The following is a 57,671-nucleotide window of genomic DNA, read 5'->3' on the forward strand; positions in this document are numbered from 1 at the left end:
GAGCTAACCTGTACTAATTGCCCGTGAGGCTTAACCATACAACACCCAAGGGGTTTTGATGGACTCAATGAAAGAACATTGAATGTGTAAGAACGAGAATTAAAAAAACGGCTTTCCAGATTAAAGAATTTGCTTGGCGACCATAGCGTTTTGGACCCACCTGACTTCCATGCCGAACTCAGAAGTGAAACGAAATAGCGCCGATGGTAGTGTGGGGCTTCCCCATGTGAGAGTAGGACATCGCCAGGCTTTAAATTTAAGAAGCCCGCTCGAAAGAGCGGGCTTTTTTGCATCTATAGAGTTTTAAAATTAGCTCACTTTATACCTAAAAAGTGTTCATCTAAGGTGCGATATACTTGCTCTCTGCAACCTTCCAAAAGGCTTTAACAAGCGGATTCTCCAGCTGAGTTTTGTTGCAGCAAACACCAAGTTTAAAAGGTTTAATTGGTAAGACTTTTAAACGATTTATCTTTTCTCTTACCGGACTGTTGTTGATTACAACATCAGGTGCGATACCTACTCCACACCCCAATGCAACCATACTTACGATGGCTTCATGTCCGGAGGTTTGTGCGTAGATCTTTGGCTTTATTTTCATTTGTTTGAGCCAAGTATTGGCCCTGTCCCTTGCCGTTCCTGCTTCTGGGAGTATGAATGGAATGACCGACCAGTCTGGTTTTTCTTTTTGTAGCTCTTCAGCAAACGCACTAACCCCAACAGGTACGATGACAGAAAGTGGGATTTCACTGATCGTTTCAAATGCGATTTTATTTGGCATCTGTTCTGACTTGGCTGATATGGCAATATCGGCTTCATCTGCTAGTATTTTGTCGATCGCTTGAGCTGGATCGCCGGTTGATAGTTTGAACTCAATGAAAGGGTTCTGAATACGAAAGTCAGAGATTAGCTCCGGAAGATGGCTGTAGCTTGCAGTAACAGAACAAAAGAGACGGATTTCTCCTTTCAATTCATCCTCGGTTCCCTTCAGGTGACTCTGATACTGCTGCCATTCGCCAAGAATCTTTAAGGCTACTGGGACTAGCTTTTTACCTTGGATAGTTAAATCAACGCTACGGTTGTCGCGTAAAAACAATTGTTGGCTGGTTTCCTCCTCTAATTTTTGTATCTGTCGGCTTAAGGCTGAAGGGCTAATATGCATTGCCGCTGCGGTCTTGGCGAAACTTTTACTCTCACAGAGATGAATGAAAAGTTGCAGGCTTTTGATATTCATTAAATTTTCATTTCCATGTTGCATAAATTGCAATAACTAATTGTGAATATATCACTTTAAGCAATCTCATGTCTGTTTTAGTATGAAGTTATTCGGTAAGGCAATTACTGACCTCAATGGAAGAATCTCAAAGGAGCACCCAGATGGCTAATTATTTCAATACCCTAAACTTGCGCGAGCAGTTGGACCAATTAGGTCGTTGTCGTTTTATGGACCGCAGTGAGTTCGCTTCAGAAGCGGATTATCTGAAAGGTAAGAAAGTAGTCATTGTAGGTTGTGGTGCTCAAGGTCTTAACCAAGGTCTGAACATGCGCGACTCTGGTCTAGACGTTGCTTATGCGCTTCGCCAAGCCGCGATTGATGAGCAACGCCAGTCATTCAAAAACGCAAAAGACAACGGTTTTGAGGTAGGTAGCTACGAAACGCTAATTCCACAAGCTGATCTAGTAGTAAACCTTACTCCAGATAAGCAGCACACAAACGTTGTTGAGACGGTAATGCCGTTGATGAAAGAAGGCGCAGCACTAGGTTACTCTCACGGTTTCAACGTTGTTGAAGAAGGCATGCAAATCCGTAAAGACCTAACGGTAGTAATGGTTGCACCTAAATGTCCAGGTACGGAAGTTCGTGAAGAATACAAGCGCGGTTTCGGTGTACCGACTCTTATCGCTGTTCACCCAGAGAACGACCCAAAAGGTGAAGGTTGGGATATCGCGAAAGCTTGGGCAGCAGCAACCGGTGGTCACCGTGCTGGCTGTCTAGAGTCTTCTTTCGTTGCTGAGGTGAAATCTGACCTAATGGGTGAGCAAACTATCCTTTGTGGCATGCTACAGGCTGGCTCTATCGTGTGTTACGAGAAGATGATTGCTGATGGTATTGATCCTGGCTACGCTGGTAAGCTTCTTCAATACGGTTGGGAAACCATCACTGAAGCACTGAAGTTTGGTGGTATCACTCACATGATGGATCGCCTAACTAACCCTGCAAAAGTGAAAGCATTTGAGCTTTCTGAAGAGCTAAAAGAACTGATGCGTCCGCTATACAACAAGCACATGGATGACATCATCACCGGTCACTTCTCTAGCACTATGATGGCTGACTGGGCAAACGACGATGCAAATTTACTAGGCTGGCGTGCAGAAACGGGTGAAACTGCTTTCGAAAACTACCCAGAAACTGACGTAGAAATCTCTGAACAAGAGTACTTCGATAACGGTATCTTGATGGTTGCTATGGTTCGTGCGGGCGTTGAGCTAGCATTCGAAGCGATGACGGCATCTGGCATCATCGATGAGTCTGCTTACTACGAGTCTCTACACGAGCTGCCACTTATCGCAAACACTATCGCACGTAAGCGTTTATACGAGATGAACGTGGTTATCTCAGACACTGCGGAATACGGTAACTACCTGTTCGCTAACGTAGCAACGCCGCTTCTACGTGAGAAGTTTATGCCAGCCGTAAATACTGACGTAATTGGTAAAGGTTTAGGTGAAACGTCTAACCAAGTGGATAACGCGACTCTTATCGCTGTGAATGAAACAATCCGTAACCACCCTGTAGAGTACATCGGTGAAGAGCTACGTGGTTACATGACTGATATGAAGCGTATCGCGGTGGGCGGCTAAATGACTGGCCTTAAGGCTCCATTTAGGTGTCGAAGGTGCTCGTTTACTATCGTAAAGTCCGCGCCTTCTCCTAGAAATGAAACCTTCATACAGCGTAATTTACTTAGTCTCAAGTAACGCAGTAGATAAACTCCAGGCAGACTGGAGTGATAAATACAAAATAAAACACAACATCTAATCAAAAGGCTTGGTCGCCGTTGACCAAGCCTTTTTGTTTTTAGCCGATTTATCTGCGCGCCGATAAGAAAAACGCTCCTTTGTGAGGAGCGCTTTGATACTTATTTTTCAGCAAGCTTTTCTTCAAGTTGCGCCAACTTCTGTTCCATTTCTGTTAGCTTTTGACGTGTACGTAGTAAAACTTGAGTTTGAACATCAAACTCTTCGCGACTTACAACATCTAGCTTGTTTAGCTGGCCTTGGATTACTTGACGAACTTTCTGATCGACATCAGAGCCCAATTCTTTTACAGGTTGAGGCATTGAGTCGTGAATCTGTTTAGCAATTTGCTCTAATTTCTTTGGGTCAAACATAGTGGCTAAAACTCCTTTTGATTTGTCCTCATTTTAAGTAAATGATACGTGAAAGTCGCCACTTAGATGGCAAAAAAGAGAGCGGCAATAAAAAAGGCCACCGAAGTGACCTTTTTGAATGCCTTAATAGCTTATCTGTTATCCGCTAATTCACGATGAGCTGCTTTCGCTTCGTCAACTCGCGCTAACTTCTCCAAGTCTTTGTCTTCAACAAATACTGGCAGAGGTTTGTGTTTTTCAGCTAGGTAGCTGTAAATCACAGGTAGTACGAATAGTGTGAACAGTGTACCGATTGCAAGGCCTGCAACGATGACGATACCGATACTGAAACGTTGCGCGGCACCTGCACCTGTTGCGTACATCAGCGGGATCAGACCTGCGATCATCGCTGCAGTGGTCATTAGGATAGGGCGAAGACGCACTTTCGCAGCTTCCATCACCGCATCAATACGAGACAGTTTATTATGTAACTGCTCTTCTTTGGCGACTTCACAGATCAAGATACCGTGCTTGGTTATTAGGCCGACCAGCGTGATCAAACCAACCTGCGAGTAGATGTTCATCGAGGCTGTACCCCAGGCCAATGCGATCAAGGCACCACAGATTGCCAGAGGTACAGATACCATGATGACAATAGGGTCGCGGAGTGATTCAAATTGAATCGCCAGAACTAGGAAGATGATCGCAAGTGCAAGACCGAAGGTTGCATACAAGGCACTACCTTCCGTTACAAACTGACGAGATTCGCCCATGTAATCGTGGTTATAGCCTGCAGGCAGCTTGGTTTGTGCAATATTCTCAAACCAGTCGATTGCGTCACCCATAGCAACACTAGGCGATGGTACTGCACCCACAGTCGCTGAGTTTAGCTGGTTGAAGTGTGGCAAAGAGCGAGGCTCAGCCACCACATCGATAGTAATCAGACTGCCTAATGGAACCGCTTTACCATCCACAGAGCGTACATAGTAGTTCTTCATCGATTCTGGGTTTAGACGCCATTTACGCTCAACTTGAGGAATCACCTCATACGAGCGGCCATTCAGGTCGATTCGGTTTACATAACCATCTGCCATCATGGTGCTGAGAGTGATGCCAATGTCTTGCATAGTCACACCGTAGGCACCCGCTTTGTCTTTATCGATCTTGATCTTCATCGTTGCTGAATCGTAGTTCAAATCCAGGTCGGAATAGACAAACATTGGGCTACTTGCAACATCGGTTAGAATATCGCTAGCGATAGTAAACAAGCTCTCGAAGCTATTTGGTGTTGTAATTACAAACTGAACAGGTAGACCTGAGCCTGCACCTGGAAGCTCTGGCATTTGGAATGCAGTGACAGACATACCAGGCACACTTGATACTAGGCCACCCACACGTTTCGTGATTTCAGATTGGCTTGCCTCTCGTTCACTCCAAGGCTTCAATGTTGCTAGGCCAAACGCTTGGTTTGAGTTTGGTACACCATTAAAGACCTGTGCGTATTCCACCTCCGGTTGATCTGAGAGTATTTGGTTTACGTCATCCATGGTATTTTGGATATAGTCCAAGTTCGCGTTTGATGGGGCGGTACCCATCAGCATGACCACACCTTTATCTTCAGATGGTGCTAGTTCGCTAGGAATAAACTTGAACAAGACCGGTAAGCTTGCAAATACAATGATTGCAAACGCAATAACAACCGGACGATGAGCCATTACCGCTTTCAACATGCCTTCGTAACGAGTGGTCATGCCATCAAGGATATGGTGAACTTTTTGCTCAAACTTGCTTGGCTTCTCGTTCGCCTTCAGCATCTTCGAACACATCATTGGTGATAGTGTCAAAGCGATGATGCCGGATACGAATACTGAACCTGCCAGTGTCAAAGCGAACTCTTTGAACAATGAGCCGGTGATACCACCCATCAACGCGATCGGCGCGTACACTGCACCTAGCGTCAATGTCATCGCGATAACTGGAACCGCAATTTCACGCGTACCAATAATTGCAGCTCGGAATGGCGATTCCCCTTCTTTGATGTGACGGTCAACGTTTTCTAGTACAACGATCGCGTCATCCACCACCAGACCGATGGCAAGCACCATCGCCAGTAGCGTCATCAAGTTCCAAGAGAAACCCATTGCCTGCATCACCATTGCCACACCAATCAATGAAAGTGGAATGGTCACGATAGGAATGATTACCGCGCGGAATGAGCCCAGGAACAGTGTGATAACCACAAGTACGATGACCGCTGCTTCAAGAATCGTTTTCACTACTTCGTGAATCGATTCGTTGATGGCGATAGTTGAGTCGTACATTACGTTCATTTTGATGTTACTTGGTAGGTTGCGCTCAAGCTGAGGCAACAGTTCAAGTACGTCTGCTGCAATGTTGATTGGGTTAGCACTTGGAGCTGCGTTGATCGCTGCAACCACAGCTTCTTGACCGTTTGCACTTGCGCGATAAACGTCGTGACTCTTCTCTAGCGTTACTTTAGCGATATCACCTAGGCGGATGACATCCCCTTCACCAGTTTTCACGACCAATGCCTCAAGTTCAGCAACGTTTGATACCTGAGTATCTGCGCTACCGTTATAAAGCACGAACTCACCCGTCGCTTGACCGGTTGCAGATTGGTAGTTGTTGGCGTTAAGAACGCTCATCACATCGGTTGCGGTCAACTTCAAAGCGCCCATTTTGGCAGGATCTAGCCATACGCGCAGTGCGTACTTCATACCACCATACAGGTCAACTTTGGACACACCGTTTACGGTGAACAACTGCGGGTTGATTACACGCTCAAGGTAGTCAGTGATCTGGCTTGAAGATAACTCGTCACTCGTAAAGCCGATGTAAAGCACTGCGGTAGTCGAACCTGTCGACATGGTTACGGTTGGATCTTCGGCTTCTTTTGGTAGCTGTGAACGTACCGAGTTGGTTTTCGCCAGAATGTCAGACAACGCCGCATTTGGGTCAGTATTCAACTTCATGTTTACAGTAATGGTCGATTTACCCAGTACCGATTGCGAAGTCATGTAATCAATATTATCGGCTTGCGCTACCGCTTGCTCCAATGGCTGAGTAATAAAGCCTTGGATCAAGTTGGCACTTGCACCGTAGTAACTGGTGGTCACGGTGACCACCGTATTCGTCATTTCAGGGTATTCACGAACCTGCATTTTGAACACCGCTTGCAAACCAAGCAATGCAATCAAAAAGCTGATCGATACCGCTAAAACTGGACGTTTTATAAAAACATCTGTAAAGCGCATGATGCCTCCAACTTAAAGCATTGGTGTTTCAGCAGGTGGGGTAGTTGCATCGCTTTCGACAATGCTTACTTTCGCATGGTTACTCAAACGGACTTGACCCGACGTCACCACTACATCACCTGGCTTCACGCCTTCTAGAATGTGTGCGATATCTTTAGAGCGTTCGCCAACTTTTACCACATGCTGCTTAACGCGTTTTTCGCCATCTTCTTCTGTTACGATGTAAACATTGTCGCCATACAGCGTAAATGTGATCGCGGTTTGAGGTAGAGTGACCTGATTTTCTAATTTAGGCAGAATGATGTTTGCACGCGCGAACATACCACTACGTAGTTTGCCGTCACTGTTAGGGATATCCGCTTGAACTTGAATCAAACCACTTTGTACGTTTACAGCTGGTTCAATCGCAGAAATAGACCCTTTGAAAGGTTGGTCTGGATAAGCGTCAACAAAGATATCCACTTCTTGATCGATATTGATACGTGAAATATCGGTTTGTGGCACGGTGAAGCGCAAGCGCATTACGCTGGTGTCTTCCAGGCGAACAATGTCGGTGCCCGCCTGTAGGTACTGACCGAGGTACACGTTACGAATACCTACCACACCATCAAATGGCGCTTTGATTTCGCGTCGGTCGATGGTCGCTTTCAGGCTTTCAATATCCGCTTTTAAGGAGAAGTAGTTTGCTTCTGCTTCGTCATACGCTTCTTTAGAAATAGAGCCTTTTTTGAATAGGCCTTGGTAGCGTTTGTATTTCGCTTCTGCCGCTGGCAACTTAGCTTGCGAGCTCTTCAAATTTGCTTTTTCGACTTCAGAATCAAGCAACACTAATGGCTGACCCGATTTAACTTGAGTACCGGAATCAAACGCGATTTTATCGATAACACCGCTGGTCTCATTTGCTACCGTCACGCCTTGGTTTGGCTCGATAAAACCAATTGCTTCGATGACTGGTACCCAGTCCACCGCTTGCACTTCTGTCACGGTTACTGGGAACTCAGGTTCAGGACGGTTTGCCATGTATTCAGCGATCTTTTGTTGCTTAAATAAATTGAAACCTATCACGCTGCCGAACAAGAGAACGGCGATAAGTAACATAAAGAAAGTCCACTTTTTCATTCTATTAAGAACTCCAAGTTAGTGTTTAATAATTGCATCCCAACTGGCTTCAATAGCGGCCTCTAATGCCGTCTTATCCAGTTGATAAAATCCCAAAGCGTGTTTCCGAGCAAGTGCAACACTTGCCTCAAAACTTAATCCAGAAAGTACTTCGTTATCGAGAAGCTTGAATACTCCCTCGTCTTTACCCTGATTAAAAAGAAGATCTACTTGGGCAAACATTTGTCTCTCAAGTTCCCGAGCTTTGCTACTATTTGAACAGGGTAAAGACTCATATTGGACTCGGTTGCTGATCGCACTTAAGTTCGAGCTCGCTAAATTCCAAATATTGAGCCACATGGTTCGATAACGCTGTTTTAAAGGCATCTCTTCACTAACACCTAGTTGCACCGCAGTAGCAACACGCTTAGCAACGTTAAGGCGTAGTTCCTCTAAAAGATGTTCTTTATCTGAGAAATAACGGTAAATCGTCCCTGCTGCGACACCTGCCTCATTGGCGAGCTTTTGCATGGAAAGCCCTTGAAAGCCAGATTCAGCAATGAGTTGTTCAGCAGCGACTAAGATTTGTTCTCGTTTATCTACAGCAGGGTTATCCTTCATAATGTCACCCTTTAGTGAATGAACGTTCATTCATTATAGCTTAAATACCCGCCATTTATGCAACAGAATATTGCACTTAATTGGTGTAAAAATTACAAGAAATCAGCATAGCTTTCACGAGGCCACCCCTTTATCATAGGCGCCACATTCATCACCCGCAGAGAATTTCTATGAAGCTGAACCCTAGTCAAGATGAAGCCGTGAAATACGTGTCTGGTCCATGCCTAGTGCTAGCTGGTGCTGGCTCGGGCAAAACTCGTGTTATTACCAATAAAATCGCTTATCTGGTTCAGCAATGTGGTTACAAAGCGCGTAACATTGCGGCGGTGACGTTTACCAACAAAGCGGCACGTGAAATGAAGGAGCGTGTAGGTCAAACGTTAGGGAAAGGTGAGTCTAAAGGTTTGATGGTATCAACATTCCACACTTTAGGATTGAACATCATCAAGCGTGAGTACAAGCATTTAGGGTTGAAAGCGGGCTTCTCACTGTTTGATGACCAAGACCAGCTAGCTCTGCTCAAAGAACTTACCGAAAAGCAGCTTGATGGTGATAAAGATCTGCTACGTCAGCTTCTGAGTTGTATTTCCAACTGGAAAAACGACATGTTGACGCCAGAGCAAGCCAAAGCGCGTGCGCAAGGTGAACAGCAACAATTGTTTGCGTTCTGTTTTGATATGTACCAAAAGCAAATGAAAGCCTATAACGCGCTTGATTTTGATGACCTAATTTTGATGCCCGTTTTACTCTTACGTAATCATGAAGACGTTCGTCAGCGTTGGCAGAATCGTATCCGTTACCTACTGGTTGACGAGTATCAAGATACCAACACGAGTCAGTATGAGCTGGTCAAATTAATTGTCGGAGAACGTGGACGATTGACGGTTGTAGGGGATGACGATCAGTCTATTTATTCATGGCGTGGTGCGAAACCTCAGAACCTCGTGTTGCTGGGTGAAGATTATCCGAATTTGCGTTTGATTAAGCTAGAGCAAAACTACCGTTCAACGAGTCGAATCCTGCGTGCGGCCAACATTTTGATAGCTAACAACCCTCACGTCTATGAGAAGTCCCTGTTCTCTGAAATTCCTGACGGTGAAAAACTCAAAGTGTTGTTGGCTAAAAATGAAGAGCACGAAGCAGAGCGCGTAACGGGTGAACTAATTGCGCATAAGTTCCTAAACCGTACCGAATATAAAGATTATGCGATTCTATATCGTGGTAACCACCAATCACGTTTGATTGAAAAGTCTCTGATGCAAAACCGTGTACCGTATAAAATTTCTGGCGGCACCTCGTTTTTTGCGCGCGCAGAGATTAAAGACATCATGGCGTATTTGCGCGTTTTGGTTAATCCGGATGACGACAATGCATTTTTGCGCATTGTGAATACTCCACGACGTGAAATTGGCCCAGTAACGTTAGAGAAGTTAGGCAGTTATGCCAATATGCGAGGGAAGAGCCTGTTTGAATCGAGCTTTGAAATGGGGCTCGAACAGCACCTAACGGGACGTGGTCTAGAAAACTTGCGTCGTTTCACCCAATGGCTAGTGGCGATTGCTGATCAAGCTGAGCGTGGTGATACCGTCGAAGCGGTTCGTTCGCTAGTTCGTGATATCCATTATGAAGATTGGCTATACGAAACTTCAGCAAGTCCGAAAGCCGCTGAAATGCGAATGAAGAACGTTTCTGACCTTTATTCATGGATAGTGGCGGACCTAGAGGGTGACAACTACGATCAAGAAGAGAAAACGTTAAAAGAAGTCGTTCAACGTTTGACCTTGCGTGACATGATGGAGCGCGGTGAAGAAGATGAAGACAGTGATGCAGTACAACTGATGACCTTGCACGCATCAAAAGGCCTTGAGTTCCCATATGTATACTTAATTGGGTCCGAAGAAGGTATTTTACCGCACCAAACCAGTATTGATGAAGATAACGTGGAAGAAGAGCGTCGCCTGATGTACGTTGGTATTACTCGAGCGCAACGTGAACTGACTTTCACTATGTGCAAAGAGCGTCGGCAGTTCGGCGAGTTGATCAAACCGACTCAAAGCCGCTTTTTGGATGAGTTGCCATTTGATGACGTTGAATGGGAAGTAAACAAAAAGCCAGTATCAGCAGAAGAGCGTATGGCGAAAGGTCAAGCACACATTGCCAATATTCGAGCAATGTTTAAGAAGTAAAGTAACCTTGTTCTCACTGACTAAAAACAAAAAGGCTTGCCAACTGGCAAGCCTTTTTCGTTGATGTCTTTACTTATAGACCTTCAATCATGTGGTCAATTGCTGCGATGATTTCATCGTCAGAACAGTCCATACAGGTCCCTTTGGCTGGCATCGCATTGAAGCCTTCTAATGCGTGCTTCACTAACGTATCTTTGCCTTGTGCAATACGTGGTGCCCAATCATCGGCATTACCTGTTTTAGGTGCGCCGTTTACACCAGATGCGTGACAAGCAATACAAAAAGTACCATAAACTGTGGCGCCATCACGTGGACCGGTTGGTTCTTCTTTCACTGGCTCAGAACCTGCTAGATAAACATCACCGACAGGTTGGATGCGTTCTGCGATCGCATCGTATTCAGTTTGGCTGATGTCAGAAGCTAAAGCTGCCGTAGAAAACGTTAAGGCAGCGAACAAAACGCTAATCATTTGTCGAGACATATCCATTAAACCCACTTCACATTCCCGAGGTAAGTGACTTACCTATTTATATAGTTAGAGTATTAATGCCGAGCAGAGAAATCATTAAATTCCACTGAATGGCATAGAATGATTAGACAACTTGGTTGCAGCTGTTAAATCAATGTAAATAATGGGTGATTATATCCCGATAACTTGTTGCAATAAACAACAAGTTATCCATGACAGGGCGTGAATCACATCAAAAATCCACTTTAACGGAAGATAACTGTCGAAAAAGAGACCAAACGATAAAAAAAGTAAAAAAAGTACTAGACGGCATAGAGTGATATCCGTATTATTCCACTCCGCCGATAGGGCATGCGCCCGTAGCTCAGTTGGATAGAGCGTTGGCCTCCGGAGCCAAAGGTCGAAGGTTCGAATCCTTTCGGGCGTACCATTGCCTCGGAGGATACATCGGTAAAAATCAGTGGTGGCTATAGCTCAGTTGGTAGAGCCCCGGATTGTGATTCCGGTTGTCGCGAGTTCAAGTCTCGTTAGCCACCCCATTCTTTCTTTTTTAGATTGAATGAGGTAGCATTGCTCCCAATCTTGATTCAATCAAGATAAAACATCGTCGGTGAATAGCGCAGCTTGGTAGCGCATCTGGTTTGGGACCAGAGGGTCGGGGGTTCGAATCCCTCTTCACCGACCACTATTTAGTTTATGGCTCGAATAGAGCGGTAAACAGCAAAAATTGATGGTGGCTATAGCTCAGTTGGTAGAGCCCTGGATTGTGATTCCGGTGGTCGCGAGTTCGAATCTCGTTAGCCACCCCATTAATTAAGGTGACTTCTTAGTTGGAGTGTCCTGTCTGATTTGAGAAAATCAGCAAATACAGTTCGGTGAATAGCGCAGCTTGGTAGCGCATCTGGTTTGGGACCAGAGGGTCGGGGGTTCGAATCCCTCTTCACCGACCACTATTTAAAGCCTCAGTCGAAAGACTGGGGCTTTTTTACATCTCTCCTGAAAAGAATCGGCATTCCATTTCAATTTTCCCCAAAAGTGTACAGCTCTAGGGGCTTTTGACCACCTATGATCTAAATGCTTTTCGAGCTGACAAAATAAACCCCAGAGCAGTGTCTGGGGTTTTGTATTTTTCTAATCCGCTGCTTTTATTGGGCGAGTGTTTTAAGGATTTCTTTCACTTCTACCGTTTTTTGGATTTCAAAACTTGGCGTTATATCCGTTGAGTTACTTGCGCCTGTCGCATTCACCCACACACTCAAAATGCCCATATTGTTAGCGCCAGCAATGTCAGCAGGTAAAGAGTCGCCCACGTGTATAGCCTCTTCTGGTTTTACTTCGACCAAGTTGAGCGCTTTTTGGAAAATACTTGTAGCAGGTTTCTCTTCTGGCTCTTCTCCTCCCACAATAACATGGTCCACCCAGTTGCTCATTTGTGTCGCGTTTAATTTAGGGTGTTGAGAAAAAATCGGGCCGTTAGTGATCACGACGAGTTTGTAATGTTGACGAAGGTCGCTGAGCATTTCTTTTACACCAGGGAAGAAAGTGAACGCACCCATACGTGCAGAGTCAAAGTAGTCTTGAGCTTGTTGAGCCTCTTTTGCAGTAATGTTGACGCCGTGCTCCGCCAAGATGTTTTGGATCAGGCCACAACGGAAGGCATTTTCATCGGGTAGCAGAGCCACAAGGTGAGGGAACTCAGCATTCAGCTTTTTGTATACACCCTGTAAGTAGCGCTGCAAAAACGCTTTTGGATCGGTAACTTGTGGGTAGGTTTTATGAATCCAAGTTGTAAACGCTTGTCCTGCAACTTTATCGGCTTGTGACGTTGCACATAAAGTCTCGTCCATATCAAAAAAAATCGCTTTAAGCACAGGGGCTCCTTTTATTTACGGCTTGGCTTAGACACTGTTCATCTATTATCCCACTCTCAATTATGTCGTAAAGGGTTAAAACCGGCGAGTTTTCTTATGACGTACGAATGAGGATAGCGGTACTTTCCTTTGCTTAGTCAATAAACCGCTTAAGTGGCGCATAATCTGCGTTGGAGCAGGATTTGTGTGGTTTTGCTGTTTTGTTCACGTTTTGACCTATCCTTTCTCTTCCTAAGTTTGGCTTTTTGTATTTGCCGACTATTTTATTAATAGTTTTTTATGTTGAAAAAACACTTTTTGCATATGATATTGTTTGTTAAATGTTAATAAATGCACATGAATAATATGGTTAATGATCTTGTTTAGCTCATGTTTACTTTTAGAGCATTTTTCTAGTTTTATTGGTGCATGACGCACAAAAATAGTGTGATATGAAAATGGTTAAATACTTGTTAATGCATTTTTATTCGCTAATTGTGCGTTTATTTAATGTTTTTTCGGCGGAATATACTTTAATTGTTGCTTTTTTGTGTGATTTTTGCCAAATTATTTCCGCATTAAGATTTCAGAGTATTATTCTGAATTTGAACGGATTCATTCAGGTGATGAATGGTGCCTTTGGCATGATTCGATACCACAGACAAGGCAGTAGAGGTCTGAAATGTCACTATTAGAAGTGAAAAACCTTCGTATTGAATACCCATCCCGACACGGCGTTCACGCTGCCGTGAAGTCACTTTCTTTTCATATTGAACGTGGTGAAATCGTGGGTGTTGTTGGCGAATCAGGTGCGGGTAAATCCACCGTTGGTAACGCCGTTATTGATTTGCTTAGCCCTCCAGGTCGCGTTGCTAGCGGCGATGTTTTCTTGGATGGAGAAAAAATTTCTGGCCTATCACCAGAAGCGATGCGTAAGGTTCGCGGCTCGAAAATAGGTTTTATTTTCCAAGATCCGATGACCTCGCTCAATCCACTTTTTACTGTTGAGCAACAGCTGAAAGAGACGATCCACGCCAACATGAAGGTCTCTGATGAAGAGGCGTATCAGCGCGCGCTTTCTCTTATGCAGCAGGTTGGTATTCCGCAACCAGAAAACCGCTTAAAACAGTACCCGCACCAATTCTCTGGTGGTATGCGTCAGCGTGTTGTCATTGCCATTGCTTTGGCTGGTGAGCCTGATCTCATCATTGCGGACGAACCAACTACGGCGTTAGACGTTTCTATCCAAGACCAAATCCTCAACTTGATCCGCGAGCTGTGTATCAAGAACAATGTCGGCTGTATGTTGGTTACTCACGATATGGGTGTCGTCTCCAACGTCACCGATCGCGTGGCGGTAATGTATCGTGGTGACTTGGTGGAGTTTGGACCAACAGCCAAAGTATTGGGCGATCCTGATCACTCTTACACTCGCAGTCTAATTTCAGCGGTACCACGTTCAGACAGAAAGCTAGATCGTTTCCCGTTAGTAAGCTATATCGAAGAAGCAGCGGAAATGGAGCCACTCGATATCAAGAACCACTGGTTAGGACAAAGCCAAGATGAGCGTGAGTACACTGGCCCGCTTTTGGACGTGAAGAACGTCAATCTTCGCTTTGTGACCAAAGACTCTTTGTTCGAGAGCCGCCGAGAATACGTGCAAGCATCTAATAATGTGAGTTTTGAAGTGCACGAAGGAGAAACCTTTGGTTTGGTGGGCGAGTCTGGTTCAGGTAAATCGACCATTGCACGTGTGATTGCTGGTTTATACCAACCTAACTCTGGTCAGGTGAAATTCGAGGGCATTGACCTGACCGCTTTAACCTCTGAGAAAGAGCGCCGCCCAATGCGTCGTCAAATGCAGATGGTGTTCCAAAACCCGTATACCTCAATGAACCCTCGTATGAAGGTATTCGATATTATTGCTGAGCCAATCCGTTTTCATAAACTGACGAAAAACGAGTCGGAAACTCGCCAAATAGTGAATGACCTTCTCGATCATGTTGGTTTGGGTCGAATGGCTGGGCTTAAGTATCCTCATGAATTCTCCGGTGGTCAGCGTCAGCGTATTTCTATTGCGCGTGCGTTGGCGACTCGTCCTCGACTTTTGATTTGTGATGAACCGACCTCAGCACTGGACGTATCGGTACAGGCACAAATTCTAAACTTGCTGAAAGATCTGCAAAGTGAGCTGAACTTGACTATGTTGTTTATCAGCCACGATTTACCTGTTATTCGTCAGATGTGTGACCGAGTAGGTGTGATGCAAATGGGTACACTTTTAGAAGTGGCACCAACAGAACAGTTATTCACGGCACCTCAACACGAATACAGCAAAAAATTGATTTCTCTGATGCCGGAGTTTACTGGCTTGCGAGAAGAGATCGAAACGGCATAAACCAAGCAATTCGCTTGGCTAACCTTTAGTCATAACAAAGACGCAAACACAACAACAAGGGATCCGTATCCCCGCATGAAGGAGTTATGCAAATGAAAACCATGAAAAGCAAATTAGCAGTGGCGCTAATGGCTGCGGGCCTAAGCTTTAACGCAATGGCAGCAGATATCAAAGTTGGCTATGCAGCTGACCCAGTATCGCTTGACCCACATGAGCAGCTATCAGGTGGCACACTGCAAATGTCACACATGGTATTTGATCCGTTGGTTCGCTTTACTCAAAAAATGGATTTCGAGCCTCGCCTAGCAGAAAGCTGGGAACGTATTAACGATACGACTGTTCGTTTCAAACTGCGTGAAGGTGTGAAATTCCATTCTGGCAATACTCTAACGGCTGACGACGTCGTGTGGACGTTCCAGCGTTTACAAAGCTCTCCTGACTTTAAAAACATCTTCGACCCGTACGAAAAAATCGTCAAAGTTGACGGCAACACGTTCGATCTTGTAACTAAAGGTCCTTACCCACTAGTGTTGCAAACCGCAACGTACATTTTCCCTATGGACAGCAAGTTCTACACGGGTAAAACCGCAGACGGCAAAGACAAGTCTGAACTAGTGAAGCACGGTAACTCATTCGCATCGACTAACGTTTCTGGCACGGGTCCGTTCATCGTGACATCACGTGAGCAGGGCGTAAAAGTGGAATTTGAACGCTTTAAAGATTACTGGGACAAAGAGTCGAAAGGTAACGTTGATAAGCTAACACTTGTTCCAATCAAAGAAGACGCGACTCGTGTAGCAGCGCTGCTTTCTGGCGGTGTTGACATGATTCACCCTGTAGCGCCAAACGACCACAAACGCGTTGAAGATGCTGACGGCATCGACCTAGTTACGCTACCTGGTACTCGTATCATCACGTTCCAACTAAACCAAAACAGCAACGAAGCATTGAAAGACGTTCGCGTTCGCCAAGCGATTGTTCACGCAATCAATAACGAAGGTATCGTGAAGAAAATCATGAAAGGCTTCGCAACGGCCGCTGGTCAGCAAAGCCCGGCTGGTTACGTAGGTCACGATGACAAACTGGTTCCTCGCTACGATTTGAAGAAAGCGAAAGAACTGATGAAAGAAGCGGGTTACGAAAACGGCCTGACGCTAACGATGATCGCACCAAACAACCGTTACGTGAATGATGCGAAAGTAGCACAAGCGGCAGCGGCAATGTTGTCTAAGATCGGTATCAAGGTTGATCTGAAGACCATGCCAAAAGCGCAGTACTGGCCTGAGTTCGACAAGTGTGCGGCAGACATGCTGATGATCGGTTGGCACTCAGATACAGAAGACTCAGCGAACTTCAACGAGTTCCTAACTATGACTCGTAACGAAGAAACCGGTCGTGGTCAGTACAACTGTGGTTACTACTCAAACCCAGAAATGGACAAAGTGGTTGAAGCTGCGAACGTAGAGACGGATCCTGCGAAACGTGCAGAAATGCTGAAGGGCGTAGAAGCGACACTATACAACGACGCAGCATTCGTACCGCTACACTGGCAAAGTGAAGCATGGGGCGCGAAGTCTAACGTGAAAGCGGCAGACATCGTTAACCCAATGGTAATGCCTTACTTCGGTGACCTAGTGGTTGAATAATCACGGTTAGTCGACTTTGAGGAGGGATGGATTTCCCTCCTCAACTTAAAGCACTCGACTCAGTTTTGTTTCAGTCGGATTGAGTTGGTTATTTAGACTGAATTTTCTCTCTAATTTAGAGATCTATGGATAGTTAAGGGGCAAGGAATGTTTTCGTTTCTGGTCAAGCGCCTGTTTCAGGCACTGATAGTGATGTTTGTGATCAGTTTGGTGGCGTTTGCCATTCAGGACAACCTGGGTGATCCGCTGCGTGAGCTTGTAGGTCAGTCGGTTTCGGAATCGGAGCGTCAAGCGCTACGCGACGACTTGGGCCTGAACGATCCCTTTATCACAAAGTACACGCGCTTTGTGGGTAATGCACTGCAAGGTGATTTGGGTACCTCATATTTTTTCAAGCGACCTGCGGTTGAGGTGATTCTCGACAAGCTGGTAGCTACATTAGAGCTCGTGTTTGGCGCGACGCTTATCATCATTGTTTTCTCTATTCCGCTTGGGGTGTACTCTGCGATTCATCCTAAGAGTGTTTTTACCAAATTTGTCATGGCGATGAGCAGTGTCGGTATCTCGATTCCGGTGTTCTTAACCGCAATCATGCTGATGTATGTCTTCTCCATAGAACTCGGTTGGCTGCCTTCCTACGGGCGGGGTGAAACTGCTAACGTACTCGGTTGGGAATCTGGCTTCTTTACCATTGATGGTATCAAGCACCTCATCCTACCTTGTATTGCGCTAGCGTCTATCATGCTGCCGTTGTTCATCCGTTTGGTACGTTCAGAAATGCTGGAAGTTCTGAGTTCGGAATACATTAAGTTCGCCAAAGCAAAAGGTTTGAACTTACAAAAGATTTATTACCAACATGCACTTAAGAACACCATGCTACCAGTATTGACGGTAGGTGGCGTGCAGATTGGTACCATGGTGGCCTACACCATTCTTACTGAAACCGTGTTCCAATGGCCGGGCACTGGCTTCCTTTTCCTAGAGGCAATCAACCGTGTAGATACACCGCTGATCACTGCCTACGTTATCTTTGTTGGTCTGATCTTCGTGGTAACCAATACCATCGTTGACTTGCTGTACGGCATCATCAACCCAACTGTGAACCTAACTGGAAAAGGAGCTTAATCATGAGCCAATCAAATTTAACACCAGCTCCTGCTCCATCAACGTGGCAGCGCTTCAAAGAGTCAGATTTTCTGTATTACTTCAAACGCGACAAAGTGGCGATGGCGAGTTTTACCGTCTTTATGATGTTCTTAGTATTGGCATTGGCTGCACCGATTCTTGCGCCAACAGACCCGTACGATCTGACGTCTATCGACATCATGGATTCTGAGTTGCCACCTTCGTGGATGGAAGATGGCGATGAGCGCTTTGTGTTGGGTACTGACGAGCAAGGTCGCGATATTTTATCGACCATTCTTTACGGTTCTCGTTTGTCTTTGACGATCGGCTTTTTAGCCGTCGGTCTTCAGTTGATTCTGGGTATCATCATTGGTTTGTCGGCGGGTTACTTCGGTGGTCGTATCGATAGCTTCTTGATGCGCTTTGCGGATGTTCAACTATCGTTCTCAACCATGATGGTGGCGATCATCGTATCGGCCATTTTCAAAGCCAGCTTTGGCAGCGATTTTTACAGCCAATACGCAGTGGTGATGCTGGTGGTGATCATCGGTGTGGCTGAATGGCCGCAATACGCACGGACTATTCGTGCCTCGGTATTGGCAGAGAAGAAGAAAGAATACGTCGAAGCGGCGCGTGTGATGGGCTTTAAAGCGCCACGCATCATGTTCCGTCACATTCTGCCGAACTGTCTATCGCCAATCTTGGTTATCTCGACGGTACAGGTAGCGAACGCGATCATGTCGGAAGCGGCACTGTCATTCCTAGGTTTGGGTCTGCCAGTCGATCAGCCGTCACTGGGTGCGCTAATCAGCATCGGCTTTAACTACATCTTCTCTGGTGCATGGTGGATTACTGCTTTCCCTGGCATCGTGCTAGTAACATTGGTTTTGGTTATCAACCTGTTGGGCGACTGGCTACGTGATGTATTCAACCCGAAACTGTACAAAGGATAAGAATTTTCCCACCAAGCGTTGTAAATTCACTTAATTCCTTCCTAAACTGAGAGCCGGATGCAAATTCCGGCTCTTTTTTTGCTAGTTATTCTTTGTTCACATTTTTTTGGCGCTTTGCCGCCATAATGACCTTACCCACTAATTTAGAGTGAAGTGTATGGAAATGAAGAAGGCACAACACCCATCTCGTATCTTTCAAGCAAGCCTGGCTTTGGGTTTGTTGCTGGTATGCGCCCAGTTTTCTAATCCAGTTGAGGCGGAGGAGTTCCTTTGCCAAGCCACTCAAGCCAGCGAGAAAGAATTACCGATGCTTGAGAAAACATGCCCAATTGGTAACGGAGTATGGGGAAAGAAAGTGCCGCAAGGAGGCAACTACCTCTACTGGATTCAATGCGGATTACTACCAAAGCCAATGTCACTCGCGAAAGCTAAGCCTCTCTATAGTAAAATCACGACTGACGTATGGATGAAGCCTGAATCCAAAGGCTATCGCTGTTTGATTGGGCCTTACAAAGATCTGTCTGATGCGAGGGATGACTTACGAGGAGTCAAAACCTTGTCGAATTACAAAGAGGCGTTCATCCGAGTGGTTGGGAAAGGGACGAAACAACCAGTAACACCACCTACACCTAAATCTACTGTATCGTCGAAATCAGCCGCATCTTCGGTTAAGCCAACACCGACGGTGACCCCGAAACCCGCGCCAGTTCCTGCTGTGCGAGCTGATACCGACGCCTTTAAAGCGCGGGCAGAGAAGCCAGATACCAAGGCAAAAAGTTCGCGTGATAGCTCTTCGTCTACGCCTGTTGCTAAGACCAAAGCGAAGCCAATTGTCACTGGAAATGATGACATTGAAGTTCGGTTGAGAACTTCAGTACAGGGCAAAACGTACGTGGTCCCATATTTACTCGATCACCATAATCAGTTTTACATGGAACATGGTAAGCCGTGGAACCGCCTCAACTACGAAAACTCGCACAAAGTATGTCAGCAACTGGGTATGAACTTAGCTAACCCTGCAGAGTTTAAAGCGCTGAGGGCGTCTGGGGTGATGGAAAAAAATCAATGGCCACTGCAACTGCCGTATTGGGGCAAAGATAAGAAAGGTTTGTTCGCCGATCGTGAGCCCAATCAGCTCACCGGGACCTCATTATTGAACGTGGTGTGCGTGAAATAACGACTCAGATATTGTGGTCAAAATATAGAAGAAAGCCCCGAGTTCGGGGCTTTTTTGCGGTCTCAAATATTATCGCTATTTGAGTGGCGTTTCTTTGTGATGCGTTTGCTAACACGCTCTACCACTGATATTCATCTCATTATGCGAATTATTTTCACTGAGCTTGTCGGCAGAGAGTCTATTCGTCATAATGTTACTTGTAACATTACTGATAAATCACATATTTATGGCTCAACAGAATAAGAAAACTCGTACGACATTGCAGGATGTCGCAGACCAGGTTGGCGTCACGAAGATGACCGTTTCACGCTATATGCGTAACCCTGAATCGGTGGCAGAAAAGACTCGGGCCAAGATTGCGACTGCGATTGAAGAGATGGGTTACATCGAAAACCGTGCACCGGCGATGTTGTCAAAGTCCTCCAGTAAAGCCATTGGTATTTTACTGCCGTCTTTGTCCAACCAAATTTTTGCTTCCTTTGTTCAGGGCATAGAGATGGTGACCAAAGCCAATGGCTATGAGACGCTTTTAGCGCATTTTAGCTACGATGAGCTTGAAGAAGAGCGCAAGATCGCGTCATTACTCTCTTATCAAGTCGATGGGCTTATTCTAACTGAAAGCCATCACACGCCGCGTACATTACAGATGATCAAAAATGCGGGCATTCCGGTGGTCGAAACCATGGAACTGCCATCGGAGCCGATTGATATGGCGGTTGGACTCGATCATGAAGATGCGTCGTACACCGTGGTTAAGCAGATGCTAGATACGGGGAAGCGTACAATCGTCTATTTTGGCGCGCGTCTGGATACGCGAACCAAATTGCGGATGCAAGGTTACGATCGCGCGATGACAGAAGCAGGGCTAGAACCCAAACATGTATTAACTGGTGATCATTCTAGTTTTTCTTTAGCACATGATTTGCTTGAACGCGCACTGGAAACGCACCCAACGCTCGATGGGGTGTTCTGTACCAACGATGACATCGCAATTGGCACCATGCTGAGTGCGCAGCAACGTGGCATTCAAGTTCCACAGCAATTGGCAGTGGCGGGCTATAACGCGCTGGATATCGGTCAAACCATCAGTCCGAAACTGACCAGCGTTGATACGCCGCGTTTCCAAATTGGTGTAAAGAGCGCAGAACTATTAATTGCGCGCCTGAAAGGCGAAACGCAAGAAGAAAAAGTCTTCGATATGGGGTATCAGATCACGTCGGGAGAGAGTGTTTAACTAATTGTTAACTGCTCTTTGTATTCGCTCATCAATGGTATTGGTAGGTTAGGGTATGGCACATCAGCTGGATGCATTGGATCTCAACTTAATGCGTTTATTAAAAGCCGTGGTGGAAAACCGCAGCATCAAGCTGGCCGCAATGCAGCTTGGCATTTCTCAACCGAGCGCCAGCCGCGGCGTGATGAAGTTGAAGCAAGTGTTTGATGACCCGCTTTTTGTGCGTAAAGCACATGGGGTAGAGCCATCACCCATGGCGATTCGTCTCGCCGCCGAGTTCGACAATATGGTTGCGCCACTGGAAAAAGTGGTGCAAGAATTTGAAGTGTTCGACCCACTGCAATACCAAGGGCAGATTGCGATTGTAACTGACCCTTATTTGATGGATGAACAAGGGCAGCGACTGCTCACTGGTTGTCATCGAGCCTTTCCCAAAGCGCACTTTGCTTTTTCCAGCTGGAATACTTACTCGCACGATGAAATGTTAGAAGGCGAGCACGATTACTGCATTCTTGACCAAGAGACCGAGCTGTCGAAAGACATTTACATGCGCCCGTTATTCGTTGAAAAACGGGTGATTTTGGCGCGCAAAAATCACCCAACGTTGTCGAAAGTCAGCAATGATTGGGACACGGTGTCCAAACTACCACTTGTCTCTTTGCCTGCGCCCGCGTCATATAAACCGCTTTGTACCGTGGAGTCCGAGTATCGACGCATGGGTTATGAGCCAGTAGTGTTACTGAAGTCCTATAATTTGCGTTTGGCTTGCCAAATGTTGCAAGAAACCGACGCGATTATGTATGCCAGTCAAAGCTCGGCATTGTTGATGCCAGAACTCGCCTCTTACGCAATGCCACCCGTTAATCGTGAGTTCAGTCAGTTTGTGGTCTCTGGCGGTTTCCTTCAAACCAACCGCAACCATCCTTTGCACAGACACCTACATAAAGTGGTGCGACAAACCCTCAATACGCCGCTGATTTTTACGCAGTGACGTCACCTGATGGCATCAGCTGAATGAGAGAGCAGATGCTTTAACCTTATCAATGTTGTGTGATTACATAGATAACTTATTTCTTAAGATATTCAAAAATGAATATCTCAATTACCTGTCTCTTTTTCCTACCCAGCGCTAATCTTATCTCAAATAGTCAGGAGAAGTGGCTCATTTTTATCTTTTTAACTTTTTGAATGTCGATACAGGTACGCGACATTCACCATTCTCCGTTATGCATTTTTTTAATTTCTGATGGAGGATTAATCATGCTAGTTGCACGTCTATTTTTATTGCTCGCCATCGTTGCCGAAGTGGCTGGCACCAGCACTATGTCTCTTATCGGACAAGGGCACGGGTGGTGGGGCTACATCGTAATGTATGTGCTGATCGCAATCTCTTACTACTTTCTCGCGTTTGCCGCGAAGAAAATATCGATAGGTGTGGCATACGCTGTTTGGGAAGGGTTAGGTATCTCGTTGATCACCGTGGTGTCGATCATCGCCTTTGATGCCAACTTAAACTATCAAGAATTGTTTGGTTTGATGTTAGCCGTTGTCGGCATTGTGTGTGTGACCTTAGGGGAATCACACGGTCAACCTAACGCTAAGAAAAACGCCGATAAACTGGCAAAAGAACGTTCATTTTCTACTAGTACAAGGTGCGAATCATGAGTCAATTTTTTACGATGTCATTTGGATTTGTCGTGATGGCTGCCTTGGTCGATATCATGGCCAATATGGCGCTGACACGCTCAAAAGGTTTTAAATATAAAGGCTGGGGCATTGCGGCGATTGTGTTGGTACTGACAGCATTCACGCTGTTGGCACAAGCGGTGAAAGAGATAGACTTAGCCATTGCTTATGCCTCTTGGGGTGCGATCGGTATCTTGGGTACCGCAGTGGGTGGAGCCTTGCTGTTTAAGCAGAAACTCAAGCCAATCGGCTGGTTTGGTATCTTTGTGGTGATTGCTGCCGTCGTAGTGATGAAGACCGCTTGATGTAATTTACTGAATGCTAGATATCGTCATTCTGAGCAGCAAGAGACGAGCAAGGTTCCTGATCTCGCTTAGGCTCGTCGGAATGACGGATTCATTCGTTTAAAAAGAACCGAGGCCAATCCTAAAGCTTGCCATTCTGAACTGCGAGGGACGGTCGTGATTCAGAATCTACCAACAAAAAAGTGCTGTGGAAGAGGGGTTTTCTCTGGCTTCACAGCACGTTGATAGTAGATTCCTGATCTCGCCTAGGCTCGTCGGAATGACGGATTCATTCGTTTTTTAGAAAGAACAGAGGCCAATCCTAAAGTTCGTCATTCTGAACTGCGAGGGACGGTCGTACCAACAAAAAGTGCTGTGGCAGAGGAGTTTTCTCTGGCTTCACAACATTTTGCTATTAGATTCCTGATCTCGCCTAGGCTCGTCGGAATGACGGATTCATTCGTTTTTTAGAAAGAGCAGTGGCCAATCCCAAAGCTCGTCATTCTGAACAGTGAGGGACGAGCGTGATTCAGAATCTACCAACAAAAAGTGCTGTGGCAGAGGGGTTTTCTCTGGCTTCACAGCACCTTGATATTAGATTCCTGATCTCGCCTAGGCTCGTCGGAATGACGGACTCATTCATTTTTAAAAAGAACAGAGGCCAATCCTAAAGTTCGTCATTTTGAACAGCAAGAGACGAGCGTGATTCAGAATCTACCAACAAAAAGTGCTGTGGAAGAGGGGTTTTCTCTGGCTTCACAGCATTTTGCTATTAGATTCCTGATCTCGCCTAGGCTCGTCGGAATGACGGATTCATTCGTTTTTTAGAAAGAATAGAGGCCAATCCTAAAGCTCGTCATTCTGAAAAGCGAGGGACGAGTGTGATTCAGAATCTACCAACAAAAAGTGCTGTGGCAGAGGTGTTTTCTCTGACTTCACAGTACGTTGATAGTAGATTCCTGATCTTGCTTAGTCTCGTCGGAATGACGAGGTCTTTCTTCTCGCCTTAAACAATAAAGCTTGCGCCTTCTTCTGCACTCGATACGTTTTGGCGGATCACGCTAAACAAGCCTCGTCCCCATGTTTGTTGGGTCGATTCGGTATCGAAATGAATCAACTCGCGTCCAGTGGTATCGCTTAAGTTGTTCAGTTCGCCCGTTTGGCAATCCAGACGAATCAAATCACCGTTGCGCACCAAACCAATCGCGCCACCACGAATGGCTTCTGGAGAAACATGAATCGCAGACGGAATTTTACCGGATGCACCAGATAAACGACCGTCAGTAACCAGCGCCACTTTAAAGCCCGCTTTTTGCACGTTACCTAAAATGGGCATCAGTTTGTGCAGTTCAGGCATGCCGTTTGCCGCTGGGCCGTTGTGTGTGACCACAACGATGCAGTCTTTGTTCAGCTCGCCACGTTTGTACGCGGCCTCCACTTCGTGTTGGCATTGGAATACGATCGCAGGTGCCACTATTACGCGTTGCTCTTCTTTTACCGCAGACACTTTCACCACGGCTTTGCCCAGGTTGCCAGTCAGTACGCGAGTGCCGCCAGTGTTTTGGAAAGTGGCGTCTGGTTTGGCGATCACGTCACCGTCTTGGCTGCCTTGGCACGATGTCCAGGTCAGTTGGCCATCGACAAGGCTCGGCAGCGTCATTTGGTCTTCAAATTCACCAAACACGGGTTTCACATCGCGATGCAAAAGCTCGGATTGGTTCAAGCGGTGCAATAACGCGGGCACGCCCCCCGCGTCTTGGAACGCGTTCATATCGGCTGGGCCGTTCGGGTAAACGCGCGCTAATAAAGGAACCACATCCGACAGATCGCTGATGTCTTGCCAGGTGAGCAAGATGCCAGCAGCACGCGCCACGGCGATCATATGAATGGTGTGATTGGTGCTGCCGCCAGATGCAAGTAGAGCGATGATGCCGTTGACCAAGCTCTTTTCTGTGACCACCTCGGCCAGCGGACGGAAGTGTGCAGAACCCGCCGTCATTGAGGCGATTTTCAGAGCCGCGTGATCGGTTAACGCTTTACGCAGTTGGGTATGGGGATGAATGAATGCCGAACCTGGCAGCATCAAGCCCATGGCTTCGAACACCAACTGGTTGGTGTTGGCGGTGCCGTAAAACGTACACGTCCCCGCAGAGTGGTAAGCGCGACACTCCATATCCAGCAGAGCGTCTTTGCCGACTTCTCCCGCTGCGTATTTTTGGCGCACGTCGACTTTCTCTTCGTTGCTGATGCCTGTTGCCATCAGACCCGCAGGCACAAACGCCGTTGGTAAGTGTGCGTAAGACAGCGCGCCCATCAGTTGCCCCGGTGCGATTTTGTCACATATGCCAAGCAGTAATGTGGCATCAAAGACATTGTGACTCAAAGACAACGCCGTTGATTGCGCAATTAAGTCACGTGAAAACAGCGACATATCCATGCCTGCTTGACCTTGAGTCACCCCATCGCACATCGCTGGCACACAACCTGCGACTTGCGCCGTATGGCCGTAGTCCGCCAGCACTTGTTTGATTTGCACTGGGTAATCTTGGTACGGCTGGTGGGCGCTCAACATGTCGTTGTAGGCGCTGATCAGCGCGACATTGGCATGAGTAAAATCGAGAATATTTTTCTTTTCAGAAGAGCAAGAAGCGGCGACTGCATGGGCTAAGTTACCACAAGATAAACCAACGCGGCCTTTGCCCGCTTCGGCTTGCACTTCGGTGCGAGTAAGAAAGGCAGCGCGCGCTTCACGGCTGCGCTCGGTCAAACGTTGTGTGACCTCAAGAACAACAGAGTGAGTCATTACGCCACCTCGATCGCTTGCATTTTGATTAGCTCAGCGGCAGAGCGTTCCACCACGTCGCTGATGTCTCCGTCGATACTGACGATCAGAGTTTGAGGCTCGTTGTCTGGGCGCTCTAGTGTCTCGAATTGGCTCTTCACCATGTTTTCTTTCATGAAGTGGCCTTTGCGCATACGCATGCGATTAAGGATCAACTCCCTATCGCCATCAAGGAACAGGAAGGTCACGTTGTTGTTGCCTTCGCGGATCTGATCGCGGTAAATCTTTTTCAGTGCTGAACAGACAATAATGCCGTGTTCGTTTTTGCTTTCTAGGCTGTACGCCGCATCACGAATGCGTTCTAGCCATGGCTTGCGATCATCATCGTTCAGAGGCTGGCCCGACGCCATTTTCTGAATGTTCGCTCGTGGATGAAGATCATCACCATCAATGAATTTACGCCCTAGCTTTTTCGCTAGATGCTCACCAATTGTGCTTTTACCACTAGCACAAACGCCCATAACGATGACACTACTACCAGCCATAACTTATCCTCATAATCAAATTTGCGCGTGATCTCAATTTTTGAATTCACTTTAAAATATGGGTTTATCTTATTCATGTTATCGGTAACATGTTACCGGTAACTGAAATAAATGTGAACCATAACACAAACAATAATTCTTAAAGGTGAACCTATGGAGCAATTAACCCAAGCCCCAGATCCTACGTTCCTACTGACGATTGCAGGCCTTGCCATTGCAGCGTTACTCGTTCTGATCATTAAACTGAAAGTCCATGCTTTTGCTTCCCTTACTATGGTGAGTTTAGGCACAGCAATCGCCACTGGCGTTCCTTCTGAGAAAGTCGTATCGACCATGATGGGTGGGTTCGGCGGCACACTGGCTTCCGTGGCATTGCTGGTTGGTCTTGGTGCGATGATCGGTAAAATTCTTGAAGTGACTGGCGGTGCGAAAGTGCTGGCAGACACTTTGATTGGTCGCTTTGGTAAAGAGCGCGCACCATTTGCTTTGGGCGTCGCTTCATTACTGTTTGGCTTCCCAATCTTCTTCGATGCTGGCCTTGTAGTGATGATGCCAATCATCCTAAGTGTGGCGGCTCGTTTTGGTGGCTCACCAATTAAATACGCGTTGCCTGCAGCTGGTGCTTTTGCGGTTATGCACGCGTTTGTTCCACCACACCCAGGTCCGGTTGCAGCGGCAGAATTCCTTGGTGCAAACATCGGTCTGTTATTGGTGGTGGGTATTCTGGTGGCTATTCCAACTTGGTACCTTGGCGCTTACCTATTTGGTTTGTACGCGGGAAAAAAATTCGATATCCCACTATCTAAAGCCTTCTTTAATGGCGAAGCGATGGTGGATGAGCGCAACGCACCAAAATTTGGCACGGTTATGACCATCCTTGTGCTGCCAGTCCTGCTAATCTGTTTGGATACGGTACTGAACACACTGGCGGTTGCGGGTGTGATTGATGGCAAAACGGCACTGGTTGAGTTCCTACGTATGCTAGGTAAAACTCCAGTCGCGTTGCTGATTACTTTGATTGTCTGTCTGGCTGTGTTTGCCAAAGACTACGGCATGGCAAAACTAGAAAAATTGTGTGGTGAGTCATTGGCTCCTATCTGTGGTGTTATCCTAGTAACGGGTGCAGGTGGCATGTTTGGCGGCGTACTGCGCTCAAGCGGCATCGGTGATGCACTGGCTGACGTTCTTACAGATACAGGTATGCCTGTGATTGTGGCGGCGTTTGTTATTTCAACCTGTCTGCGTGTTGCTCAAGGCTCGGCAACGGTAGCGCTAACCACTACGGCAGCTCTTATCGCGCCAGTTGTGGCTGCATCAACAGGTTTGAGTGAACTAGACCTTTGCTTTATCGTAATCGCGATTGCGGGTGGTGCAACGGTACTGTCTCACTTCAATGACTCTGGTTTCTGGTTGGTATCTCGTCTGCTTGAGATGGATGAGAAAACCACATTAAAAACTTGGACGGTAATGGAAACGTTACTTGGCGGTATCGCGTTTATTATCGTCGCAACATTAAGCTTTATTCTTTAGAGGTTCCCCATGACAACACTTGAACAACGATTAAGAGATATCAAAATCGTCCCAGTTATCGCAATCAACGACGTAGCACACGCTCTGCCACTGGCAAAAGTGTTGGTAGAAAACGGTTTACCATGTGCGGAAGTGACATTCCGCACCGAAGCGGCGGCGGAATCGATTCGCATCATGCGTGAAGCGTACCCAGAACTGTTGATTGGCGCGGGCACCGTTCTGACCACAGAACAAGTGGATATCGCGATCGAAGCGGGCGTGGACTTTATCGTTAGCCCAGGCTTCAACCCAACCACAGTGAAATACTGTCAGCAACGTGGTGTGACTATCGTACCGGGTGTAAACAACCCAAGCTTGGTTGAGCAAGCGATGGAAATGGGTCTGCGTACGTTGAAGTTCTTCCCTGCTGAGCCATCAGGCGGCGTAAACATGCTGAAAGCACTCACGGCGGTTTACCCAGTGGAATTCATGCCAACAGGTGGCGTGAGCCCATCCAACGTGGAAGATTACCTAGCGCTGAAATCGGTTGTAGCTTGTGGCGGTACTTGGATGGTGCCAACCGCAATGATGGACAACGGCGATTGGGAAGGCATTGCTGAATTGGTTCGCGCAGTTAAGTAAAACGCACAAACGGCTCCGAAATACCCCCGAACGTTAGAAAAAGTGATACGAAAAAGGGTCATCAAGTTACTTGATGACCCTTTTGCTTTTTGGGATGAAACGGCTTTAGAAGTGATGCTTCATAAAGCGCTTAATAAAGCGAATGAAATCGGCTTCGGCTAGATTCGCGCACTTCAATGTTTGAGCGTGAGACAATTCTACATCTCCCAAGCCTTCTGCCATGTTGGTGATCGCACACACTGCCAATACGGGTAAGCCGCAATGCGCCGCAGAAATCACTTCTGGCACGACCGACATGCCCACGACATCACCACCGATGATTTGCATCATGCGGATTTCGGCTGCGGTCTCAAAGTTGGGGCCTGTGTAAGAGACAAACACACCTTCATTCAGGTGAATGCCATTGGCTTTTCCGACTTCAAACGCTTCTGCGCGCAGGTCTTTGTCGTACGCATTGGCGAGGCTGAAGAACCTCGGGCCGTACTCTTCATCATTCGGACCGATCATTGGCGATTCAGGCATGGTATTAATGTGATCATGAAATACCACCAGAGAACCGACATCAATGCGTTCAGGGCGAAGTGAGCCTGCTGCGTTGGTGACGAGCAAAAACTCACAGCCCAGCTTTTTAAAGGTGCGCACGGGCGTGGTCATGACCTTCATTGAGCCGTGTTCGTAGTAGTGACCGCGACCTTTCATGCACACTACGTCTACGCCGCCCATGGTACCAAGCACCAACTCACCAGAGTGGCCTTGCACGGTGCTAACCGGAAACCCTTCGAGCTCTTCGTATGGAATGACCACTTTGTCTTGTAGTTCGTCTGCCAATACGCCTAAGCCAGAGCCTAAAATAAACGCCGCTTTAGGTTGGAAGTTTGGTTTGCGTTCGCGAATGGTTTGTAGCGCGCCGATTACTGGATCGTGATTCATGTTAGTCACCTTCTGGTTGTGTGTTGATTCCATTGTGTGACTTTCTGCGCTGGTTATCTTTGCTTTATTCGCTACTATCATCCTTAAAAAGAGGATGATGAAATTCGCTAGGACTCAATGCATGAAGTCAGAACCATTTGAGCGCGTGACGCTGAAGATGCTGCGTTACTTTTACGAGGTCGCACAAACCAAGCATTTCACTAAGGCGGCCGAGAACCTCAATATCACCAATTCGCCGTTGAGCAATCGCATCAAAGAGTTGGAAGAGGTGCTTAACGTCAAACTGTTTGAGCGCGATTCAAGAAACGTCATGCTGACGGAGGCCGGGCGATTGTTGGAGTCCAAATGCCAACTGATTTTTCAGACCTTGGATGTCTCGCTCAATCAAGTGCAGCAAGTGGGGTTGAACCAGAGAAATATCCTGCGAGTTGGTGTGGTAAGTAGCGCATTTTTGGGCGGATTTGATCGTCTGTTACAGCGCTTCCATGCTGAGCATGACACTTATCACGCCGACATTTTTGACCTTAACCCAGAGACGCAAAAGAAGCACCTTAGCGAGAAGAAAATCGATGTGGGCATTGTGCGTTTTGCTGATGCACTCAACATTTATCCGTATCAGTCGGTATCTTTGGGCAAAGATGTGTTTGTGGTGGCGGTGTCGGAGCAACATGAGTTAGCCAGCAAATCTTTGCTGCGGCTCCAAGATTTAAAGGCGTGTGAGTTTGCGTTTATGAGTTTGGCGAATTCTGCCTCGGCAAACTTCATCATCAATGCCTGTCTGCAAGAAGGCTTTTCACCCCATATTGGCAAACAAGTGGTGGAACCAAGCACCTTGATGGCGTATGTAGCAAACAGCAATACCGTGACGTTGGTGCCGTCGACGTTTTCTCAGCATCATTGGCATGGGATTCGTTTTATCAAGCTGAAAGAGTCACTGCGTGCAGACTTATGTCTGATTCATGATGGTAAGCAGGAGAGTGCTATCAAAGCCGAGTTTATTCGCACGTTATTGGAGAATGCGAGTTAAGCATGGGCAAACAAAAAAAGGTCATCCTAAGATGACCTTTTCAAATGATTCGCTGAAATCAGCAATGCGATTAGCGCGCAATTAACGCATCGTTCTGTGATACTGCCACACGTGAAATCTGGAAGCTTTCTGTAAAACCTTTAGTTATAAGGTTCGTAAGCATTTTCCAGAAAAATGACTTTTTCAGTTCATTTTGCCTAAAATTGCTCTTGTAATGGTACTACTTTCCAGAGTTTTCAGTTGATACTAAATCAATAGATCATTGAATCAACTGTGTGTTATAAGGCACTAATATCCCATTCTCACCACCAACATTAAAGTGACTACGAACGTTTGTCTCATTTACCTTTTGTGTCAGGCCGAGTAACGCCTCAATATCAGAAATTTCAAGCGTCTCATAGGCATGCATATACCTATCTAACTCTGTTAGATTCAGCACTTGCCTGATTCTAGCTTCAATTCCTATGTCCGTTACGTACCTCTGGAATTTTGGTGAAATCCAAAATAGAAGTTCCATCATATTATCTAGCTTAGCTGTCAGTAGAGTTATGATATCTTCTTTTTTTTCAACATCGGATAGCCGCCACGCGGGTTCATTATGCGACACTCGATTTCGGAAGGATCGAACCTCTTCTATTCTTCTACGAATGATATCTCGCTGATGAAACATAGCATTACTTTCGGTCGTTCTAGGAAGCTTCTTAAAGGCTTTGGTAAGTCCAGTCGGCCAAATATAATTATTGTCCGAGCCATTGTAGTAATGCTTATCAAAGATATATTCCCAGGTAGAGAAATCAGTTTGAGCGATAATCTGATCAAGGTTAGGTATAGGGTCTACTTCTCCTTTATCCTCTAACGCCTTTTTTGCAGCTCCTTTTGCGGCATTAATCTTCTTTTTGAATTTTTTTACTTGTTCAGCAGTGAGCGGTTGGCCCTGCTCATTACTATCCTGCCAATAAAGAAGGTTGTCGAACCAAAATCCATTGACTCCTGCTTGTTCAGCTTTAAGCTTTGCAGCGTTGCTAATGGCATTTCGCAAAGACACTTCTATGATTTGTAAAAGTGGGTAAAACGCACCCACAACAGCAAGGTTCCAACTGTATGCTCCAAAGAGCTGTGCATCGTTTTCTGTAGCAATCGAAGTACTGTAGCTAGATAGTCTACTTTGTGTGATGAGCCGTCTAGGTTCATCATAATCGTAATTAAATGGCATAATTCTTTTGATGTTCTAAGTTCATTGTGCTAATGTTTGCACACAATGAAGCGAAAGTCTTTGTTTCATTTGAAAAAACAATTGACAAATCTAAATTGTTTGTCTATTGTTTGTAATGTAGCTAGCAGATGGTTCTTCTCCCGCCTATGTCGCGGTGCCAGTTCCTCAGCATCAAGCGAAAGCCTATGACCCGAAGTTACTTGATTGTGACTTCGGGTCTACTCATTTTAGGCTCTTATAAATTTAGCCTCCCTAAAGCCTTCTCCAGAACTCTTATGCTTTTCTTTGTTAGATTCAAAGCCTAGAATATCTGTATCTTCATTTCTGAGTTCTAAACAACCATCACATGGTGTGTAAGCGTACCTGCTGGTCACTTCCATTAATTTTGCATTGTTTGCCAAAACCTTACTGAACTGTTTTCTACCATAACGTGCCCCCCAATGATTTATCAAATTTAGATAGGTGACTATCTAAGATGTCTTTCCTAATAAACAAAGAAGAGCTTCTATCAATGGCATGACTAAATGCAGCCAAGTCTTGGTTTTCATCGACCCATCCACTGTCTTGAGGTGCCCAATAGCAAGAGTTGGATGTGTCCACATCCACACGGCAAAGATGATCGACTTTATAGCTTGTCAATATTATCGATGTGGGCAAATTGCATGCGTGACCTAAGTATATGTACAGGTTATATTTATACATCAAGATGTATACGAATGCTGGAACCGTTCCGATGTCTCACTCATAAGCTTATCCTCAGTAAAAACTGTTCGGGTTAGCCAACGTTGTAGCACTGGAAAGTCCATCTGATTCTAAAGCTAAACTAGTTCATTGGATTTAAGGATTACTATGAAGGCTAAGATAGTTGACATTTTGGCTACGACTCCAGGTATGAAGGGCCGAGAAATAGCAAAAAAATTAGGCGTGGAGAAAAAGATAGTCAACTCTCTTCTCTATCATGATGATAGCGGATTGTTTTTTGCCAAGGAGAGCTGCTGGTTCCTCAATTGTAAAGATGTAGTTATTAAATTGAATAAGGAAGGATGGTTAACAACTAAAGATTTCGAGTCATTACTTTGTGAAAGCTGCGACCTTTGGAATAATTCGGTTGAATCGATTAGGTTTGAATTCAATGGGTGTGCTATTTTACTTGGTGCGATCGCAAGAATTCTTTCTCTTGTCAATCAGTTAGCCATAGAAGGAAAGAGAGTGACTCTGGACTTTACTGAGTGTACTCAATCTTTCACCTATCTTTGTCGTGTAGGATTGTTTGAAACTCTAGATGACTCCGTCGAAGTGCTCCCCGAGCTTCAAGACTACTCTTGTCATTATGGACAGAGCAACAAAGTGATGGAGTTTGTTTCTATTGAGTCCAAAACACAACAGACAGATCTCCCATCTAAGCTGAAAAAGTCATTTATTGATTTAGCGGGCCAGCAACATGCAAACTCTGCTTTTGCATTCATTTCTGAGTTTATAAATAACATCATTGAACATTCTCATACTCCAATTCCAGGTGTTGCTGCGTTACAAGTCTATGGCAGAGGAAATAGTAGAAAGAAGGTACAAACAGTCTTTTCTGACAGTGGGAGGGGGATTGTAGGTACGTTGCGACCTGTTTTGGATCAGCGCTACCCGAAGCTTGCTGAAAAGTACTCTCAAAATAAACCGTACTCAGATATCTTTCTTTTGAAAGAGGTACTAGTTCGCGGGGGAATCAGCGGAGCAAATGACCCGGAGTATTCTGGTCGAGGTTTGGGATTAAAAGTAGGAGCCAAACAGGCTGCGAAGTTTGACGCTACTGTCAGGGTCAGGCAAGAAACCTATGAATTGATGCTACGTTACCGAAATGGAGTACTCGATAGCGATGAATTCAGAACAAACCTCATGAAAATGAACGGAACTCACATCTGTTTTGATTTCTTTTTGGACTAATGTGCTATAGTCTCGTTAAACAAATTTAATTAATCAGATGTGCGAGAATATGCTTATAAAGCTTCTAGATTTTACACAAGACGAGCATCCAAACGGCAATGTGAAGGGGAAAAAGGTTTTCGAAAAATTAAAAAGCTTCGTTGATAATCATGTCGAAGTCGGCACGTTTGTTGTATCTCTAAAAGGGATTATAGCTACAGATGCATCTTTCCCCAGAGAGAGTGTGATTTCCCTTGCTAGCCTTTATCGTGGAGAAAAGTATTTTTGTCTCACCGATATAGATGATGATCAAGACCTTATTGATAATTGGACCTATGGTGCTGCTGCAAAAGATCAACCTGTAACGGTTTGGAGTGGCGGTATGGCTCAGTTCATAGGCCCTGATATGACAAAGTCAGAAAAAGAGCTTTTGGATTTAGTGATAGCCAAAGGGAAAGTTACAACCAGCGAAGCCTCTAAAGCGCTTGATATCTCATCCCAAAATGCCAGTACAAGGTTGAAAAATATCTTCAAAAAAGGCTACGTACAACGTGTAGAGGAAGTTGCTGAGTCTGGTGGGAAAGAATTCATTTATAAACTTATTGGAATTTCTGGTTAAATATGTTGATTTAATCAGAAATCGATCGTAGGATCACTTTTGTGGCCAGTTGATCTATCTTCTGGTTAAAAAAAATAATTGAATCAGAAGGATCGTAACGTGAAAACATATAACCTCTTTTTCTCTCACTCTTGGAACTATGGGGCGCAATACTCAAGTGTAGTTAGTTTATTGAGTAATAGGTCTTTTTTTAGTTTCAGAAACTACTCTGTTCCCTCTCACAACCCCATCGTCGGAGCTCGTACTGATGCACAGCTAAGCGCTGCTATTGAGAATAAGATTCGTGCCAGTTCTGTAGTCATCATTATGGCTGGTGTCTATTCGACATACAGTAAGTGGATCAACAAAGAAATTGAAATTGCCAAAAAGCTTGGTAAACCAATTATTGCGGTAAAACCTTTTGGTTCAACCAAAATTTCTTCTCCTGTCAGGGCTGCTGCTAATGAAGTATGTAACTGGTCTACTGAAAGTATTGTTTCAGCGATTCGTCGCTGGGCATAAGGAGGAGACAATGAGAAAAGCTCTATTTTTGGGTATCAACGATTATCACCATATATCGAGTCTGAGTGGTTGTAACAACGATGCAATCGAAATGGGCTCAGTATTGCAACGCCACGCCTCTGGTACGCCAAACTTTCATAGCCGGATTTTAACTACTGCTGAGAATGACCTTGATCGCCAAAGCATGGAAGATGCTATTCAGGAGCTGTTTTCTGGCTCTTGTGATGTGGCCCTACTGTATTTTGCTGGTCACGGTCAGTTTGATGACAATTTGCATGAAGGAATGTTGATTCCTCAGGATTACAAACGTCCTCGGGATGGAGTTCGAGTTAGTGATATTCTTCAGTGGGCAGAAAATGCTACTGAAATTAAAAACAAAGTCATAATCTTGGACTGCTGTGAGGCTGGTGGAGCTGGAGAAGGTCGTCAATTGAAAGGGGGGGCTAGCGTCATAAGTGATGGAATCACTATCCTCACTGCGTGTAAGAAGAATGAGTATGCTCAAGAGGTTTCTGGGCACGGCGTATTTACTAAGTTGATGCTTCAAGCTCTTCATGGTGGAGCTGCTAACATTCTTGGTCATGTAACACCAGGTAGTCTTTATTCTTTTGTTGATAATGCTTTGGGCCCTTGGGAGCAGCGTCCGGTGTTTAAGACGAATGTTTCTCAGTTTATTTCCTTGAGAGAACATACGCCTTTAGTATCTCTTGATACGCTAAGACTTTTGCCAGAGTGGTTCCCTGAGCCAGAGTACGTCTACCCTTTGAGTCCAGCACATGAACCAGAACACTCCAGCTATGACCCTGAACTAGGAAAAGTGTTTGCACAGCTACAAAAATGCAACAGGCATAGCCTTGTTGAACCAGTTGATGCCGAACATATGTACTTTGCTGCAATAAAATCTACGGGTTGTAGGCTTACCGCTCTCGGTGCCTATTACAGAGAGTTAGCTTTAAAGGGGCACTTCTAATGACAGTTTTTATTAGCTATAGGCACTCGGATCGCAATGTGGCTTTTGGTATCAATGAGTATCTGCAAAGATCAGGAATTCCAACATACATGGATGTGCTAGATCCTGAGTCTCAGTCTACAGAGAATATTACGGAAGTAATTACCAAGAATATTGCTAAATCGACCCATTTGATTGCAGTTATCTCACAGGAAACTGCTCAATCGTGGTGGGTTCCTTTTGAGATCGGAGAAGCGACGATTTCTGCTACCCGTATCGCTTCCTTTCGGACTGGTTATTCACAATTACCTGAGTATTTAGAAATGTGGCCTCAGATGAGTCAGCAAAGCCATTTGGAGTTGTTCGTGAAAGAATATCGTGGTGAAAAATCTCTGGCTGTTAATAATAGAGGAGTGTTTGATTCAGCCAGAACATCAAAAAGCTACGCAGCCGATTTCCACAGAAATCTTAAAAATAGAATTAGGCGAGGTTTCTAAACGATGTCGGGAGCCGAAGATAGTACCTGTCTTAGCCTTATTTTTGAGTCATGGCATCAATTATTGACCTTATTGACACATGGAAAATGATAGTTCTAACATATGGTCGCGGGCTAAAGGAAACACGAGCCTAATCTCCCACCTTTAGACATATGAGGCCGCTAAAATAGCCGCAAATGCGGCTATTTTGATTTCTAAGCTTAATATCAGGAAATGGGTCCGAATGACATTAATTCTTATTGTTAATTTACTCACTTTAAGCTTAAAAACTGGATAAATTAGGTTTTTACATGATGATAGTAAAGAGAGGATGATACGCCTACAGTGATCTATGCTCTTGTCATGCTCTAGACTGCAGCTAGAAGAGATAGGTGATATCGTTGACTCACAATTTATCTGAAAATCATTTTACCCCGAATTTTGACAACTATCCTTTGGGCTCTCCGGAGCGGTTTATACACTGGAGTTGGCAATTGAGGGTGATGAGATTCCATGCGTTCTTCGACGAGTGCGGAGATACGGCTAGGGATAGGTACAACCTCATCAATCATGAAATAGGTGTTCAAACCGTTTATATCGATCTTCTGGCATTAAGTGAAAATGAAAAAAATGAGTCGCAGCTAACTAAGATCATCTGTAACCACGAACAGCCGACGTGGATCACGTCAGAGTGACTTTTCTGTTAGATAGCCACGAGCACTACAACAATATATTTCTAAGTTATTCAGCCCCTCTTTATAAAACGACTACAGCTCTTGAGATTCCAACAGTTTAAACTAGCTTATCCCAAGCAACTTTATTCTGTGGAGGGGGAACAAGCCTTAGATGATTAATATCGTGTTATTTTATTCTAACCATTTGTTTTCTCTGTTGTTCAATTAGCTCATTCTCAAGTTGTGTAATTTTGAGATGAGCTTTTCGTAAGGCATGAGACAACTGGTGGTGCTCAGCCGCCATTTTCGCGACTATCGCTTTAAGTTCATCAACCTGCTCACGGTACTGAATTTTAATCCGCCTTTCTTCGTTGCGCCTTAACCTTAATTTTTCAAGATCAGATTCGATTGGCGTATTGGATGATGAAGCTTTAATCGTTGCTGCTTCAGATTGCACTTTAAGCTTAAACTCTTTGTAATAATAGCAACTTCCATTTCCAAGTCCTGCCTCCTCTTCAACAGCTCGAACTGACAATTTTCGGTGATCTGGTATTCGTTTTGTTTTTCCACTCAGAATTCGTTGAAGAGCGGCTTCAAGTTGAAGTAAAGTATTTTCTGACTTTTTCATAAATCGATAACCTGTAATGGGTGCTGATATTTTTCAAATTTCAGTCCAAAATCATTCAACACTTTCTCGGCAGCTCGAATCTGTGTAATACAGTGAGCATACTCTGCATGGCTGAGATCGGATTGCTGCTTCAGATAGCTGCTTAATGCTTGATGTTTCTTTTGCCACCACGACGCTTTTTTATCATCCACGACGCTACCTCCGCCACGGCAATCAACGCAGAATGCGGCATTTATTACCCCATCCATGTCACATTCATAGCCATTTTTACAATAGCTATGTAGGGTGCCATGTAAAGTTAACCGTTTTTCTTTAACCAATCGATACAAGCTATCCCAGTTGCTATAGATCACAGGTTTGTCGTCACGCATGGCGACAATAGCCTTACCAAAGCTTCCCGTTAGCTTTTCATCACCATTGAACCATTTATCAAAGTGCGCCGTTGTTTGTTCAAGTTTTACTTCGTTGAGCAAGTTAATTAGCTCACTGTCTACCTTTATATCCTGTAGGTGGGATTCGATTGCGCCATTGCCATACCATTCGCTCATGCGAACATGGATATGTTTGAACTGCTGCTTAATGGATATAGGGTGGCCCAGTCCATTGCGGACGGCAAAACAGGCAAAAGTGCGTCGAAATTGGTGGGTGAGAAAAGGCCAAGGTTCTCCTAACTTAACTTTGTCCTCTATTGCTCCCCCATTTCTTGGATTAAGCTGACGACATTCAGATAATGCTTTTTCATCAACGATAGCACCAATACTTTTCGCGAAGTTTTTCAGCCGATCATTCCATTTTGCACGAGATATGAGAATTGGTAAGTTTTTCCTTTGCGCTTGGCTAAGCCACAAGTTACTGGATGTTTCCATTAGCTTATCTACTTGTCCAGGATCGTTACTATGTGCTGCTAGTTTTACCAATTGTTCACGGGCACATGCGCTCAATGAAATTGCGAGCGATATGGCTTTTTCTACTATAGGGCTGGTGAGCCACTCTTCTTTTTTTCTACCAGCTGCAAGCTTATGTGTTGCCGCTGATACAGAGTGAAATAATTGTCCGTTGATAGTGTATGTGCGAAAACTATCCTCATGGAGTTCAAACAGTTCGCTGACCCTCATTCCGCTGAATGCGCCGCAACATATAAAACAAGCGGCTTGAAGATTCGCTCTCCATATAAATAACCAATTTCCGTCAACTTTATGGTTGGGTAGTAAGCCTGTTCCCCTAAGATGTTGCGTGATGATCTCAGATTGAGAACGAGGAGTTGCTTTGTTGATTTCCTCAACGTATTTTTTGCTATTAAGCCTGCCTTCCACATCATAAAGCCACTTCCATCTACCGATGGCTAGCTTATAGTCTACGGCTGCACGGCCAATATCATAGTTTGATTGTAAATCACGTTCGAGTTGGGCGAGTTTTTCTCTATGCGGCCATGCATTTTCCACGTATCTGACAGCTTGCCCGTACAGTACGTTTACCAATGCTTGTGGTATAGCAAGTGATTGCTTATGTTCTAATTTTTCTTGATCTGCCAGCTTTTTTGCCAACTGTCTATAGTTGATGCTCGGTAATATTAACTGAAAAGGTAGCCACGAATTCAGCCTTTCAACTGATTGAATAGCTGTGAATGCGAGTTCAAGGGTGCGTTTGCTTAATGACTCATGTTGCAAATCTATTTCAAATTTTTGCCAGACATCATGGTTGTTTAATTCACTAAAACTATTGGCTCCGTTATTTTTTAAGCTGACTAACGCTCTTTTTAAACCAATATTAAACCTAGATGTCAAAGTGGATAGTTTGCATTTTTGTCCAAAACAATGCCCTTGTTCGTATAGCCAGCCATAGGCTATAAGTTTTGCTTCAAGAAGCAAGTTAGGCGAGTCAACTAAATAAGAGAAATCAAATTCTCTTTGGTTTTTATCACTGCCTTTATCCGAGGCATATGGGCTACAATCCCAGCGATTTTGGCCGAAGTATGCTCTTAATATTTGATGTTGATCTATGCATACAGGTACTTGGTTCAATTTGTCCCAGTTACGCTCTTTGACTAATCGTTCCACATCTTGGGCGTAAAGATTGAGTGAACTAGGTGTTTCAATTGGCAAATGTAATAATGGTTTCATTTTGTCCTCAGCTAATATTGACACTATCTATACCCATCCACAGGGGATGACGACCTTCATCTGCTAATTTTCTTCTGGCTTGCTGAACAACTTTGGGACTTAATTGTTTTAAGCGGAGGTCAATCTTTGCTAAGGCTTCGCCAAAATTTTTCTGATAATGAGCATTATCTATATGCAGGCATGCCGATTCTTCAATGTATTCGCGAAAACTAATAGCGCACCATAAATCAGTTACCGATTCGACAAGCACTTGATGTCCGCAGCTCCAACATTTGATTAAATCGGCACATGCTAGATTTTCACTTTCAGTTATGAGCCCATGTGCTCGTGCTCTTGATGTAAACTTCTCAGCCATTGCTCCCATCGGCTCTTTGCAATAACTGCCGTGAGCGCTACGAGTGGGAGGAGATGCTCGTCGGATGTATGCTTCATAGGTAAGTACTTCCACTTTTTGTGCTTCTCTAACCTTTTGTTTCGCTGACTCTACACTTTGTCTGTCACGCACGATCTGTTCTAAAGTTTGGCTTGTATCTCGGTTCATCAGATCGTTTTCATACTTGTTTCCACTTGAGTATGCATGAGCAACCGTCTGAGGAGTGTTATCCAGAAGAATTGCAGCTTCCAGTGTACCTTTTAGTGCCAAAGTTAAATGACTGCCTGTGGCGCGGAAGCGTCTTGGTACAGGCCATAGTATTTCTCCTTGTTCATCGGTCATCGGAAAGTACCTAGCTAACCATTTAGCTTTGAAGTCATTAAGTAGACATCCGCTCATCATCTGAACTTTTCTTTTTCTGTAGCTGTAAGCTGGTAACAGCAAACCATCAGGATTAGGATCGACCAGTTTTGAGGCGGTCATTAACTGGTCAAAAAATTGGGTTGCATACTTAGGAATTTCTAGCTTGTTATGATCCCCTAGCTCTACAGTAATAGTTTTAAATGCCCTTCGTTTAAATGCAGGCATTTGATACCAATTACTTGATATAGCATTGGTTTTAGTTTGTGGACGTCTTAAGCTGTACAAAATGGTGCTATTGCTCCATGTGTAATAACTTAAGAGGAATGTGGCAGCATAAAAAATTTTTGATGCGCCACCGGCTACGGGGTAATCTTTTCCCTTCCAAGAGAATACCATTGTCTGAGCGTTGGAACTTGCTTGAATATGAAGCTCAGGATCGATAATAAATTGCTGATACAACTGCTTAAAAATACTTCTTAGCAAAGGAAGTAACTGCTTCAAATCTGCATCACTATATCCGCGAGTCGGCTCTGTTTGGGAGCATCTAGAACGTCGTGGTTTTAAAGGCTCGATATTTTTAACTGATAGATGTTGCCACTGATATAAGGAAGATAAGTCAGAGCGCAGTCTGCTTTCAGTACTATCCTTTATTTCTCCTCGTCGCTGACGGATGGAGTTATATTCTAACTCTTTGACATATGCCATTTCCGATAGCGGCGAAAGTGGTGGCGTTTGTGAATCACAAAATGCAAAGTGCCTTCTCGCGGCTACAAATATGTTGCCTTTAGTCGCTGGTGATGCATCTTCTTTGCCTGTAATGGCGATGAACATTCTCTGTGCTATATCATCACGGTCTAATAGCTGAACATTTCCCTGCTTTATTTCATGTGTTTTAGGAACCCCACGATACCTGAATCGATTAAAGTCTAAGAGTGTATGTGCGTTTGCCCCGTTTCGTATGGGAATACAAAGATGTTCAACCCAGGGGGCTATTAATTTCAACGTCTTGCTCATTAGCTTCCTCTAATGCTTGGTGCATAATGCTGTCTAGTACAGATATCTTCTCTTTTAACGATTCTTTTCTTTTAAGGTACTGCAAGTACTTCCATGTCGTGTATTCATTCTTATGTCCCATCCACCCCATCAGTAAGCTCAGTGCATTCGCAGGCTCCATACCTGCTTCAAGTAGGCTATGTAGTCGGTAGGTTGCATAACTACATCTAAGATCATGAAACTTATGCTCAAATTGTATTCCTGACTTAATTATTGAGCGGCGAACTTCTCCAAAGCGAGAGCCTATTGTGTTTGGGTCGTATGGATTACCTTGTTGGCTAATAAATAAGGGTTCGTATCGCTGGGCTGTGGTCAGGGCGTTGAGTTTTTCCTTTGAGACATGAAAAGAGTGGGACTTTTTTATGTCATTGATGCCTTTGTGGAACTCAATTTTGCTAAGAAGTTTGTCAAGTCGGCACATTCGCCGCTCACTTATGGCATAAGTTTTCAAGTCTGATAAAAGGCGACTTGTTATCTCAATAGTTCGAGTTTTATTGTATTTTGTAGGTACACCATTACCTGGTCCTATTGTTAACTCGAAATGAGTTATAGAACCTGAGCGTTGAACCGATTGCTCTAGTGCGGCCAAAGTCAATCCTGATGCTTCTTGGATACGTAAGCCGGATTGAGCTGCGAGTAAACAGATCAGCCTAAATTCGCAAGGCACATTACGTAAATGTAGAGCCAAATGAGTGAGTGAAATTTGAGTTAAGGGCTTTAGTCCCCGAATATTCTTACTGGTTGCATCCCTCGGCGTTCTGATGCGCAAGTCTGTAGTTTGGACCAGAAATTTAGGCATCATATGAGCTAGCATGTCGCTTCTCTGTATTCTTACAAATTCGATTTCGAAGGGTTTGTGTTTCTCGCTGATGTGGTAATAACGTTCATGTGCTGCCCATAAATAAAACTGGACGACATGTGTCATATACGTGTTGGCAGTTGAGTATGCGAGCTCACCAGCTTTAACACTCTTGAGAAGTTTATCATTCCTATATCGATATGTAGGCTTTAAACCTTTTGCTAATGGGAAGACATCCCAGATTAAATTTTCTGATTCTAGAAAATTCCAATAATGCAAAAGCGCTCGTGCGTAGGAACTTAGATTTTCAAGCCGTTTGCTCGCTTTAAGATGAATGAACCAGTGATTTACTGGTGCAACATATCCCCAGTTTTGGTCATAAATAGTAGGCAATGACCCTAGATTTCGGCCATTCAGAAACTCTATAGGGTCCGTTTCAGTGATGATTTCACCACCTATATGTACGTCGTCTGATTTGATCAAGTAAGCCACGGGATGAACTTTGTAATAACTGTTGGTTCATCCAGTATCTGCTACTGCTATCAAGATCCTAAGGCCTGTAATGTACCAATTTGGGCAGTTTGAGCGCTTTCATTGAATGGTAAAAGTTGCTAGCACTTTCACATGTGAAAGTTTTTGGGGATATTCGTAGAAGGTCCATACGGACCGATACCACAGTAGCTATTCCCTTGGGGGAAGACATTGGAGAACATACTGGTAGATTAGGCCTACGTTCATTGGTTCTGCCCTCGCAAGAAGCCGTTCCATGAAGAGGTTTCTTTCTAGCTTTTCAATATCATCACTAATCTTGTCCAAGTTGTTTCCCCGGATATAGTCCAAGACCCTCTTTGTATTCGGATTAGGCTGCATCGATTCAATTACTGCCAGTGGTGTTTGAGGCATGTTACTTAGAACCGACATTTTCAAACTTCCTAGACTACGTGCTTTGGCTAAAGCATACTCACTTCGTTTTCGCAGGTAGAAGGAGTACAACTCAGGGATGCTGGCAAAGTCAGGGGAGCCAATCCTCAAAATATCTTCGATGGTTTGAGGGTTCTGTTCCGCCAGCTTCTTGATAGCCGCTGGGATGGATGTGTCGCGTTTCCCACTCTTGGTACCATCGCTTTCAATCCTGAGTTGGTTTAGGGCATCTGCGGCAAGGGCATTTGCTACTGCGTCAATACATATCTCCATGTCTTGAAATGCGATCGGTTCTGTTCCTTTGGACACCCAACTTCCGTTTAACTCTCGCAATGGGTTTGGCAATGGTAGCCTCATGCATAAAGCGGCTACCAGTTTATATTGTTGTGATGTAGCAGTAATTTGAAGGCCAGATGGATCTTTTTCGTTGGCTTCCAACTTGGCAAGTGAGGCTGTATCGAACGTGCCGGTAACCTTGCCTTTCAGATAGTTGTTCAACGCAGCGAAGTGTGTGACTGACGCAATTTGGCTGTACTTTAATATCTTCAGGCTTGGGGAGTCGGTGTCTTTCGTTCGATCCTTCAGAAAAGGAGAGATCAAGTCAGAGTTAGCGTGATTTGTTAATTTTTCAATGCAAATGTCGAGGCATTTTATCAGTCTTCGAATTCTATTTGGCTGGTAGAACAACATGTTTGCATAAAGCTCCGAGAGGTACCCACCGTATTCTTCACTAAAGGCAAAATCTTTTCTCGGGTAAAACACTCTGAGGTCTGTAGACCAAATATCACTCTCAGCCGCCAACTGGCGAATGAAGCTAGGACTTGCTTTATGCAGATGAGCAAGTAAATAAATGCACCTCAGCATATCGTCGTGGTGTGGCTTGTCAGCGTCAGTCTCTGTGCCTTTCTTTATGTACACTTGCTTCCAGCCTTGCTTCTTTTTGGTAGTACCGAGAATCGGGTTTAAATACTTGTTCAGTGCTGATTCATTGAAGTTTTTCCAAAAGCCAGTTCCCGAATCAAGATCGTCCAAGCACTCAAGCTCTTTCTGCAAACCGGCGAAAGTTAGAGGTGCCGAGCCAGTAATAGAGGGCTTTAGGAAGTCATAGTCTGATAGTTGCTCAAAAAACTCAGACGGTTGGTTACGTAGACGAATCTCATATGGGAGAAGATAACCTTCTCCATTATCTATAGGTTTGTAGTTCCCTGCATGCCTTCTACGGAGTGAGTCTTTGTTTGTAATTTCCAGCTTTTCCTTGACTGTTTCTTTCACAAAAACCTCGCTTATCAATTTTTTCGGCTTTTTGGCGACCGACCTAGAAGTAATCTAACCATGTCGATTAGGGGGCACTATTTTGCATCACTTTAACCGCTCCTCAATATGGCAACTTAATGAAATTTGTAACTAATGCAAGGGAATAGGGTATGTCTAAAGAAAAGAACAAAGCTCAAAAAGTTATCAATAAAGCTGCAGATACGGCGACGGATAGTATCGAAGCTATTATGCCAGCAACTACCAAAGCTGGCGGCGTAGTGAACCGTGTCGCATCGCTGGATAAAGCAGGTGTAGATCATGAAGTGATTGCCCTTCAGATGACAAAAAACTCTGCGCGAGGAAACAAGTACGAGAAAGAGGAAATTCCAACGCTCGTGAAGGTCTACGAAGACTGTAAGACCCGCGTCCCTCTGAGCGCGAAGTCGGCCAGGACACTTGTACAAGACCAGGAAAAATACGGTAGTCAGCAAAAAGGGGAAGAAGAGAATATAGACGGTAGCGCCTCGCCATCTCCCTCAGTATGAGGAGCTCTTGAAAGAGAGGCATAAAATAGATGCTAAGAAAAGGCGCCACAGGTGCCTTTTTTCGCCCATACCATTAATTGTTCCAATGGTCTCATCAAGCTGAAAACATTCCTCTGTCAAAGAATGACCGTGGTTTTGTAAGAAGGAATGGGGCGCAAACGTTTTATAGTTGATTGCGTATCGAAGAGCCAGTAAAGGCCAGAGAATGATGCTCTGGCCTATCAGTTTTTCTACAGTACAAACGTGTGTAGGTGGGTTTTCGACATTAACCCCTCATAGTAACGAACTCTTCTGAGCCCGTCGGGTGGATAGCCACAACAGAGTCGAAGTCTGCTTTGGTTGCGCCCATCTTCATTGCTACGCCGAAGCCTTGGATCATTTCATCTACCGTGAAACCGATGCCGTGTAGACCAACAACCGTTTCTTCTTCACCCGCACATACAAGCTTCATCTTACATGGTTGACGGTGCTTAGTAACGGCGGTGTACATCGCCGTGAAGCCAGATGTGTAGACTTTGATGTTGTCTTTGCCGTACTTCTCTTCCGCTTCTTGCGTTGTAAGACCGATAGTGCCGATTGGTGGGTGGCTAAATACCACAGTTGGTACCAAATCGTAGTCCATCTTCGCGTTTGGTTTGTTGTTGAACAAACGCTCAGAAAGTTGACGACCCGCTTTCACTGCTACTGGTGTTAGCTCGATACCGCCTTCCATGATGTCACCCACACAGTAGATGCCTTTCACGTTGGTTTCTTGGTATTCGTCTACCTTAATGTAACCTTTTTCGTTCGTTGCAACACCAGTTGACGCTAGGTTGATTGCGTCTGTCGCTGGGTGACGACCGATTGCCCAAATCAGTTGGTCAAAGTTTTGGCTTTCACCGTTTTCTAGGTGCAGAGTTAGGCTGCCATCGGCTTCTTTTACCACTTCTTTTGGTACAGAGTGGGTGTGCAGTTTTGGACCTTCTGCGTCCATCACTTCAACCAATGTATCGATGATCATTGGATCGAAGCTACGCAGTGGTGACTCTTTACGTACGAACAGGTGCGTTTCTGTACCTAGCGCGTGCAGTACGCCAGCAATTTCAACTGCGATGTAGCCTGCGCCAACAACCGCAACGCGTTTTGGTTGCTCTGCTAGGTCGAAGAAGCCGTTTGAATCGATGCCGTATTCAGCGCCTGGAATGTTTGGAATAGTAGGACGACCACCAACCGCGATCAGGATGTGATCTGCTGTGTAGTGTTCACCGTTTACTTCGACAGTTTTTTCGTCAACAAACTTAGCAAAGCCTTTAATCACGTTTACTCTATTGTTGCCAAGAACGCGATCGTAAGATTGGTGAATACGACCAATGTACGCCTGACGGCTCTCAACCAGTTTGCTCCAGTCGAAACCTTTCACGTCGACATCAAAACCGTAATCTTCTGCGTACAGGTTCATCGCTTCTGCGATTTGCGCGCCATGCCACATCACTTTTTTCGGTACACAACCTACGTTGACACAGGTACCGCCAAGGTCTTGAGCTTCGATTAGCGCAACTTTCGCGCCGTACATCGCCGCACGGTTTGCAGATGCGATGCCGCCACTGCCGCCACCGATACAGATATAGTCAAAATGAGTCGCCATTACTTTCTCCAAGAGCTTATAAATTTTATCTGGTACATAGATAGATTGGGATGACCTTGTCCGAACTCAATGCCACCGTTATCCCACTATCATAAATCGAATTCGACTAATTCCTAAATGGGAAAAAGCGACAATACTTATGACAAATAGCGATGAGAGGCACAAAAAGAAGAATAAGCACGACTGGAGGGAGAAGGTGAGAGCATAAAAAAGCGCAACGAGAATATCGTTGCGCTTGAAGATATCGGTACTGAAGTGCTTACTCTGGCACAATCCAGTCCACTTTCCAGTGGCCAGTTGCTGGTGCGATCGCGCCTTGCAGGAATGGCAGAATCTCTTTCATCTGGCTTTCCAGTTTCCATGGCGGGTTAATCACAATCATGCCGGATGCCGTCATGCCGCGCTCGTTGGTATCTGGTGCAACACCTAACTCGATTTGCAGAATTTTACGAATGCCCAGTGCTTCCAAGCCTTCGATCATATCTTCGATGTCGTGACGGTTTACCACTGGGTACCAAATCGCGTAGATACCGGTTGCCCAACGTTTATGGCTCTGATGAATCGCTCGTACCACATCGCGGTACTCTTTCGCGAGTTCGTATGGTGGGTCAATCAGCACCAAACCACGACGTTCTTGTGGCGGTAAGCTTGCTTTGAGGCGTTGGAACCCGTCCTCTTTGAAGATGCTCACTTGGCGATCACGATGGAATTCTTGCTCTAACAATGGGTGATCGGCCGGGTGCAACTCGGTCAGCACCATGCGATCTTGTGGGCGGATTTGCGCGCGCGCTACACGTGGTGAGCCTGGGTAGTAACGCAGCTTCTCGCCGTTGTTGAGCACTTTAATGGCATCGATGTAGCTTTTGATGTCTTCAGGAATGCTTGGGTTATCCCAAATACGTGCGATGCCTTGTTTGTATTCGCCCGTTTTTTCAGACCATTCGTGAGTCAGATCGTAACGGCCCACACCCGAGTGGGTATCGTGATAAACGAATGGCTTATCTTTTTGTTTCAGCGCATCAAGAATGAGGCTTTGAACGATGTGTTTGACCACGTCGGCATGGTTGCCAGCGTGGAAGCTGTGGCGGTAACTTAACAAATTAAACTCTCGAAACACTCTTTGGCTGAGTGTGGTCTGTGATTTTCACTCTATGGCGGTATTATACTCAAGTAACTTAAAGATGTAGAACTTCCAATCAAATCTGTTCCTCTGATAAGGGGACGCTATTGAAATTTCTTTAAGTCACCCACACTTACTATTGGTAATCGAATTGAACTAGGTGAGTTTCTCGCACTCAAAAGGGTGTGAAATTTCATTTAGGTATAACAAGACTCAAGGACAGAGTAGCGCTGGTTGACTATATGATGGTCATCGCGGCATAGAGAAAGGGAACGGAGCTCCCCCAATCCATGTTGCTGGCTCGTCTGTACATTGAGTTGGCCTATCTACACAAAATAGACAGGCAATCACAGAGTCAAAACACAAAAGGAATTATTCATGTCTAATCCTCTTCTGACGTTTACGGACCTACCTCCGTTTTCTCAAATTAAACCAGAACACATCAAGCCTGCCGTTGAGCAAGCGATTGCTGACTGCCGAGCAAAAATCGATGAAGTTCTACAAGACAACGCTCACCCAACTTGGGACAGTGTGATTGCGCCAATTGAAGAAGCGGATGATCGCTTAAGCCGCATCTGGTCGCCAGTGGGTCACATGAACTCGGTAGTGAACAGCGAAGAGCTACGTGAAGCTTACGAAAGTTGCCTACCAATTTTGTCAGAGTACGGCACTTGGGTTGGTCAGCACAAAGGGTTGTACGAAGCGTACAAAACCATCAAAGCGAGCGAAGAATTTGCAACGTTAACTCGTGCCCAGCAGAAAACCATCACTGATGCACTGCGTGATTTCGAGTTATCAGGCATTGGTTTGCCATCCGATGAGCAGCACCGTTACGGCGAGATCAGCAAACGTATGTCTGAGCTGAGCTCTAAATTCTCTAACAATGTGCTGGATGCCACCATGGGTTGGACCAAGCACATCACAGACGAGAAAGACCTAGCAGGTATGCCAGAATCGGCGCTGGCAGCAGCGAAAGCTGCCGCAGAAGCAAAAGAGTTAGATGGTTACCTCATTACGCTAGATATCCCATCTTACCTACCTGTCATGACGTACTGCGATAACCAAGAGTTGCGTAAAGAAGTGTACGAAGCGTACGTGACGCGCGCTTCTGATCGAGGTCCAAACGCAGGCAAATGGGATAACTCAGAAATCATTACTGAGCAGCTAAAACTGCGCCATGAAATTTCACGTATGCTAGGTTTCAATACTTATAGTGAAAAGTCGTTAGCAACAAAGATGGCTGAAACGCCGGATCAAGTGCTGGGCTTCCTGAATGACCTAGCGACACGAGCGAAACCGCAAGGTGAACGTGAAGTCGAAGAGTTACGTCAGTTTGCGAAAAGTGAGTTTGGTGTTGAAGAGCTGAACGTTTGGGATATCGCTTACTACAGCGAGAAACAAAAGCAGCACCTGTTCCAAATTTCGGATGAAGAACTGCGCCCATACTTCCCAGAGTCAAAAGTCGTGAGCGGTCTGTTTGAAGTGCTAAACCGCGTGTTTGGCATGACCGTTACTGAGCGCGAAGGCGTAGACACTTGGCATGAGTCCGTGCGCTTTTTCGATATCTTTGATGCTGAAGGCACACTCCGTGGCAGCTTCTACCTAGATCTCTACGCTCGTGAACACAAACGTGGCGGCGCGTGGATGGATGATTGTCGTGGTCGTCGCGTTACGCTATCTGGCGAGCTGCAAACGCCGGTTGCGTATCTAACGTGTAACTTCAACCGTCCAGTGGGCGACAAACCAGCACTGTTCACGCACGATGAAGTCGTGACGTTATTCCATGAGTTTGGTCATGGAATCCACCACATGTTGACGCAAGTTGATACAGGTGCTGTTTCAGGTATTAATGGCGTGCCTTGGGATGCGGTTGAGCTACCAAGTCAGTTCCTAGAAAACTGGTGTTGGGAAGAGGATGCGCTGGCGTTCATTTCTGGTCACTATGAGACAGGTGAGCCGCTACCGAAAGCGATGCTAGACAAAATGCTCGCAGCGAAAAACTTCCAATCTGCGATGGGTATTTTGCGTCAGCTAGAATTCGGCTTGTTCGACTTCACGCTTCACACTGAATATGACCCAGAAGTGGGTGCGCGTGTACTGGAAACTTTGGCGAAAGTGAAAGAGAAAGTCGCGGTAGTTCCTGCGGTTGAGTGGGCGCGTTTCTCACACAGCTTCGGCCATATTTTTGCTGGTGGCTACAGTGCGGGTTACTACAGCTACCTATGGGCTGAAGTGCTGTCGTCAGACGCGTATTCTCGCTTTGAAGAAGAAGGCATCTTCAACAAAGAGACGGGTCTAAGCTTCCTGAACAACATCCTAGAAATGGGGGGCAGTGAAGAGCCAATGGAGCTGTTTAAGCGCTTCCGTGGCCGCGAGCCACAAATCGATGCACTGTTGCGCCATTCGGGTATTGCGGCGTAAATTGAGCAAAAAACATCAAGGCCAACCGTTCGGTTGGCCTTTTTTATAAAAAATTTTACGGATTTACGTTGCGGTTGATCGGGTTCTGCAACGATATCAATGTCTCCGTGGACTGAACCTCATCAATGGCTTGCAGCTTGTCGATCAGTACAAATTGCAGCTCTTCAATCGATTTGCACATCAATTTGACGAATATGTTATACGCGCCCGTGGTGTAGTAAGCTTCAACGACTTCGTCGAGCGCGTTGAGTTTTTCTAACGCGGAGTGGTAATCACGAGCTGCATTGAGGTTAATACCAATAAAGCAGCACACATCGTAGCCAAGCTTTTTAGTATTGATGATCACCTCCGTTCCTTCGATGATGTCCGCCGACTTCATCTTCTCGATACGCACATGGATAGTGGCAGGGCTGACATCGAACTGCTTTGCCATTTCTGCGTAGGGCGTTCTGGCGTCAGCCATCAGTGTTTTTAATATTGCGCGGTCAAGGTCGTCGAGTTTCGGCAGGCTCGTATTCATACTATGATTTCCGTTAGGGATAGAGTTTTACCTCCCTTTTATACTCATAGCGGATAGGATTCACAAGGTTTGGCAGGAGTAACTGCGGGTTAACTCCGAGCTATGGAGATAATGTGCAGCGTTTTCTGGTTATTGCCGCGCTATGTTGGAGCGCGTTTGCTACGGCCTCAGATCCGAAGGTGTTGGTCGTGCACTCCTATCATCAGGGTTTTTTCTGGACGGACTCCATACAGCGAGGCATCGAGCAACAGCTGGGCGATCGAGCGCTGGACATGCGTGTGCTCTATCTAGACTCGAAACGTAACCAGAGTGAGCAGTTTTTTGCGCAACTAAAATCCTTGTATCTTACGAAATTACGCAAAGAGCGATTCGATGCCATTTTAGTGAGCGATAACAATGCACTTGAACTCATGCAGCGTTTAGCCCCAATCATCAAAGACACCCCAGTTATATTTAACGGCATTAATAACTACCATCCTTCTTTACATCGTTCTCTGAATGCAACCGGAGTCATGGAAGATGTCGATTTGGAAGCGAATCTCGCTCTTATTGAGCGCTTACATCCGAACTACACACAAGTTCTCATCGTCAGTGACCACTCGGTGACCGGTGAGGTGTTGCGTTATCAAATCGACAATTTTGTCCTCAAGTTCCCGCAATATCGAGACAAAATCGTACAAGTTGTCCCAGACAGTATCATCGATCTAAAACAACAAGTCGCAAAACTGAGTTCCGATAAAGTCGTCTTGTTCTGGACCTATTACCGAGATAAACAAGGTATGGTTGGCAGCGAGCGTGACTGGGTTGGTGTCAACAAAGTCTCAAACGCGCCGCTGTTTATGGTGCATGACATTGGTTTGGGTCATGGCGCAGTTGGAGGGGTTATTCAAAGTGGTTATCGGCATGGTATTGAGAGTGCAGAGATGCTTGAGTTCGTTTTGGATAACCCTGATCAGCCTCTGCCTGCGGTGAAAAAAAGTGATTCTGAAATAAAGCTCGATTACCAAGCGGTAGCGCGTTGGGGATTGGGGGCTGAACAAGAGGTTTCTGCGGTATTTTTTAATAAGCCAATGAAGCTTTCTGAACGTTTTGCCAAGGAAATTCGCCTGTTTGGTAGCCTGTTTGTGGTGATGTCGGTGGTCATTTTGCTGATGGGTTATTATTTACAGCGGATGCGTCGAAGTGAGAGCGCTGCGCGAGAAAGCCAGGCTATTCTAGAATCGATTTTCGATCAGAGCATGCAGTATATGGGCATTTTGGATGCCAACGGTGTGCTTAAATCGGGCAACGATCACCTTCAATCCTTACTTTATCACCAAGGACTGCGCTTAGACCGACCACTTTGGTTTCACCCCAACTGGAGTGAAAAAGCACAAGCGTTGCTTGAGGAGTATTTCCATGCGCCTCACCATCAAGTGTCGACGTTTGAAGCTGAAATTTGGAGTAAAGAACACGGCGCCTTGGTATTAGAAGTTTCGCTCAAGCCTTTTTCTCAGCAAGTAGGGAACCATAAGCAATACTTGTTTGAAGCGCGCGATATTACCAGTCGTAAATTGATGGAGGACAAGCTCTACCAACGTGAGTCAACCCTACGCAACTATTACGAGCAGCAGCCCGTGATGATGGTGACGCTTGATAGTAATAACCGAATTCAAGAAGTGAATCGATTTGCTCAACTACTTCTTGGCTACAAGCCGATGGACATGCTCGGACATCGCCTGAGGGAGTTCTATTTTGATGACAAAGTGCTGTTCCCTCGCCAAGTGTTATTGCAACCCAACCAGCAAGTGCATGGTGTTTGGCGACGTGAAGTCGAGTATCGTCATGCAAATGGTCATCGTGTTTGGGTGCGCGAGAATATTCGTCCGCTGAGTGAATCTGAGCAACTGCTGATTGTGGGCGAAGATATTACCGAAACCAAACTGCTCTCCGAGAAATTGGAATACCAAGCTCGCTATGACTTACTGACGGGGACTTACAACAGAAACCATTTTGAACTAGAGCTTAAGACCGCACTGTGCGAAGTGGACAGCCATCGTCGAGTCCACGCCATGTTGTACCTCGACTTAGATCAACTAAAAGTCCTCAATGATACGGTTGGGCATGATGCAGGTGATGCGGCGATTCAATTCTGCGCCAGTATGCTGGAAGGCGTTCTGCCGTACAATTCCATCTTGGCTCGAATGGGAGGCGATGAGTTTGCGGTGTTACTCAAAGACTGTGACGAATATGGCGCCATCAATATTGCCAAACTGATCATCTCGACACTAAGCGAACACCTCTTTATTTGGGAAGACACACGCCTGTTCATCAGTTGCTCAATTGGTATCCGTATCATCGATCATACCGCTGATACGCCACAAATGGTGCACGCTCAAGCAGACTCTGCTTGTCACGCCGCTAAAGAGCAAGGCCGTAACCGCTATAATCTATTCAGCTTAGATAACGAAGAGTTGCAGCGTCGTCAGATGGAAATGCAGAGCGTCAATTTGGTGCATGAGGCATTGTCGAATCAACGTTTAGAACTGTTTGCTCAACCGATAAAAAGCTTACAAAAGCACGAGACTCAAATGTATTTTGAGATTTTGGTGCGTATTCGCAATGGGTACGGTGATTATGTTTCTCCTGCGCTGTTTATCCCTGCTTCCGAGCGCTACAACATTGCCCATTGGATTGATAAGCAGGTTATTACTCAAACACTAGAGTGGTTTGAACAGCGTCCAGAGGTGGTTGAACAGCTTGGTCGCTGTTCGATAAACCTTTCGGGTCAATCTATGGGGAATCAAGAGTTTATTGACTTCTTATTGGAGCGATTGGAAAGTTCGACTCTGCCGTGTGAAAAAATCTGCTTAGAAATCACCGAGACAGCGGCGATGAGCAATCTGGATCAAGCCATTGAGCTGTTTACCAAGCTAAAGTCTTTGGGTTGCATGATTGCATTGGATGATTTCGGATCTGGATTGTCTTCATTTGGTTACTTAAAGAAACTTCCTGTCGATATCGTGAAAATTGATGGTCTTTTCGTGCAAGATATCAACGTAAATGAAATGGACCGCGTGATGGTTCGTTCAATCAATGACTTGGCGAAGCAACTAGGCAAAGTGACGGTGGCGGAGTTTGTCGAAAATGACCAGGTCATGCAGCATTTGATAGACCTCGGTGTGGACTACGGCCAAGGCTACGGTATTGGCCATCCTAAGCCGCTTTCTGAGCTAGTGGAGCAACTGACGGCTGTATAACCTCTGCGTAGCAAGCTCAACCTAGCATTAATAGGTAACTTAGGTATACACTCAGCGCCAGTTACCTCGATTTTTATTGGAGCCTCCTTTTGCAACTGCAATTGATCTGTGAAAACCCGTCTCAACAATCTCATCTTGATGAACTCGCTGCGCGTTGGCGGCTTTCTCATACTGACGATAGCGATTTTGCTTTGGTGCTAACCACCGAGCGTTTGGAGCTACGTAAAGTGGATGAACCAAAGCTGGGTGCAATCTTTGTGGATTTGATTGGTGGTGCGGTCGGTCATCGTCGCAAGTTCGGTGGTGGTAAAGGTCAGGCAATTGCGAAAGCGGCGGGGTTGAACAAAGGGGCAACGCCAACCGTGTTAGACGGCACGGCAGGTCTTGGTCGTGATGCGTTTGTGCTCGCCTCGCTAGGTTGTAAAGTGCAGATGGTCGAGCGTCATCCAGTCGTAGCGGCTTTGTTAGATGATGGCTTGGATCGAGCGAAACAAGACCCAGAAATCGGCACCTGGGTATCTGAGCGCATGTCGCTTATCCATGCTTCTAGCCATGATGCGCTGGAACAATTGGCGCAAGATAAAGACTTTGTCCAGCCAGATGTGGTGTATCTTGACCCGATGTATCCGCACCCAGAAAATAAAAAGAAGTCGGCGCTCGTGAAAAAAGAAATGCGCGTTTTCCAATCGTTGGTTGGCGCCGATTTGGACGCCGATGGCTTACTAGAACCAGCCATGGCGTTAGCCACAAAGCGTGTAGTAGTTAAACGCCCAGATTATGCTAACTGGCTGAACGAGAAAAAACCGACCATGGCGATTGAAACGAAAAAAAATCGCTTCGATGTCTATGTTAAAGCATCGATGGCATAACTTCCTGACGGCTCAACTTTTCTTGTCACAGTACGGTGTCTCGTGCTGTGACTCAGCCTCTCTTTCCTCGTCTCTATTGATAGTTTTCTCTTGCTAATTCCCTTCCCTGACTGTATATCTAACTAAGAATTATTATTATTTCACTTGTTGTGATGCGGTCGATAACTGGGAAGCTGGAGTAGTAGAATGGCTAAACGTTTATGTAAAATGAGTCGCAAACAGATCGCGGCAGAACTTGGTGATATCCATCGTTTAGTTGTCGCACCAAAATTCGTTTGTCGTTCTTGCGCACGCTCTTCATCGGCCAAAGATACCCTTTGTAAGCCAGCCGCAATTCCTCCACAAAAATGCCAAGACAAGCCATTGAGTGAGCAACAAGCATGTGGCTTATTGGTTGAAGCTCTGCCATCACAAGCGATTCCAGTGACCACGAAACAAAGCAACGAAAAAGCCGCGATTGTGAAGCGTGTTGTTGAGCGTGTGAAAGAGAAAAAACAAGCCGAAAAATCTCCGGAGCCAGTAAGAGCCGACGCACCAGTATGGTTTGATTTAGCGGATAAAAAATCGCTCAAGAAAGCGAAAAAAGCACTGAAAAAGCACTATAAGCAGCAAAAGAAGTTGCTAAAAGTGGCGAAAAAACAACAAAAGTTACTTAAGCGTCAGCGCAAGCTTGAAGCGCGCAATGCGAAACTAGAAGTGCTGCTGCCAACGCCACCTAATGCTTTGATGAACGCAATCTCACAAGCCAAAGTGCATTAATCAAACAAAAAACGCTCTCCAGTCGGAGAGAGTTTTTTATTGTCGAAATGTTTATAGGATTAGCTGCGTTACTTATTGGCGTAACTCATCTCTACGCGCTTTTTCACCCAGGTTTCGTTAATCCATAGGGATAGCATGATGATCGCACCGCCAATGGCGAGTCGCATGACATCAACATCGCGGTTCCAAATCACAATGTTTACAATCAAGCCCGCCGGAACCAATGCATTGTTCATTACTGCCAGTGCACCTGCGTTCACCATAGTCGCGCCTTTGTTCCAAGCAAAGTAACCAAAACCAGAAGCAATCAACCCAAGGTATGTCAGAATGCCCCATTGCGTTGTAGTGGTTGGTAGTTTGTCGAGGTTACCCATGAGCGCGAAAGCCACGGTTGCTACACAAAGTGCACCTAAGTAGAAGTAGCCAAACACGGTGTGTTGTGGCAAATCGACGGGTTCACTCTCCATGATATATTTGTAGCCCACCTGACCGATGGCAAAGCAGAGGTTTGCTCCTTGTACGACCAAAAAGCCCAGTAGGAAATCTTCATTAATGCCTGCAAATTTAATCCAGGCGGCACCAAATACGGCTATTGCTGCGGTAACTAAGTACCAAGGTGAAAAGCGACCTTTCAAGAAGTCATAGATTAGCGTGACGTAAATGGGTGTGAATACGGTGAACAGCAATACTTCTGGCACGGAAAGGAGCAAAAAAGATTGGTAGTAGAAGCAATACATCAAACCGAGCTGGAAGCCACCGACAGTCATCAGTTTCGCGATCAGGGGTTTGCTAACGCCACGGAATTTCAAAAAGGGAATGAAAACCAAACTCGCCAGTGCCACGCGCATGAACACCGAGAACCAAGAATCAACCTGACCGGCGAGGTAAACGCCGATCAGGCTAAATGAGAATGCCCAAAGTAGGGTAACTGCGGATAGATAAGCCATGGATGAGAATCTTTATCAACAACAAATGTGCCCGCAGTCTAACCAAGTTTTATCGTTGCGCCAATCAGTCTTTTAGCGGTACGACCAGCATATCGACTGGTGAGCAGTTAATCAGCTGTCGAGTCGAAGATAGAATCTTGCTCCAGAAATCTTGGTGATGACCACAAACCACCAAATCAATGCTGTAGTCTTGAATGGTATCGCACAGCTCATTACTCAAATCGCCACTACCGACTAAAGTATGGGCAATTGGGTATTGCGCATATTCTGCGAAGTTTGCCAATTGTGCGCGCGATGCTTCCATTGCTTGATGTTGCGCTTCTGCCATATTGATATCGATAAGCCCGGTGTAGAGTTCTGCGTAGTTCACGTCGATGTGAATAAAAGAGACTTTCGCATCCAGAGGTTTAGCCAGTGATACGGCTTTCTTAATCAACACTTTACTGTCGTCTGAAAGGTCGACTGCCACAAGTATGTGTTTGTAACTCATATTGCTATCTCCTTGTAAGGTCATAGTTTTAGATTAGCACCAACCCCAAAAAAAATTTGCTGAAGTGATCTCATATCGGTGCCGTAGGTACAAAGTCTTGTCTCAGTAATCATGTTATAGTGGCGTTATACCCAAGTGACTTTGATATGCTGAAATAGGCGTAGTGTTACTGACTAGAGTTGAAGTGAAACTTCGCCGTGTCTGCCAGACCAAGCTATTCTCGCAGCGTCACTTATTTCGAGGTTACTTGGGTATATTGCATGCACAATAATAGGAGTTAACATGCTGTCTCAAACTATGGTCGAACAATTGAATGAGCAAATTAACCTAGAATTTTTCTCATCCAATCTATACTTACAAATGAGTGCTTGGTGTGAAGACAAAGGTTTTGAAGGTGCGGCTGAATTTTTACGCGCTCACGCCGTAGAAGAAATGGAGCACATGCAACGCCTATTCACTTACGTGAGTGAAACTG

General features: G+C 45.4%; 46 protein-coding genes, 5 tRNA genes and 1 rRNA gene (1 of these 52 running past the window's edge). 31 read left to right on the forward strand and 21 right to left on the reverse strand.

Annotated features, from left to right (window positions below; translation table 11 throughout):
* Window positions 1-132: 132 nt before the first annotated feature.
* Window positions 133-249: ribosomal RNA gene (gene rrf / locus R7R78_RS10020) — 5S ribosomal RNA — on the forward strand.
* A 91-nt stretch (window positions 250-340) separates the two neighbouring features.
* Here rrf and ilvY read toward each other — a convergent pair.
* Window positions 341-1,231, reverse strand: coding sequence for an HTH-type transcriptional activator IlvY (ilvY, locus tag R7R78_RS10025; RefSeq protein WP_005379097.1), 891 nt, complete (start codon window positions 1,229-1,231; stop codon window positions 341-343).
* A gap of 143 nt (window positions 1,232-1,374) precedes the next feature.
* Here ilvY and ilvC point away from each other — a divergent pair, with 143 nt between their 5' ends.
* On the forward strand, window positions 1,375-2,859 hold the full coding sequence (gene ilvC / locus R7R78_RS10030; RefSeq protein ID WP_005379098.1) for a ketol-acid reductoisomerase: 1,485 nt from the start codon (window positions 1,375-1,377) through the stop codon (window positions 2,857-2,859).
* 278 nt (window positions 2,860-3,137) lie between these two features.
* Here ilvC and ubiK read toward each other — a convergent pair whose 3' ends face one another.
* The 4 genes from ubiK to R7R78_RS10050 all read right to left on the reverse strand — a co-directional run bounded on the left by ubiK (window position 3,138) and on the right by R7R78_RS10050 (window position 8,362).
* Complete coding sequence (gene ubiK / locus R7R78_RS10035) at window positions 3,138-3,389, reverse strand: ubiquinone biosynthesis accessory factor UbiK (RefSeq protein ID WP_005379099.1); 252 nt, start codon at window positions 3,387-3,389, stop codon at window positions 3,138-3,140.
* 131 nt (window positions 3,390-3,520) lie between these two features.
* Window positions 3,521-6,643: a multidrug efflux RND transporter permease subunit VmeD gene (vmeD, locus tag R7R78_RS10040; RefSeq protein ID WP_005379100.1), complete on the reverse strand. Its 3,123-nt coding sequence runs from the start codon at window positions 6,641-6,643 to the stop codon at window positions 3,521-3,523.
* 12 nt (window positions 6,644-6,655) lie between these two features.
* Window positions 6,656-7,762 carry a multidrug efflux RND transporter periplasmic adaptor subunit VmeC gene (gene vmeC, locus R7R78_RS10045; protein WP_005379101.1) on the reverse strand — a complete coding sequence of 369 codons (1,107 nt, stop codon included), beginning with the start codon at window positions 7,760-7,762 and terminating at the stop codon, window positions 6,656-6,658.
* An 18-nt stretch (window positions 7,763-7,780) separates the two neighbouring features.
* Entirely contained in the window at window positions 7,781-8,362 is a 582-nt protein-coding gene (locus R7R78_RS10050) for a TetR/AcrR family transcriptional regulator (RefSeq protein ID WP_005384254.1), read from the reverse strand.
* A gap of 170 nt (window positions 8,363-8,532) precedes the next feature.
* Here R7R78_RS10050 and rep point away from each other — a divergent pair, with 170 nt between their 5' ends.
* The gene (gene rep / locus R7R78_RS10055; protein WP_005379104.1) at window positions 8,533-10,548 is read left to right on the forward strand and encodes a DNA helicase Rep; all 2,016 of its coding nucleotides are present in this window, start codon (window positions 8,533-8,535) and stop codon (window positions 10,546-10,548) included.
* 73 nt (window positions 10,549-10,621) lie between these two features.
* Here the strand turns inward: rep and R7R78_RS10060 are convergent, their stop codons facing one another.
* Window positions 10,622-11,035 carry a c-type cytochrome gene (locus tag R7R78_RS10060; protein ID WP_005384252.1) on the reverse strand — a complete coding sequence of 138 codons (414 nt, stop codon included), beginning with the start codon at window positions 11,033-11,035 and terminating at the stop codon, window positions 10,622-10,624.
* Between the two features lie 335 nt (window positions 11,036-11,370).
* On the opposite strand from R7R78_RS10060, the gene R7R78_RS10065 reads away from it, so the two are divergent.
* The 5 genes from R7R78_RS10065 to R7R78_RS10085 all read left to right on the forward strand — a co-directional run bounded on the left by R7R78_RS10065 (window position 11,371) and on the right by R7R78_RS10085 (window position 11,967).
* A tRNA-Arg gene (locus R7R78_RS10065) sits at window positions 11,371-11,447 on the forward strand.
* 33 nt (window positions 11,448-11,480) lie between these two features.
* Window positions 11,481-11,556, forward strand: a tRNA-His gene (locus R7R78_RS10070).
* A gap of 69 nt (window positions 11,557-11,625) precedes the next feature.
* Window positions 11,626-11,702 (forward strand) — tRNA-Pro (locus tag R7R78_RS10075).
* 48 nt (window positions 11,703-11,750) lie between these two features.
* Window positions 11,751-11,826: transfer RNA gene (locus tag R7R78_RS10080), tRNA-His, on the forward strand.
* Window positions 11,827-11,890: 64 nt separating this feature from the next.
* Window positions 11,891-11,967 (forward strand) — tRNA-Pro (locus R7R78_RS10085).
* A 195-nt stretch (window positions 11,968-12,162) separates the two neighbouring features.
* Here R7R78_RS10085 and R7R78_RS10090 read toward each other — a convergent pair.
* Complete coding sequence (locus R7R78_RS10090; protein WP_225473483.1) at window positions 12,163-12,888, reverse strand: HAD family hydrolase; 726 nt, start codon at window positions 12,886-12,888, stop codon at window positions 12,163-12,165.
* A gap of 661 nt (window positions 12,889-13,549) precedes the next feature.
* On the opposite strand from R7R78_RS10090, the gene R7R78_RS10095 reads away from it, so the two are divergent.
* The 9 genes from R7R78_RS10095 to R7R78_RS10135 all read left to right on the forward strand — a co-directional run bounded on the left by R7R78_RS10095 (window position 13,550) and on the right by R7R78_RS10135 (window position 23,391).
* On the forward strand, window positions 13,550-15,265 hold the full coding sequence (locus R7R78_RS10095) for a dipeptide ABC transporter ATP-binding protein (RefSeq protein ID WP_005379108.1): 1,716 nt from the start codon (window positions 13,550-13,552) through the stop codon (window positions 15,263-15,265).
* A 92-nt stretch (window positions 15,266-15,357) separates the two neighbouring features.
* Window positions 15,358-16,911: an ABC transporter substrate-binding protein gene (locus tag R7R78_RS10100; RefSeq protein WP_225473484.1), complete on the forward strand. Its 1,554-nt coding sequence runs from the start codon at window positions 15,358-15,360 to the stop codon at window positions 16,909-16,911.
* Between the two features lie 147 nt (window positions 16,912-17,058).
* Complete coding sequence (locus R7R78_RS10105) at window positions 17,059-18,036, forward strand: ABC transporter permease (protein ID WP_005379110.1); 978 nt, start codon at window positions 17,059-17,061, stop codon at window positions 18,034-18,036.
* Window positions 18,037-18,038: 2 nt separating this feature from the next.
* Complete coding sequence (locus R7R78_RS10110) at window positions 18,039-18,989, forward strand: ABC transporter permease (protein ID WP_225473486.1); 951 nt, start codon at window positions 18,039-18,041, stop codon at window positions 18,987-18,989.
* A 157-nt stretch (window positions 18,990-19,146) separates the two neighbouring features.
* Window positions 19,147-20,166 carry an SPOR domain-containing protein gene (locus R7R78_RS10115; protein WP_225473487.1) on the forward strand — a complete coding sequence of 340 codons (1,020 nt, stop codon included), beginning with the start codon at window positions 19,147-19,149 and terminating at the stop codon, window positions 20,164-20,166.
* Window positions 20,167-20,392: 226 nt separating this feature from the next.
* On the forward strand, window positions 20,393-21,400 hold the full coding sequence (locus R7R78_RS10120; RefSeq protein ID WP_017636149.1) for a substrate-binding domain-containing protein: 1,008 nt from the start codon (window positions 20,393-20,395) through the stop codon (window positions 21,398-21,400).
* Between the two features lie 55 nt (window positions 21,401-21,455).
* On the forward strand, window positions 21,456-22,391 hold the full coding sequence (locus tag R7R78_RS10125) for a LysR family transcriptional regulator (protein ID WP_005379132.1): 936 nt from the start codon (window positions 21,456-21,458) through the stop codon (window positions 22,389-22,391).
* A 269-nt stretch (window positions 22,392-22,660) separates the two neighbouring features.
* Window positions 22,661-23,065 carry an SMR family transporter gene (locus tag R7R78_RS10130; RefSeq protein ID WP_213912313.1) on the forward strand — a complete coding sequence of 135 codons (405 nt, stop codon included), beginning with the start codon at window positions 22,661-22,663 and terminating at the stop codon, window positions 23,063-23,065.
* Complete coding sequence (locus tag R7R78_RS10135) at window positions 23,062-23,391, forward strand: SMR family transporter (RefSeq protein WP_005478614.1); 330 nt, start codon at window positions 23,062-23,064, stop codon at window positions 23,389-23,391. The genes R7R78_RS10130 and R7R78_RS10135 overlap by 4 nt, the downstream gene beginning before the upstream one ends.
* A 985-nt stretch (window positions 23,392-24,376) precedes the next feature.
* On the opposite strand, the gene edd is transcribed toward R7R78_RS10135, so the two are convergent.
* A complete protein-coding gene (gene edd, locus R7R78_RS10140) occupies window positions 24,377-26,173 on the reverse strand; it encodes a phosphogluconate dehydratase (protein ID WP_169644353.1) in 1,797 nt (598 codons plus the stop codon).
* Entirely contained in the window at window positions 26,173-26,697 is a 525-nt protein-coding gene (locus R7R78_RS10145; RefSeq protein ID WP_005379140.1) for a gluconokinase, read from the reverse strand. The genes edd and R7R78_RS10145 overlap by 1 nt, the downstream gene beginning before the upstream one ends.
* Before the next feature lie 153 nt (window positions 26,698-26,850).
* Between R7R78_RS10145 and R7R78_RS10150 the strand changes: the two genes are divergently transcribed.
* Both R7R78_RS10150 and R7R78_RS10155 read left to right on the forward strand, forming a co-directional pair.
* Window positions 26,851-28,227 carry a GntP family permease gene (locus tag R7R78_RS10150; protein WP_012841240.1) on the forward strand — a complete coding sequence of 459 codons (1,377 nt, stop codon included), beginning with the start codon at window positions 26,851-26,853 and terminating at the stop codon, window positions 28,225-28,227.
* Window positions 28,228-28,236: 9 nt separating this feature from the next.
* Complete coding sequence (locus R7R78_RS10155; protein ID WP_025624148.1) at window positions 28,237-28,848, forward strand: bifunctional 4-hydroxy-2-oxoglutarate aldolase/2-dehydro-3-deoxy-phosphogluconate aldolase; 612 nt, start codon at window positions 28,237-28,239, stop codon at window positions 28,846-28,848.
* A gap of 105 nt (window positions 28,849-28,953) precedes the next feature.
* On the opposite strand, the gene xapA is transcribed toward R7R78_RS10155, so the two are convergent.
* A complete protein-coding gene (gene xapA / locus R7R78_RS10160) occupies window positions 28,954-29,778 on the reverse strand; it encodes a xanthosine phosphorylase (RefSeq protein WP_225473488.1) in 825 nt (274 codons plus the stop codon).
* A gap of 121 nt (window positions 29,779-29,899) precedes the next feature.
* Here xapA and R7R78_RS10165 point away from each other — a divergent pair, with 121 nt between their 5' ends.
* The gene (locus tag R7R78_RS10165) at window positions 29,900-30,805 is read left to right on the forward strand and encodes a LysR family transcriptional regulator (protein WP_225473489.1); all 906 of its coding nucleotides are present in this window, start codon (window positions 29,900-29,902) and stop codon (window positions 30,803-30,805) included.
* Window positions 30,806-31,064: 259 nt separating this feature from the next.
* On the opposite strand, the gene R7R78_RS10170 is transcribed toward R7R78_RS10165, so the two are convergent.
* Window positions 31,065-32,018: an Abi family protein gene (locus R7R78_RS10170; protein ID WP_203515292.1), complete on the reverse strand. Its 954-nt coding sequence runs from the start codon at window positions 32,016-32,018 to the stop codon at window positions 31,065-31,067.
* 849 nt (window positions 32,019-32,867) lie between these two features.
* Here R7R78_RS10170 and R7R78_RS10175 point away from each other — a divergent pair.
* From R7R78_RS10175 to R7R78_RS10195, 5 genes are all read left to right on the forward strand, one after another.
* Entirely contained in the window at window positions 32,868-33,953 is a 1,086-nt protein-coding gene (locus tag R7R78_RS10175) for an ATP-binding protein (protein ID WP_225473490.1), read from the forward strand.
* Window positions 33,954-34,002: 49 nt separating this feature from the next.
* Entirely contained in the window at window positions 34,003-34,551 is a 549-nt protein-coding gene (locus R7R78_RS10180) for a helix-turn-helix transcriptional regulator (RefSeq protein ID WP_203515290.1), read from the forward strand.
* A 99-nt stretch (window positions 34,552-34,650) separates the two neighbouring features.
* On the forward strand, window positions 34,651-35,052 hold the full coding sequence (locus R7R78_RS10185; protein ID WP_069490136.1) for a TIR domain-containing protein: 402 nt from the start codon (window positions 34,651-34,653) through the stop codon (window positions 35,050-35,052).
* Between the two features lie 10 nt (window positions 35,053-35,062).
* A complete protein-coding gene (locus R7R78_RS10190; protein WP_203515289.1) occupies window positions 35,063-36,022 on the forward strand; it encodes a caspase domain-containing protein in 960 nt (319 codons plus the stop codon).
* A complete protein-coding gene (locus tag R7R78_RS10195) occupies window positions 36,022-36,498 on the forward strand; it encodes a toll/interleukin-1 receptor domain-containing protein (protein ID WP_203515288.1) in 477 nt (158 codons plus the stop codon). The genes R7R78_RS10190 and R7R78_RS10195 overlap by 1 nt, the downstream gene beginning before the upstream one ends.
* A gap of 840 nt (window positions 36,499-37,338) precedes the next feature.
* On the opposite strand, the gene R7R78_RS10200 is transcribed toward R7R78_RS10195, so the two are convergent.
* From R7R78_RS10200 to R7R78_RS10220, 5 genes are all read right to left on the reverse strand, one after another.
* Window positions 37,339-37,779, reverse strand: coding sequence for a hypothetical protein (locus R7R78_RS10200; protein ID WP_225473491.1), 441 nt, complete (start codon window positions 37,777-37,779; stop codon window positions 37,339-37,341).
* Window positions 37,776-39,899, reverse strand: coding sequence for a hypothetical protein (locus R7R78_RS10205; RefSeq protein WP_225473492.1), 2,124 nt, complete (start codon window positions 39,897-39,899; stop codon window positions 37,776-37,778). The genes R7R78_RS10200 and R7R78_RS10205 overlap by 4 nt, the downstream gene beginning before the upstream one ends.
* Before the next feature lie 7 nt (window positions 39,900-39,906).
* Window positions 39,907-41,649, reverse strand: a complete 1,743-nt coding sequence (locus tag R7R78_RS10210; protein ID WP_225473493.1) for a hypothetical protein — start codon at window positions 41,647-41,649, stop codon at window positions 39,907-39,909.
* A complete protein-coding gene (gene xerC / locus R7R78_RS10215) occupies window positions 41,612-42,979 on the reverse strand; it encodes a tyrosine recombinase XerC (RefSeq protein ID WP_225473494.1) in 1,368 nt (455 codons plus the stop codon). The genes R7R78_RS10210 and xerC overlap by 38 nt, the downstream gene beginning before the upstream one ends.
* Before the next feature lie 189 nt (window positions 42,980-43,168).
* Entirely contained in the window at window positions 43,169-44,680 is a 1,512-nt protein-coding gene (locus R7R78_RS10220; RefSeq protein WP_225473495.1) for a hypothetical protein, read from the reverse strand.
* Between the two features lie 152 nt (window positions 44,681-44,832).
* On the opposite strand from R7R78_RS10220, the gene R7R78_RS10225 reads away from it, so the two are divergent.
* Window positions 44,833-45,207 (forward strand): hypothetical protein, encoded by a 375-nt coding sequence (locus R7R78_RS10225; protein ID WP_225473496.1) that lies wholly within the window; start codon window positions 44,833-44,835, stop codon window positions 45,205-45,207.
* 265 nt (window positions 45,208-45,472) lie between these two features.
* On the opposite strand, the gene gorA is transcribed toward R7R78_RS10225, so the two are convergent.
* Window positions 45,473-46,831: a glutathione-disulfide reductase gene (gene gorA / locus R7R78_RS10230; RefSeq protein ID WP_225473498.1), complete on the reverse strand. Its 1,359-nt coding sequence runs from the start codon at window positions 46,829-46,831 to the stop codon at window positions 45,473-45,475.
* 259 nt (window positions 46,832-47,090) lie between these two features.
* The gene (locus tag R7R78_RS10235; protein ID WP_130544880.1) at window positions 47,091-47,930 is read right to left on the reverse strand and encodes a 23S rRNA (adenine(2030)-N(6))-methyltransferase RlmJ; all 840 of its coding nucleotides are present in this window, start codon (window positions 47,928-47,930) and stop codon (window positions 47,091-47,093) included.
* Between the two features lie 399 nt (window positions 47,931-48,329).
* Here R7R78_RS10235 and prlC point away from each other — a divergent pair, with 399 nt between their 5' ends.
* Window positions 48,330-50,372, forward strand: coding sequence for an oligopeptidase A (gene prlC, locus R7R78_RS10240; RefSeq protein ID WP_017635033.1), 2,043 nt, complete (start codon window positions 48,330-48,332; stop codon window positions 50,370-50,372).
* A gap of 55 nt (window positions 50,373-50,427) precedes the next feature.
* On the opposite strand, the gene asnC is transcribed toward prlC, so the two are convergent.
* Complete coding sequence (gene asnC, locus R7R78_RS10245) at window positions 50,428-50,892, reverse strand: transcriptional regulator AsnC (RefSeq protein ID WP_086046422.1); 465 nt, start codon at window positions 50,890-50,892, stop codon at window positions 50,428-50,430.
* A gap of 113 nt (window positions 50,893-51,005) precedes the next feature.
* Here asnC and R7R78_RS10250 point away from each other — a divergent pair, with 113 nt between their 5' ends.
* The 3 genes from R7R78_RS10250 to R7R78_RS10260 all read left to right on the forward strand — a co-directional run bounded on the left by R7R78_RS10250 (window position 51,006) and on the right by R7R78_RS10260 (window position 55,759).
* The gene (locus R7R78_RS10250) at window positions 51,006-54,131 is read left to right on the forward strand and encodes an EAL domain-containing protein (protein WP_213891690.1); all 3,126 of its coding nucleotides are present in this window, start codon (window positions 51,006-51,008) and stop codon (window positions 54,129-54,131) included.
* An 89-nt stretch (window positions 54,132-54,220) separates the two neighbouring features.
* Window positions 54,221-55,000 (forward strand): class I SAM-dependent methyltransferase, encoded by a 780-nt coding sequence (locus tag R7R78_RS10255; protein WP_005382933.1) that lies wholly within the window; start codon window positions 54,221-54,223, stop codon window positions 54,998-55,000.
* A gap of 186 nt (window positions 55,001-55,186) precedes the next feature.
* On the forward strand, window positions 55,187-55,759 hold the full coding sequence (locus R7R78_RS10260) for a hypothetical protein (RefSeq protein ID WP_053349764.1): 573 nt from the start codon (window positions 55,187-55,189) through the stop codon (window positions 55,757-55,759).
* 68 nt (window positions 55,760-55,827) lie between these two features.
* On the opposite strand, the gene R7R78_RS10265 is transcribed toward R7R78_RS10260, so the two are convergent.
* The gene (locus R7R78_RS10265; RefSeq protein ID WP_065274996.1) at window positions 55,828-56,706 is read right to left on the reverse strand and encodes a carboxylate/amino acid/amine transporter; all 879 of its coding nucleotides are present in this window, start codon (window positions 56,704-56,706) and stop codon (window positions 55,828-55,830) included.
* Window positions 56,707-56,770: 64 nt separating this feature from the next.
* Window positions 56,771-57,196, reverse strand: coding sequence for a universal stress protein UspA (gene uspA / locus R7R78_RS10270; protein ID WP_149192279.1), 426 nt, complete (start codon window positions 57,194-57,196; stop codon window positions 56,771-56,773).
* Between the two features lie 282 nt (window positions 57,197-57,478).
* Between uspA and ftnA the strand changes: the two genes are divergently transcribed.
* Window positions 57,479-57,671: the start of a non-heme ferritin gene (gene ftnA, locus R7R78_RS10275; RefSeq protein ID WP_005379167.1), read on the forward strand. 335 nt of this gene lie beyond the right edge of the window; only the first 193 of its 528 coding nucleotides appear in the window; it begins with the start codon at window positions 57,479-57,481; its stop codon lies beyond the right edge, outside the window.

Source organism: Vibrio sp. 2134-1 (assembly GCF_033339495.1).

Bases quoted from the DNA above. Each gene is read 5' to 3' on its own strand.
- ilvY (WP_005379097.1), bottom strand. From the start codon at position 1,231: ATGAATATCAAAAGCCTGCAACTTTTCATTCATCTCTGTGAGAGTAAA.
- ilvC (WP_005379098.1), top strand. From the start codon at position 1,375: ATGGCTAATTATTTCAATACCCTAAACTTGCGCGAGCAGTTGGACCAA.
- ubiK (WP_005379099.1), bottom strand. From the start codon at position 3,389: ATGTTTGACCCAAAGAAATTAGAGCAAATTGCTAAACAGATTCACGAC.
- vmeD (WP_005379100.1), bottom strand. From the start codon at position 6,643: ATGCGCTTTACAGATGTTTTTATAAAACGTCCAGTTTTAGCGGTATCG.
- vmeC (WP_005379101.1), bottom strand. From the start codon at position 7,762: ATGAAAAAGTGGACTTTCTTTATGTTACTTATCGCCGTTCTCTTGTTC.
- R7R78_RS10050 (WP_005384254.1), bottom strand. From the start codon at position 8,362: ATGAAGGATAACCCTGCTGTAGATAAACGAGAACAAATCTTAGTCGCT.
- rep (WP_005379104.1), top strand. From the start codon at position 8,533: ATGAAGCTGAACCCTAGTCAAGATGAAGCCGTGAAATACGTGTCTGGT.
- R7R78_RS10060 (WP_005384252.1), bottom strand. From the start codon at position 11,035: ATGGATATGTCTCGACAAATGATTAGCGTTTTGTTCGCTGCCTTAACG.
- R7R78_RS10095 (WP_005379108.1), top strand. From the start codon at position 13,550: ATGTCACTATTAGAAGTGAAAAACCTTCGTATTGAATACCCATCCCGA.
- R7R78_RS10100 (WP_225473484.1), top strand. From the start codon at position 15,358: ATGAAAACCATGAAAAGCAAATTAGCAGTGGCGCTAATGGCTGCGGGC.
- R7R78_RS10105 (WP_005379110.1), top strand. From the start codon at position 17,059: ATGTTTTCGTTTCTGGTCAAGCGCCTGTTTCAGGCACTGATAGTGATG.
- R7R78_RS10110 (WP_225473486.1), top strand. From the start codon at position 18,039: ATGAGCCAATCAAATTTAACACCAGCTCCTGCTCCATCAACGTGGCAG.
- R7R78_RS10115 (WP_225473487.1), top strand. From the start codon at position 19,147: ATGGAAATGAAGAAGGCACAACACCCATCTCGTATCTTTCAAGCAAGC.
- R7R78_RS10120 (WP_017636149.1), top strand. From the start codon at position 20,393: ATGGCTCAACAGAATAAGAAAACTCGTACGACATTGCAGGATGTCGCA.
- R7R78_RS10125 (WP_005379132.1), top strand. From the start codon at position 21,456: ATGGCACATCAGCTGGATGCATTGGATCTCAACTTAATGCGTTTATTA.
- R7R78_RS10130 (WP_213912313.1), top strand. From the start codon at position 22,661: ATGCTAGTTGCACGTCTATTTTTATTGCTCGCCATCGTTGCCGAAGTG.
- R7R78_RS10135 (WP_005478614.1), top strand. From the start codon at position 23,062: ATGAGTCAATTTTTTACGATGTCATTTGGATTTGTCGTGATGGCTGCC.
- edd (WP_169644353.1), bottom strand. From the start codon at position 26,173: ATGACTCACTCTGTTGTTCTTGAGGTCACACAACGTTTGACCGAGCGC.
- R7R78_RS10145 (WP_005379140.1), bottom strand. From the start codon at position 26,697: ATGGCTGGTAGTAGTGTCATCGTTATGGGCGTTTGTGCTAGTGGTAAA.
- R7R78_RS10150 (WP_012841240.1), top strand. From the start codon at position 26,851: ATGGAGCAATTAACCCAAGCCCCAGATCCTACGTTCCTACTGACGATT.
- R7R78_RS10155 (WP_025624148.1), top strand. From the start codon at position 28,237: ATGACAACACTTGAACAACGATTAAGAGATATCAAAATCGTCCCAGTT.
- xapA (WP_225473488.1), bottom strand. From the start codon at position 29,778: ATGAATCACGATCCAGTAATCGGCGCGCTACAAACCATTCGCGAACGC.
- R7R78_RS10165 (WP_225473489.1), top strand. From the start codon at position 29,900: ATGAAGTCAGAACCATTTGAGCGCGTGACGCTGAAGATGCTGCGTTAC.
- R7R78_RS10170 (WP_203515292.1), bottom strand. From the start codon at position 32,018: ATGCCATTTAATTACGATTATGATGAACCTAGACGGCTCATCACACAA.
- R7R78_RS10175 (WP_225473490.1), top strand. From the start codon at position 32,868: ATGAAGGCTAAGATAGTTGACATTTTGGCTACGACTCCAGGTATGAAG.
- R7R78_RS10180 (WP_203515290.1), top strand. From the start codon at position 34,003: ATGCTTATAAAGCTTCTAGATTTTACACAAGACGAGCATCCAAACGGC.
- R7R78_RS10190 (WP_203515289.1), top strand. From the start codon at position 35,063: ATGAGAAAAGCTCTATTTTTGGGTATCAACGATTATCACCATATATCG.
- R7R78_RS10195 (WP_203515288.1), top strand. From the start codon at position 36,022: ATGACAGTTTTTATTAGCTATAGGCACTCGGATCGCAATGTGGCTTTT.
- R7R78_RS10200 (WP_225473491.1), bottom strand. From the start codon at position 37,779: ATGAAAAAGTCAGAAAATACTTTACTTCAACTTGAAGCCGCTCTTCAA.
- R7R78_RS10205 (WP_225473492.1), bottom strand. From the start codon at position 39,899: ATGAAACCATTATTACATTTGCCAATTGAAACACCTAGTTCACTCAAT.
- R7R78_RS10210 (WP_225473493.1), bottom strand. From the start codon at position 41,649: ATGAGCAAGACGTTGAAATTAATAGCCCCCTGGGTTGAACATCTTTGT.
- R7R78_RS10225 (WP_225473496.1), top strand. From the start codon at position 44,833: ATGTCTAAAGAAAAGAACAAAGCTCAAAAAGTTATCAATAAAGCTGCA.
- gorA (WP_225473498.1), bottom strand. From the start codon at position 46,831: ATGGCGACTCATTTTGACTATATCTGTATCGGTGGCGGCAGTGGCGGC.
- prlC (WP_017635033.1), top strand. From the start codon at position 48,330: ATGTCTAATCCTCTTCTGACGTTTACGGACCTACCTCCGTTTTCTCAA.
- asnC (WP_086046422.1), bottom strand. From the start codon at position 50,892: ATGAATACGAGCCTGCCGAAACTCGACGACCTTGACCGCGCAATATTA.
- R7R78_RS10260 (WP_053349764.1), top strand. From the start codon at position 55,187: ATGGCTAAACGTTTATGTAAAATGAGTCGCAAACAGATCGCGGCAGAA.
- R7R78_RS10265 (WP_065274996.1), bottom strand. From the start codon at position 56,706: ATGGCTTATCTATCCGCAGTTACCCTACTTTGGGCATTCTCATTTAGC.
- uspA (WP_149192279.1), bottom strand. From the start codon at position 57,196: ATGAGTTACAAACACATACTTGTGGCAGTCGACCTTTCAGACGACAGT.